The following is a 56,079-nucleotide window of genomic DNA, read 5'->3' on the forward strand; positions in this document are numbered from 1 at the left end:
GAATCTTCTAGCTTTAATGCGGGGAATGCCAGTTCGCCGTCTATTTCCTTCACCCACTTCGGCGGTTTCGCATTGATCAACTTCGCCGATCCCGATTCCGATATCGGCGCAATCCAGCCGCGATTGGTTCGATGAATCTCCACCCGCCATGCCTGATCATCCAGCTTCTTGGCAAACACCTTCAGCACGGTCTTTACCGGCTGTGTGAACTCCTGGATCGCGCCGCCGATCACCCGGCGCTTCGCATCCAAAAACTTCAAGGCATCGTCAATCTGCTCCCGGATAGTGCTTGGCACGATGGGCCGTATCTTTTGCAGCAGCGCCTTCAGGTCACCTATTTTTTCGTCCAACAGGCTGCTCAATTTCGCCGAACTGATCTTGTCCGATACCTCGCGAATAGTTTTTGCCACAAACTGGTACATATCGGGCAGCTTGTCCTTCGTCGCCCATTTCGCTACCCGGTTGTGCTGCAGGTACTCGGTAAGCTTCGGCAATGCCGCGTCACATGCGCGGTTGGTGGCCGCTACCAGTTTGCTGACATTGGTGATATCGTCGGCATGCTTGATCAGTGGTTTCAGGTAGACCCAGACAAGGCGAAGTGCACTCTTCACTACGGTGCCGGCTTCCGGAATGAAGCCGACAACCGTTGTCGCCATGAAGAACAAGGCGACTTTGTTGCCGGGTTCCTTACGGTATTGACGGATGTTCGCCCATAAATCGCGAATGTCGCACAAAGTATCGACAATCGGAATAAGCGATACCACCATGTCAAAGCCGATCTGCCCGGTCGACCGCTCGGGATTGAAGTCTCCCTGCAATGCTCCCCATATCCATTCGCCCAAGCCGACATCGTCCGGTTTTTCCTGTCCCTGAATCTCGTTCAAGGCTTCCAGTGTCTCGTCCGATGCGGCCATCATTTCCTCCTCGGATCATGTGATGCGTTCATCAGGTTGGGCTCCTGAGCTATGAGCGGATCGAGTTTGGACAGCAGGTCGCCACCTGTCGGCCGCGCCTCGTCTTTAGCGGACGGCGCGTTGTGATACACAAGTTTGGAAATGGTGTCGGGCAGGTTGCGCTCTTCGGCCACCCCGCTGCCGTCGAGCGTGCCTTTCTTTTGCTGGCCGTTTGCGAAGTGCAGGGTGTACGGCACGCCCGCCATTGGCGCACCTTCATAGCCGTCCAGGTCGAGTTTTAGCCAGTTGGTGTGCTCGGCGGCAGGGAAGAACGGCAGCTCCGCCTGTTGCCGGGCCGGGCCGTCCCACTTGTGCATACCCGCCTTAACCAGGAATGTACCTGGACAACCGAGTTCGATATTGCCTTCGGCAATTTTGATATAGGCGCCGCCGCATAGCAGCGTGACGCTCTTCTTGGCCGCAATGACGACCTCGCCCTGGCTGGCACTGAGGTTCACGTCGCGGTCAGCCGCAATACCGATGCTGTCCTGCTGGGCCTGGATGTCGAGCTTGCCGGCGCGGGCGATATGCTTCATCCCGTCCTGGTGCGCGAACAGCGAAATTCCTTTGCCGGCGTTGATGTTCACGCGCTGTCCCGCAACTGCCTGGATATGCTGTTGCGCGACGATATTTTGCTGCCGGCCGCTGTAGCTCACGGATGAATTCGGCGTAGCACTGACAAATCCACCCTCAGCGTACTTGGCGATCAGGGGTGCGCCGCCCTTTGCCGCGCCCGCTGACTGCGTATTACTTCCCTGCTCCGCATTTTTCAGGTCGTCCGCCAGTTGCTGGTGAGGCGCGAGATCGACCGGCATGGCTTGGTGCTGCTCGGCGAACTCGCCCAATTCCTTGAGCAGTGCCTGCGATCCCTCGAGCAGCGCCTGCAGCGGTTCGCGCTCGAGCTGCTTTCCCGCTGCGCCAAGCATCGCCTGGGTCGTCAGCAGCATCAGCCGCGCCGCACGCACCACGACGGACTGGTCGCTGCGCAGTTCGGCCCCTTCGCCCCGCGCCTTGCCCTCACCACCGCTTCTCGGATGCGTCAGCCACCCGAGGTTCAACTGGCTATGACCATGTTCACTGGCCAGTTGCGCACTGATCTGACCGGTAGTGTCGTCCAGCCTGAGTTGATTGCAACGCGTTCCTCGTACTTCCTTGCTCTTGATGCCGGCAACAAAACGGTTGCCCGGCAGTTCGCCCTGATGGCTGAATGCCGGTGGAACGGCCCTGCCGCCGTGCACGCGGCCCACGACAATCGGCTTGTCCGGGTCGCCAGCGAGAAATTCCACCAGTACTTCGTCGCCGACCCGCGGCAAGCTGATGCTGCCCCATCGGTCGCCGGCCCAATGACTGGCCACCCGCACCCAAGCCGAGTCCCGGTCCGTATTGCTGGCGCCAGCGCCGTCCGGATGATCCTCTTTTCGCGTTCCGGGAAAGCGCAGTTTGACGCGCCCGAGTTGGTCGCAATGGACCTCTTCGCCCGGAGGCCCGACCACGATGGCCGATTGCAGGCGCACGCACGGCAGGTCGATGCGGGGATCGTAGGCCGGCACGATCGGTATGCCACGCCTCACGCATGCGAAGCGGTTGGTGTATTTGACGTCGCGGTGCTCGCTTGCCTGTTCTAGGGTGACATTGGCCGGCTCCTGGTGCCAACCACTGGCAGCAAACAGGCGCTGGGCGCGTTCGTCGATGTCTTTGGGAAGATTGTTTTCTGCGACGAGCGATAATTCCGTCAGCACGAACTCGCGCTCCTCGTCCTGGTGCGTATCGATTTCCGGGTGTCCGTCGAGACGGAACCACTGGCCGACGCACAGGTCTCGAACACCGCTTTCGCCATAGAAGCACTTGGCTTCGTATTCGTGCCGCTGGATTCGCAACTGGCCTAACCGGCGGTAGTCGCCGCCATCGTCGCCAACGTGCGGTGCGTCGATCTGATAATCGTCCAGACTGTAGGCAAATTGGTTGCCAGCCTCTCCCTGTTGCATATTGGTCGGCCAATGGACAGACATCATCCGCCCCTGCAGATAATCCGAACATTGCCTGGTAACGCTGCCGGCGCTCAAAGTACGGACAGCGCTCCAATTGATGACCCCGTCGCGTGTTTCTGTGCCCGCATCACGGTGAAAACGTACGGTGCCTGCTGCGTTCTGTGAGAGCGCGTGCGGCGTATCGAACAGCACGAGTGCGTGACCGGGCGTGACCGAGCTGCCGGATTCGCTCGGCTGGCCCGGACGGATAAACCAGCCTATGCCCTGGCGCTTCCACAACCGGCGCAAGAATGCGGCGTCCGATTCGTTGTGCTGCATCGTGAATTCGCGCGGAGGGTAGTTTCCTTTGATGCCGGAGATATCGAGATCGAACGCCTTTGCAAGGATCGGATTGTCGTGGCGCCATTCGCGCACAAGCACTTCCGTTATCTCGACTTCGTTCATGTTCCGGAAGATGCGCGTGTTCACACGCTGCGCCATCAAGGTCAAGGCATCGCGCAGCAGGAGCTGATACGTTCCCAGTCCTCCATCGCTTTGTCCGGCAGAAGCTTGTGCCACGATGCCGCACACCGAACGCAACCGCCCCCGATCGGTGACGAATTGCAGTTCAGCTGGCAACGCAATGAATTCCTTCAGCGGCAGAGTTGCGTTCGTGGAGACGCAGAGCAAGCGGTACTCGATGCCGCCGCACAGCGTCTCCTGACCGCTGACATGCTTGATCTGCAAGACGTCATCAAGCACGCCTGTCGGGTGTGACAAGCGCACTCGGATAGGACGATTGGACTGGGTAAGCGTCGAGCGGAGGCCTGGAGCATTGAGCATGTTCATGTGAGATTTTTTCCTAAGGAAAAACATTCACATGAACAATGTCATGGGGAATATGCCCGTGCCTTGATTTTTGTCATTGCAAGGGGAATTTGGAGTCCTGCCCCAAGATGTGCTTAGAAATGTATGCCTGCGGCATGGAAGCCGGGCGAAAATACATTAGATGGCTTCGCGCAGACTGACCGTGTTGGCGAAAACTTCGCTGACGAAAGCCAGCGAGGTAGCCGTGGACAGCGCGATCGCGATCGAAAGAAGACGATCTGCGTTACCGGGCAAGTGATCGACCTGCCCGGAGCGCAAGGCGCGAGAGGCGTTCAGTCGAACTTCGAAAAGTCCGGCTTGCGCTTCTGGAAGAAGGCGGTAAATGCTTCCTTCGCCTCCGGCCCCACCAGCATGGCGCTGAACTGCTTGTTCTCGACGCCCATCGTCTCGGCGACGACCGCTGCGCGCGGACGCTTCATCAGCGCTTTGGTGGCGCGGATCGAGGCCGCCGGCAGGGCAACCAGCTTGGCGGCCTGCGCCTGCGCGAAGGCCAGCAGTTCGGCGGCCGGCAGCACGCGCGCGACGATGCCCATCTCGAAGGCTTCCTGGGCGTTAAAAGCTTCGCCCAGCATCAGCTTCTCGGCGGCGCGGGTGTAGCCGGCGGTTTGCGCGACCAGCAGCGACGAGGCGAATTCCGGGCACAGGCCGAGCTGGGTGAAGGGCATCGAGAACTTGGCGTTGTCGGCGGCGTAGACCAGGTCGCAGTGCATCAGCATCGTGGTGCCGATGCCCACCGCTGCGCCGGCGACTGCTGCCACCACCGGCTTGGTGCAGCCTTCCAGCGCCTTCATGAACTGGAACACGGGGCGGTCTTCGGTCATGGCGCCTTCGCCGACGTTGTTCAGGAAGTCGTCGAGGTCGTTACCGGCGGTGAAGATCTCCGGCTTGCCGATGATCAGGACGGCGCGCACCGCCGGGTCCTGTTCGGCGTCGAGCAGCGCGTCAGCCATGGTCTGGTACATGGCGGCGGTGATCGCGTTCTTGCGCTCGATGCGGTCGAATTCGATGGTGAGGATGCCGTTTTGTTTGTTCGTTTGGATCGTCATTGTTTTGTCTCCAGGATTTTTCGGGGCACGAAAAACAGCGTGGGCACAGGGCGCCCACCCTACGATTGCCGGCACCCGGGTCGATGCCATGTAGGGTGGGCGCCCCGTGCCCACGCAGTGATAGGTAAAGGCCGCATCAACGCACACGTTGAAACGGCCCTATCCGAATTAAACGCGCTCGATGATACCAGCCGCGCCCATGCCGGCGCCGACGCACATCGTCACCATGCCGTACTTCAGGCTGTTGCGGCGCAGTGCGTGCACGACGGTCGCGGCGCGGATGGCGCCGGTCGCGCCCAGCGGGTGGCCGAGTGCGATCGCGCCGCCCATCGGGTTGACCTTGCTGGTGTCCAGGCCCAGGTCGCGGATCACGGCCAGCGCCTGGGCGGCGAAGGCTTCGTTCAGCTCGATCCAGTCCAGCTGGTCCTGGGTGATGCCGGCGGCGGCCAGGGCTGCAGGGATCGCGACCTTCGGACCGATGCCCATGATCTCCGGCGGCACGCCGCGCACGGCAAACGAGGAGAACTTGGCCAGCGGGGTCAGGTTGTGTTCCTTCAGGATCTTCTCGCTGACAACGATCAGGGCGCCGGCGCCGTCCGACATCTGCGACGAGGTCGCAGCGGTGACGGTGCCCTTGGCGGCGAAGACCGGCTTCAGCTTGGCCATCGACTCCATGCTGGCATCGGCGCGCGGGCCTTCGTCGGCGTCGACCGTGCGGCGCTTGACCGAGACTTCACCGGTCGCCAGGTTCGGCGTGCGGGTGACGATTTCGACCGGGGTGATCTCGTCCTTGAACAGGCCGGCCTGCTGGGCGGCGATGGCGCGGCGGTGCGATTCCAGGCCGAAGGCGTCCTGGTCTTCGCGCGACACCTTCCACTGCTGCGCCACTTTCTCGGCGGTCAGGCCCATGCCGTAGGCCAGGCCCACGTTCTCGTCCTTGAAGGTCTCCATGTTGATGGAGGGATGGTGGCCCATCATCGGGACCATCGACATCGATTCGACGCCGCCGGCGATCATCACGTCGGCTTCGCCGACGCGGATGCGGTCCGCCGCCATGGCGAGAGCCGTGATGCCCGAAGCGCAGTAGCGGTTGACGGTCACGCCGCCGACGGTGTTCGGCAGGCCGGCCAGCACCACCGAGTTACGGGCGATGTTGAAGCCCTGCTCCGCTTCCGGGAACGAGCAGCCGACGATGGCGTCGACGATCAGCGCCGGGTCCAGGTTCGGCACGGCGGCCATGGCGCCCTTGATGGCGGCGACCAGCAGGTCGTCCGGGCGGGTCTTGTTGAACATGCCGCGGGGCGCCTTGCCGATCGGGGTGCGGGTCGCTGCGACGATGTATGCGTCTTGAAGTTGTTTGCTCATGTTGGTCGTCCTGTCTGTTCCGCGATTAGTTGCGCACCGGTTTGCCGGTCTGCATCATGCCCATGATCCGCTCTTGCGTCTTCGGGTTGTTCAGCAGCGAGATGAAGGCCTTGCGTTCCATGTCGAGCAGCCACTGCTCGGACACCACGCTGCCCTGGTCGACGTCGCCGCCGGTCACGATCTCGGCAATGGTGTCGCCCAGGTGGTAGTCGTAGGCCGAGATGAAGCCGCCGTCACGCATGTTGACCAGCTGGCCGCGGATCGTCGCCCAGCCGTAGCGGCCGGTGACGGTGACCGGGCGCTGCAGCGGTGCGCGGTAGCCGGCGTCGAACATCGAGCGCGCGGTGACCTTCGCCACGTGCAGCAGTTCGTACGGGTTGAAGACGATGATGTCGTCTTCCTTCAGGTAACCCATGGCCTTGGCTTCCAGGGCCGACTTCGACACCTGCGCGGTGGCCGCGTTGGTGAAACCGGTCTTCAGGAATTGCAGGATGTCGTTGCCCTTCGCTTCGGTGAAGGCGCGCACTGCCGCTTCCTTCAGGCCGCCGCCGGCAGGCACCAGGCCCACGCCGACTTCGACCAGGCCGATGTAGGACTCGATCGAAGCCACGCGCTTCGATGCGTGCAGGGCCATCTCGCAGCCGCCTCCCAGGGCCAGGCCGGCAACCGCCGCCACGACCGGGACGTTCGAGTACTTCATCTGCATGAAGGTGTCCTGCAGTTCCTTGACGATCGGCTCCATCGCTTTCGCGCCGCCGGTCATGAAGGCCGGCAGGGCCGATTGCAGGTCGGCGCCGGCCGAGAACGCGCCGCCTTCGGTGGCGTCGGTGTTCCAGATGACCAGGCCCTTGAAGTTGGCTTCGGCTTCCGCCAGGCCGCGCTTGATGCCCTTGATGACGCCGTCGCCGATGACGTGCATCTTGGTCTTGAGCGAGATGATCAGCACCTCGTCGCCGGTGTGCCACAGGCGTACCGAGTCGTCCTCGAACACGGTGGTGCCGGCAGTCTTCGCATCGACGCCGCCCGCGCCCAGCACCGGCGCACGGAATTCCTGGCGCTGGTAGACCGGCAGGTCCGAACGTGGGACATAGGTGTTGCGGCTGGCCGAGTACGAACCCTCGGCGGTGTGCACGCCCTTCTCGGCCACCTGGCCTTCGAAGACCCAGGCTGGCAGCGGTGCGTTGCACAGCGCCTTGCCGGCGTCGATGTCTTCCTTCACCCACTGGGCGATCTGGGTCCAGCCGGCAGCTTGCCAGGTCTCGAACGGACCGACGCTCCAGCCGAAGCCCCAACGCATCGCGAAGTCGACGTCGCGCGCGTTGTCGGCGATGGTGTCGAGGTGGACGGCGATGTAGTGGAAGGCGTCGCGGTAGATCGCCCACAGGAACTGCGCCTGCGGGTTGCTCGATTCACGCATGGCCTTGAACTTCTTGACCGGGTCCTTTTCCTTCAGGATGCGCCCGACGATGTCGGCGGCCTTGGCGCCGCTCGGCACGTATTCGCCGGTGGCGAAGTCGAGGCGCTGGATGTCCTTGCCGACCTTCTTGTAGAAGCCGCCGCCGGTTTTCTGGCCCAGGGCGCCCTTCTCGATCAGCTTGGCCAGCACGTCAGGCGTCTTGTACAGGCTGAAGAACGGGTCGTCCTGCAGGGTGTCCTGCATGGTCTTGATGACGTGGCCCATGGTGTCCAGGCCCACGACGTCGGCGGTACGGAAGGTGCCGGATTTCGCGCGGCCCAGCTTGGCGCCGGTCAGGTCGTCGACCACGTCCACCGACAGGCCGAACTTCTCGGCTTCGTGGATGGTGGCCAGCATGCCGAAGATGCCGACGCGGTTGGCGATGAAGTTCGGGGTGTCTTTCGCGCGCACCACGCCCTTGCCCAGCACGGAGGTCAGGAAGGTCTCGAGCTGGTCGAGGATTTCCGGCTTCGTCGAGGTGGTCGGGATCAGTTCGACCAGGTGCATGTAGCGCGGCGGGTTGAAGAAGTGCACGCCGCAGAAGCGCGCCTTCAGCTCGTCGTCGAAGCCTTCGGCCAATTTATTGATCGACAGGCCCGAGGTGTTGGAGGCGAAGATGGCGTTGGCGCCGATGTGCGGAGCGACCTTCTTGTACAGGTCATGCTTCCAGTCCATGCGCTCGGCGATCGCCTCGATGATCAGGTCGCAGCCGGCCAGCAGCTCGAGGTTGTCCTCGTAGTTGGCGACCTGGATCAGGGCGGCGTCTTCCTTGTTGCCCAGCGGCGCAGGCGACAGCTTCTTCAAGCCTTCGATGGCCTTCAGGACGATGCCGTTCTTGTTGCCTTCCTTGGCAGGCAGGTCGAACAGGACGACAGGCACCTTGGCGTTGACGCAGTGCGCAGCGATCTGCGCGCCCATCACGCCCGCGCCCAGGACTGCAACTTTCTTCACGGTGAAATTGGTCATGGTTTTATCCCTAGAAGCGGTTAGAACAGGTCGGCGTCGAGCGCCAGCAGGTTGCTTGCGCCCGAACGTGCCTGGCGGATCAGCATGGCGGTTTCCGGGTACAGACGGGCGAAGTAGAAGCGTGCGGTGTGCAGCTTGGCTTCGTAGAACTTGTCGCCCGAATCCTTCTTCTCCAGCGCGATCTTCGCCATTTGCGCGAAGAAGTAGCTGAACACGAGGTGGCCGACCACGCGCAGGTAAGGCACGGCGGCGGCGCCGACTTCGTCCTGGTTGGTGAAGGCCTTCATGCCGATTTCCATGGTCAGCTTGGTGACTTTCTCGCCCAGTTCGCCCAGCGGGGTCACGAATTCCGACAGTTGCTCGTCCAGGCCATTCTCTTCGACGAAAGCCTTGATCTTCTCGCCAAAGGCGCGCAGCTTGGCGCCATTGTCCATCAGGATCTTACGACCCAGCAGGTCCAGCGACTGCACGGTGTTGGTGCCTTCGTAGATCATGTTGATGCGGGCGTCACGCACGTACTGCTCCATGCCCCACTCGCTGATGTAGCCGTGGCCGCCGTAGACCTGCATTGCTTCCGAGGTCGCGATCCAGCCGTTGTCGGTGATGAAGGCCTTGACGATCGGGGTCAGCAGCGCGACTTCGCCGGCGGCTTCCTTGCGCACTTCTTCGTCCGGGTGGTTCAGCTCGCGGTCGATCTGCAGCGCGACATACGAGGTCAGGGCGCGCGCGCCTTCGGCGTAGGCCTTGGCGGTCAACAACATGCGGCGCACGTCCGGGTGCACGATGATCGGGTCGGCCGGCTTGTCCGGCGCCTTCGGGCCCGACAGCGAACGCATCTGGATGCGGTCCTTGGCGTAGACCAGGGCGTTCTGGTAAGCCACTTCGGTCAGGCCCAGCGACTGCATGCCCACGCCCAGGCGGGCGGCGTTCATGAACACGAACATCGCGTTCAGGCCCTTGTGCGGCTGGCCGATCAGGGTGCCGACGGCGCCGTCCAGGTTCATCTGGCAGGTGGCGTTGCCGTGGATGCCCATCTTTTCTTCGATGGCGCCGCAGAAGATCGGGTTGCGCTCGCCGATCGAACCGTCCGGGTTCGGCAGGAACTTCGGCACCAGGAACAGCGAGATGCCCTTCGAGCCTTCCGGTGCGTCCGGCAGGCGCGCCAGCACCAGGTGGACGATGTTTTCGGCCACGTCGTGTTCGCCGGCCGAGATGAAGATCTTCGAACCGGTGATTTTATAGGTGCCGTCGGCTTGCGGCTCGGCCTTCGAGCGCAGCAGGCCCAGGTCGGTGCCGCAATGCGCTTCGGTCAGGCACATGGTGCCGGTCCACTCGCCCGAGACCAGCTTCGGCAGGTAGAACTTCTTCTGCTCTTCGGTGCCGTGTTCTTTCAGGCACTCGTAGGCGCCATGCGACAGGCCCGGGTACATGGTCCAGGCCTGGTTGGCCGAGTTCAGCATTTCATAGAACGAATTGTTCAGCGAAACCGGCAGGCCCTGGCCGCCGTATTCCGGATCGCAGGCCAGCGCTGCCCAGCCGCCTTCGACGTACTGTTTATACGCTTCCTTGAAGCCTTTCGGCGTGGTCACGGTCTTGGTCGCGGCATCGAAATGGCAGCCTTCGCGGTCGCCCGAGTGGTTCAGCGGGAACAGCACTTCCTGCGTGAATTTCGCGCCTTCTTCGAGCACCTGGTTGATGATGTCGGCGTCGATTTCCTGGTAGGCAGGCAGGTTCTTGAATTCTTCGGTGACGTTGAGGAATTCGTGCAGCACAAACTGCATATCCCGGATTGGCGCGACGTACTGACCCATGGTTTTCTCCTGACGAAGGTAAGATGTTTGTAACTGACTGGCGGACTAGTCCGCTTGAGTGACTTGAGTGGGATTACGGTAATTCTCGATCAGCCGCGCAAAACCGCGGTGGGCGCGTTCGACGGCGCCGGGACTACGCAGGAAACGTGCATCGTGGTGCAGGGCCAGGATCAGCCCGTACATTTCGTACACCAGCTGTTGCGGGTCGGTGTCGGGCAGCAAGGCGCCGGCATCGATGCTCTGCTGTACGGCGCGCAGCAGTGCGCCCTGCCAGGCGCGCACCATTGCCACCAGGGCGTCGCGGATCGGGCCGGGACGGTCGTCGTACTCCACCGCGCCGCTGATATAGATGCAGCCCGATGCGATTTCCACCGACACCCGCTTGAGCCAGCGCGCGAACATCGACTCCAGGCGCGGCAGGCCGCGCGGCTCTTTCACACTGGGGTAAAACACTTCCTGCTCGAAACGGTGATGGTAGAGCTTGAGCACCTCCATCTGCAGGTCCTCGCGCGAACCGAAGTGCGCGAAGACACCCGATTTGCTCATGTTCATGCGATCGGCGAGCAGGCCGATCGTCAGGCCTTCCAGTCCGTTGCGGCTGGCCAGCTCGAGTGCGACGTCGAGGATCGCTGCCCGCGTCTGCTCGCCCTTGCGCATGAATTTGGCTGAAGTGTTGATGACTGTCCCCTGCGTGAATCGAAAAATCCGAACGCTCGTACTATTATCTATCGGCGAGTGAATGTCAAACGGGAACTTAGAGGTCGGGTTCTAGTAGGGTGGTCGGCTATACCCGACCGTCGGATGACCACGCTGCCGGTGCGCCGCCCACGCGTTCAACGCACGGATGCGCACCTGTGGCTGTGTTGATGCCGACTGAACGCGTGGACGGCAAAGCCGTCCACCCTACGTCCCTCCGCTACACGCCGCTGGCGCATCGCTTTTAACCACCCGCCCGCGAAATCGCCCGCCGGTCCCGCTTGGTCGGCCTTCCCTTGATCGTACTGCCCGGCTCGGGGAACAACCTGCGCGCCTCGGAATCGTTTTCGCGGCGCACGATGCTCTCTTCGGTCTCGCGGTACAGCTCGCGCGCCACCGGCGCCGGGCCGCGCTTGTCCGAGAGGCCCAGCACGACCACTTCCCAGCGGTCCGAGCCATTGTCGATGAAAATCTTGTCGTTCAGCTTGACGTTGCGCGCCGGCTTGACCGGCTCGCCGCCGATACGCACCCGGCCGCGGTCGACCGCCTCGGCGGCAAGCGAGCGCGTCTTGAAGAAGCGCGCCGCCCACAGCCATTTGTCGATGCGTACGTTGTTGTCTTCCATTGCTTGTCCTCGGTTTGGTTCGAGAACCCCATATGCCGGCGCACTACAGGTTTTTCGACCCCATCATGCGTAACCTATTGCAAAAATTCGCATGGCCAGTTTATACACAAGATAGGCCGTTTCATAGCACGCACGGCGCACCCAGCCGATGCCGGCGAACTCCTCGGGATGGACCGGTACGCCATCGGCCACGCCGCGCAGGATGTGCTGGCGCACTGCCCGGGCAAAGGCGGCGTCGCGCACCACCACGTTCGCCTCCTGGTTGAGGAAGAGCGACAGGCCGTCGCAATTGCTCGACCCCACGGTCGCCCAGTCGTCGTCGACCACGGCGATCTTCGCGTGCAGCTGGGTCTTGCGGTATTCGACCACCTTGATGCCGGCCGCCAGCAGTTTCGGATAGAAGGAGCGCGCCACCGCGTCCTGCAGCTTGAATTCGCCCACGCCGATCAGGAGCGTGACCTCGACGCCGCGGCGGGCGGCGCGTGCGAGCGCCTCGCGGAACTTTCTTCCCGGCGCAAAATAGGGATTGGCCAGCAGCACGCTTTTCCTGGCCTGGCCGATCGCCTGCAGGTAGGCGCGCTGGATGGTGCGCCGGTTGCGCAGGTTGTCACGTACGACAAAGGCGGCGCGCATCGGACGCGCGCCCTCGCTCGGCGGCTGGCGCCGCATCTCGCGGAACAGGCCGATGCGGCGGATCAGGTTCAGGTGGCCGGCACGGGTCCATTGCGCCTGCGCTTCCAGGTGGATCTGGGCCACCAGCGGCCCCTGCACCTGCACCGCGAAGTCCCAGCGCGGCGCCGGCAGCGGGCGGTAGGGTTCGTAGTCGCACAGCATGTCGTCGTTGATGTTGATGCCGCCGACGAAAGCGACGCCGCGGTCGACCACCGCGATCTTGCGGTGCGTGCGGGTAATGCCACGCCTGAACCAGGGATTGAATACCCGGTAATGCACGCCGGCTTCGGCAAAGGCCTCGGCGCGCCGGCAGCAGACCCGGTGCCCGGTGCCGAACCAGTCGACCAGCACGCGCACCTTGACGCCGCGCCGGGCCGCCCGGATCAGCGCCGCCTCGACGCTGCGCGCCACCTCGTCCTCGGCAAAGATATAGGTCTCGAACAGGATGTCGTGCTGCGCGGCGTCGATGGCCGCGATCATCGCCGGAAACAATTGTTGTCCGGTTTCGAGCAGGGTGACGTCGTTGTTCGCGATATAGCTGACCGTGCGCATACGCTAGGCCAGCTGCAGTTCCGCGACGATCGGAGCGTGGTCGGACAGCCTGGCCCACATCGGGCCGGCCATCACTTGGGCATTGTCGACCTTGAAGCCGCGCACGTAGATGCGGTCCAGGCGGAACCAGGGCAGCGCCGCCGGGAAGGTGCGCGCCGGGGCCAGGCGCGGCTGGCGGCCGGCCCAGCTGCGCACCATGTCGCCCAGGGGCGAACGCGGACCGAGTTCGTCGAATACCTCGGCCACGCCGAGCGCATTGCGCAGGCGCTCGCTGAGGGTATTGCGCCAGTCGTTGAAGTCGCCGGCGATGATGACCGGCTCGTCGTTCGACGATTGCTGGACCGCTTCGATCAGTTGCAGGGTCTGGCGCCCGCGGCCGCCTTCGAACAGGCCCAGGTGCACCACATAGCAGTGGATGCGTCCGACCGGCGTTTCGAGCACGCAATGCAGGATGCCGCGCTGCTCGTAGGCGTGGTCGGAAACGTCGTGATTATGGCTGTTTTCGATCGGAAAACTGCTGAGCAGGGCATTGCCGTGGTGGCCGTGGTCGTAAACCGCGTTCATGCCGTAAGCCGAGTGATGGGAGTCGCCGGCGAAGTATTCGTATTGCGCCGTTTCCGGCCAGACCCGGTGCTCGCGCTTGTGGTTGCCATAGCGCGCCTGGTGACGGTCGTGCCTGCCCTGCACTTCCTGCAGGAAGACAATATCGGCGTGGAATTCGGATATCGCTTTCTTCAGTGCCAGCACCCGGGGGGTACTGCGCAGCGACGAAACGCCTTTGTGAATGTTATAGGTTGCGACACGAATCTTCATGGGAACATTCTACCCCCATCAGACCATGTCATTTTGGAACGATATCCAATCGTGCGGCGTGGCCTGCAAGCTGCCGCGACGCAGGGTGTCGGGTGGTACAGGGCATGGCCTTGAGGCCCGCCCCGTACTCGTTGGATCAATCCAGCACGGGTGCTGCTTCCCAGTCGCGGCGCAGCGCGGCATTGCGGGGCGCCGCCAGGTTCTCGGCCTCCGAGAGCGGAACGGCCACCAGGCGGGGACCGCTCAGGCGTAATCCGCATTCGAGGTCGATGTAGAAGCATTCATCGTCCACGCTCAGGGCTTTCACCTTTTCCTCGTGCTTCGGTTGGAATTGTTCCATGCTTTTCCTCCAGAATCCGTTGGTTGGACTTTGTTGCAGTTTTAAAATTTCGCTCGACGCGAACTGCTGACAATATTCGACTCGTTTCCGATTGTCAAACGCAGATTCTATTGTGCGCTATCTCACATAACGAATTTCCTTCAAGAATTTTTCATTCCAGAACTAATTTTGTTAAGTAAATATTAAAGTTTCCACCATAACATTTTCCTGCCCATTATGCATATTTGACATACTTCGACACAATTTAGCGGCGAGTTTGCCGACAACCGACGAAGTTTCGCTGCGTCTAGTTTGACTCTTTGTAGTAATGACCCTTGAGTTAGTACTTGAGGGAAAGGAATGCTGGGCACTCAGACGAGAAGCCCCTTGAACGGGTGTTGTATTTACAGTGAATCGATTTAATCGCTTGACTTCCTTTTAATGCCGACTTAAAGGAGCCTTAAACGCCTACGCGAAGCAAGAGATACGATCGAATACATCGATACCGAGGCCGGCCGCTCGGCGCTCGCCTCGCTCAGCGTGGCCGATCCGGCGCGCCGCTGGACCGTGCGCGAAGCGGCGCTGTTCATCGGGCTGGGCGGGCGCGGCCCGGTCATCGTGGGCGACCCGCGCCAGGTCGCCGACCAGCTGATCGCCTGGCTGGACGAGACCGGCATCGACGGTTTCAACCTGGCCTACGCGCTGGCCCATGAAGACATGCGCAACGTGGTCGAGCTGGTCGTGCCCGAGCTGCGCCGGCGCGGCCGCTATCGCAGCGGAGACGCCGACGGCGAGCGCGGCGCCACGCTGCGTGAACAGCTGCTCGGCGCCGGAGCGCGCCTGCCTGAAACCCACCCGGGCCGCCAGGTCCGCATCGATATCCCGCTGCGTCCCGCGGCCTGAATCGTCCAGGTTCGGGCCAGCCGCCTCAGCAGCCGCGCATCTGCGCCTGGGTCACGTTGCTGCCCGGCGCCACGCTCTGCGTGAGCCACACATTGCCGCCGATGGTGGAACCGGCGCCCACCGTGATGCGCCCGAGGATGGTGGCGCCGGCATAGATGACGACGTCGTCCTCGACGATCGGATGGCGCGGCGCGCCTTTCACCAGGGCGCCGTGCTCGTCGGTCGGGAAGCGGCGCGCGCCCAGGGTGACGGCCTGGTACAGCCGCACGCGCTGGCCGATGATCGCGGTTTCTCCGATCACGACGCCGGTGCCGTGGTCGATGAAGAAACTGGCGCCGATTTGCGCTGCCGGGTGGATGTCGATGCCGGTAAGCGTGTGGGCAATGTCGGCCGCCAGGCGCGCCAGGAAAGGCGTGCCGAGACGGTGCAGGCAATGCGCGAGGCGGTGGTAGAGCACGGCGATGGTGCCGGGGTAGCACAGCATGATCTCGGCCACCGAACTGGCGGCCGGGTCGCCGGCCAGCGCGGCCTGTACGTCCGACACCAGCAAGGCGCGGATGTCGGGCAGGCTGGCGGCGAAGGAGCGCGTGATGGCACGCGCCCGCTCGGCCAGTTCCACCTCGCACAGCTCGTCGTAATCGCTGCTGAAGCGCAGGGCGCGGCGCACCTGCTCGACCAGGCGGTCGAGCGCGACGTTGAGCGTGTCGCCGACAAAGTAGTCGATGCTCTCGTCGTTCAGGTCCGGACGGCCGTAATGGGTGGGAAACAGCGCCGCCGAGATGCCCTCGATCACCTGCTTCAGGACTTCGCGCGAAGGCAGTTCGCGCACGCGGCCCTGGTGGCGGATGTTGTGGGTTTTCTCGCGCGAATTACGCAGCGCCTCGATGATGGGGCCGAGCTGCCAGTGGCTGGCGCCGGCCGGGGGAAAGGAATTGTCGTTCATATACCAAGCCTACTCCAGCCTGAGGTGGAAACGAACGATTTTAATCACACTTCCTTATATGCGGATTTTGCCGGTCAATCCTCGTAGTCGAAGCGGTATTTCCCCCTGGTCAGCATGAAGGAGGGAACCGGCTTGCCGGCTTCCACCAGGATGATGTCGGTTGGCACTGCATCTGGCGGCGCGGCGGCCGGCGTGGCCTTGAGCACGCGGCGCCCGCTGGCCGGCAGCAGGTTCTTCGGCACCGGCTGCGGGCTGCGTCCCGCCAGCGAAACGAGCCAGCCGGGGCGACCGTCCTGCACCGGATAGCGCGGATGGATCACCTGCATGTCGATACGTCCGGCCAGGCCCAGCAACACCGGATAGCTGCCATCCTTGTTCCTGAGAATGATCGGATCCTTGGCCGGGTACTTGGCCAGCAGCGGCGCATACAGTGGATTCTCGTCCGTGGCATCGGGATGGGCGACGAACGCGGTCTGGTCGATGTGCAACGTCGGCAAACCGCTCATGCGGCGCAGGTGTTCTCCCATCAGGAGCATCTTCGGCTCGGGCTCGGGCGCCTTGTGGTGGTGACCATAGCCGACGAAGACCAGTACCTTGGCGTCCTTGTCTTTCGCCAGGATGCGCTCGACCAGGTTACGCGCCTGCATTTCCTCGCGCATGCGCATCTGCTCGGCCGGCGGCAAGTCGTGCCCACCCTCGAATTCGTAAGCGACCAGCTTCCAGCCGTCGGCCAGCGCCGCGTTGACGAAGCCGGCAAATACCGGCTCCTCCGTGTAGTAACCGTTGGTGCGGGTGATATAGCCCCTCTTGTTGGCGGCGTTTGCACCGACGGCGTTGAAGGTCTCGCAGGCCAGGTAGCTGTAGCCGATCTTCCTCAGCTCGGCGGCCAGGCGCTGGGCGAAGGCCCGGTGCAGGGGCACATGATGGGCCTCGTTGATCAGCACGATGCGTTTGGTCCGCGCTTCGCGCACGATGGCCGCGATCGCGTCTTCCGCCGCGGCGTTCTCCAGCAGCGCCATCTGGAGCACGGTGCCGGGCGGATGGCGCCGCTCGCGCCGGTGCAGGGCATCGAAAGCCACATGCGCGCCTTCGGTGTCGCCCACCATTGAGCGCGCCGTACCCAACTGCTGGAGCTGCCTGCGATGCGCCAGCACTTGCTTGTCGAGCTCGGGATCGCCGGTCTGAGCGAAGGCCGCGGACGACAAGGATGCCGTAGCCGCTTCGGCCAGCTTCAGGCGCTCCAGGTAAGCGTCGGGTATCGGCGCCTGGGCGACTGCGCCCTGGGCAAGGACGAAAAGAAGCGCGGCGAGACCTGTGGAGAAAGGACGCATGGAAACCTTCTGCTGAAGTTGGCGAAATGTTTCCAACCAGTATAGGCCCGCAGCCGGCGATGTTAACTAGCTGATATGACAGGGCAGTTGCAGGATCGCTTCCGCGTTCGAAGACGAAAAGCAGCGGTCGGCCGCTTCCAGCCAAGGCAGCCAGGCGTACTGCACGTGTTCGCGCGGGCTCAGGATCACCGGGGTCGCACGCGGCACGCAGACGGAAAAGACGTGTTCCGTGTTGTGCGTGACGCCCGGCGCGTAGCGGTGGCGCCAGGTCGGATAGATCTCGTAGATGTTCGACAGCCCCCAGTCGACCAGCCGGATGCGTTCGCCGTCGGCCACGATGCCGGTTTCCTCGAACAGCTCGCGCGTGGCCGTCTCCAGCAGCGGTTCGTCCAGGGCGTCGAGCGAGCCCGTCACCGATTGCCAGAAACCGGGCCGGTCCGCACGCTCGATGAGCAGCACCTCCAGCTCGGGCGTATGGATGACGACGAGGACGGATTCGGGAATCTTGTGCACGCTTGGCTACTCCGTGGAACAAAGAATGGATAAAAAAAGGCCGGTGCGGCTCGTCACGTGTGACGATGCCGCACCGGCCCCTATTCTACCCAGCCGTAAGGCCGAGCGTGCTTAGCCCACCTTTGGCTCGTTACGCAGACGGATGTGCAGCTCTTTCAGCTGCTTCTCGTCCACTTCCGACGGCGCATTGGTCAGCAGGTCCTGCGCGCGCTGGGTCTTCGGGAAGGCGATCACGTCGCGGATCGACTCGGAGCCGGTCATCAACGTGATCAGGCGGTCGAGGCCGAAGGCCAGGCCACCGTGCGGCGGCGCGCCGTACTGCAGGGCGTCGAGCAGGAAGCCGAACTTCAGTTGCGCTTCCTCGGCGTCGATCTTCAGGGCGCGGAACACCTTGCTCTGCACGTCTTCGCGGTGGATACGGATCGAGCCGCCGCCCAGTTCCCAGCCGTTCAGGACCATGTCGTAGGCCTTGGCGACGCAGGCGCCCGGATTGGTCTCGAGCATGTCTTCGTGGCCGTCCTTCGGCGCGGTGAACGGGTGGTGGGTCGCGGTCCAGCGGCCCGAGTCTTCGTCGTACTCGAACATCGGGAAGTCGATGACCCACAGCGGGGCCCAGACGTCGTCGAACAGGCCCGCCTTCTTCGCGAATTCCGAGTGGCCGATCTTCACGCGCAGCGCGCCCATGGCGTCGTTCACGACTTTGGCCTTGTCGGCGCCGAAGAAGATCAGGTCGCCGTCTTGCGCGCCGGTCAGTTCCAGGATCTGGGCCAGCACCTCGTCGGAGATGTTCTTGACGATCGGCGACTGCAGGCCTTCACGACCCTTCGCCTTCTCGTTGACCTTGATGTAGGCCAGGCCCTTGGCGCCGTAGATGGCGACGAACTGGGTGTAGGCGTCGATTTCCGAACGCGCCATCGAGCCGCCCTGCGGCACGCGCATGCCGACCACGCGGCCGCCGGTCATGTTGGCGGCGCTGTTGAAGACCTTGAACTCGACCGACTTCATCAGCTCGGTCAGCTCGGTAAACTCGAGCTTGACGCGCATGTCCGGCTTGTCCGAACCGTACTTGCCCATGGCGGTGGCGAAGTCCATCACCGGGAACGGGTTCGGCAGGTCGATGCCGGCGGCGTTCTTGAAGACGACGCGCATCATGTCTTCGAACAGGTCACGGATTTCCTGTTCGGTCAGGAACGAGGTTTCGCAGTCGATCTGGGTGAATTCCGGCTGGCGGTCGGCGCGCAGATCTTCGTCGCGGAAGCACTTGGTGATCTGGTAGTAGCGGTCGAAGTTGGCGACCATCAGCAGCTGCTTGAACAGCTGCGGCGACTGCGGCAACGCGAAGAAGTTGCCCGGGTTGACGCGCGACGGCACCAGGTAGTCGCGTGCGCCTTCCGGCGTCGACTTGGTCAGCATCGGGGTCTCGATGTCGATGAAGCCCAGGTTGTCGAGGTACTTGCGCACTTCCATCGATACCTTGTAGCGCAGGCGCAGGTTGTGCTGCATCTGCTGGCGGCGCAGGTCGAGCACGCGGTGCGTCAGGCGGGTGGTTTCCGACAGGTTGTCGTCGTCCAGCTGGAACGGCACCGGCACCGAGGCGTTCAGCACTTCCAGTTGCGTGGTGTTGATCTCGATCTTGCCCGACTTCAGGTTGGCGTTGGCCGTGCCTTCCAGGCGGTTGACGACCGTGCCGGTGACGCGCAGGCAGTACTCGTTGCGCACGTGCTCGGCGGCCTTGAACACCTTCGCGTTGTCGGGATGGCAGACGACCTGCACCAGGCCTTCGCGGTCGCGCAGGTCGATGAAGATGACGCCGCCGTGGTCGCGGCGACGGTGCACCCAGCCGCACAGGCTGACGGTTTGGCCCAGCAGCTCTTCGGTCACGAGGCCGCAGTAGTTGGTACGCATGGAGGACATATTTTTCTCTATTCCAGGTTGGTGTTTGGTGCACCGCCAGCGGCGGGACTTGATGCTAGCTTACTGTTATTCGGGAGCCACGACGCCCATCGACACGATGTACTTCAGGGCCGCGTCGACCGTCATGTCCAGCTCGACGACCTTGCTGCGTTCCATCATCAGGAAGAAGCCGGAAGTCGGGTTCGGGGTCGTCGGCACGTAGACGCTCACGTACTCGCCGACCAGGTGGTTCTTCACGTCTCCGCCCGGCACGCCGGTGAGGAAAGCGATAGTGTACGAATCCGCGTGCGGATAGGGAATCAGGACGGCCTGGCGGAACGCGTTGCCCGAGGACGAGAACAGCGTGTCCGAGACCTGCTTGACGCTGCCGTACAGCGAGCTGACGACCGGGATGCGCTTGAGCAGGCGTTCGCCCAGGCGCACGATGTAGTTGCCGACCAGGTTATTGGTGAGCAGGCCGGTCAGGAACACGATGGCGATTGTCAGGATCGCGCCGATGCCGGGGATGTCGGCGCCGAAGAGGGTGCGCGGCTGCCAGCGCTCCGGAACGAACAGCAGGGACTGGTCGAGCGTGCCGATCACCATGCTGAGCACCCAGGCCGTGATGGCCAGGGGAACCAGGATCAGCAGGCCGGTAAGGAAGTATTTGCGCATCGAATTCTCGTTGTTCTTATTGCTGCGGCCCCAAGGGCCGCAGGATATGGCACCATCAGGGCAACATCAGGATGCGCTGCTGTCGCCGCCGGCGCTGGCGGCCGGGGCCGGCGCGGAAGCGCTCGCGGCCGTGCTCTCGCCCGACGCCGCCGGGGCCGCGCTCGCGTTTGGCGCGGTGCCGGTGGCCGGGGCGCTGCCGCCACGGAAATCGGTCACGTACCAGCCGGTGCCCTTGAGCTGGAACCCAGCCGCGGTCACCTGCTTCTTGAACGACGGCTTGCCGCAGGACAGGCAAGTCGTCAGGACCGGATCAGAAATTTTTTGCAGCACATCTTTGGAAAAACCGCATTCGTCGCAGCGGTAGGCGTAGATCGGCATTTGATACTCCGCAAAAATCTTCAAAACCCTGAATTATAAAGCTTTTGTTGGAGAAGTTGCCGATTCCCCCGCCTTGCGCCATCGCCATGCCGGCCAGGGCTGCAGCGTCAGGACGAGACAGTGTTGTTTTTCGTCAGCATCCTGTCAGTTTTTCTTTGCCGAACATCAACTGGAGTGTTTAAATATTATTTCTCAACGGCACACGTTGCTGGCTGGCCCAGCAAGCCGGCCGTGTACGAGATTCAAGAAACAGAAGTTTGCGCGATGAAGATCGCCGCATGGCCGTACAAGAATGCTGTATTTCCGAAAGCCCGCGCATGCGGGCGTTTTTTTTGGCGGTTCGGTTCGTTCATGGTGGGCACGGCGCCCACCGTTATCGGATCAGCGGCGGCGCCACGCCATCCAGCGTTCCTTGCCGCCAAACACCGGCAGCGAATCCGCCACCGCGGCATCCTCGATACATTCGAAGTTCGGCAGCAACAACTCGTCCAGCGCGGGCCGGGCGATGCCGAAAGGCGGCCCTTTCGGCGACTCGCCAAAGAAGAAGAATCCAGCCAGCAGGCCACCGCTCGGCAGCAGTTCGGCCCAGCGCGCGGCCACGCGCGGCCACAGCGCTGGCGGCATCGCGCACAGGAAAGCCTGCTCGTAGACCAGCTCCAGGGGACGCGGCGGTGCGTAGGTGAAAAAGTCGGCCTCGACCACCCTGCCCGCCCACGGCCCTACCGCCTTCTTCGCCGTCTCGACCGCCGCCGGCGAGAAGTCGATCGCGGTCGCATCCCAGCCGGCATCGCACAGGCAGGCCAGTTCGTAGCCGCTGCCGCAGCCGGGGATCAGGGTAGTTAATGGCCGCGGCGTGCGGGCGACGAAGTCGCGCAGGCCCTGCGGCACGCCGCCGCGGTCCCAGGGCGTGAAGCCCTGCTCGAAGCGCTCGTCCCAGAAACCGGGCGTGCGCGGGTCGCGGCTGGCGAAGTCCGGCATGTCATGCCCCGCCGAAACGGTGCAGCAGGGCCGCCAGCAGCAGGCCCGAGGTCACGCCGCCGGCCAGCCAGGCCAGGACGCCCAGCATGCGGTTGGTGCGGCGGATCTCGTGCAGCATGCGGCTCATCATCTCGTGGTTGGTGGCCGCATGCGGCTGGGAATGTCGCTCCAGCGTCTGGTGCATCAGGCGCGGCAGCTGGGGGAAGATGTGGGCGTAGCGCGGCGCCTCGGCCTTCAGGCGCTCGACGAAGCCGCGCCAGCCGACCTGCTCGGTCATCCAGCGTTCCAGGTGGGGCTTGGCGGTCTTCCACAGGTCCAGATCAGGGTCGAGCTGGCGGCCCAGACCCTCGATGTTGAGCAGGGTCTTCTGCAGCAGCACGAGCTGGGGCTGGACCTCGACATTGAAGCGGCGCGAGGTCTGGAACAGGCGCAACAGGATCTGGCCGAAGGAAATGTCCTTCAGCGGACGGTCGAAGATCGGCTCGCAGCAGGCGCGCACCGCCGCTTCCAGCTCGTCGACGCGGGTGTGGCGCGGCGCCCAGCCCGATTCGATGTGGGCCTCGGCCACGCGCTTGTAGTCGCGGCGGAAGAAAGCGAGGAAGTTCTGCGACAGGTAGTCCTTGTCGAAGTCGTTCAGGGTGCCGACGATGCCGAAGTCGAGCGCGATATACCGCCCGAAGGTTTCCGGCTCGACCGAGACCAGGATGTTCCCCGGGTGCATGTCTGCGTGGAAGAAGCCGTCACGGAATACCTGGGTGAAAAAAATCTCCACGCCATCGCTGGAGAGCTTTTTCAGGTCCACGCCTTCGGCCGCGAGGCGGTCGATCTGCGACACCGGAATGCCGTGCATGCGCTCCATGACGATCACGTTGCTCGAGCAATAGTCCCAGAACATTTCCGGCACCAGCAGCAAGTCGGAGTCGGCGAAGTTGCGGCGCAGCTGGCTGGCATTGGCCGCCTCGCGCATCAGGTCCAGTTCGTCGTGCAGGTATTTGTCGAATTCGGCGACCACTTCGCGCGGCTTCAGCAGGCGGCTTTCGGCCCACAGCTTCTCGATCAGCCCGGTCGCCATGTACATCAGGGCGATGTCCTCGTCGATGGTCTTTTTCATGCCCGGACGGAGTACCTTGACCGCGACGTCGCGTCCGTTCTTCAGGGTCGCGAAGTGGACCTGGGCGATCGAGGCCGAGGCCACCGGCACCGGATCGAAGCTGGCAAACAGCTGGTCCGGCGGCGCGCCGAGCGAACGCGTGATCTGGGCGATCGCCAGGTCCGAGCCGAAGGGCGGTACGCGGTCCTGCAGCAGCGAGAGCTCGTCGGCGATGTCGGGCGGCATCAGGTCGCGCCGGGTCGACAGCACCTGGCCGAACTTGATGAAGATCGGCCCCAGCTCTTCGAGCGCCAGGCGCAGGCGGATCGCGCGCGGCGTCGTGATCCTGCGCCAGAAGAAGATGCCGTTGATCAGTCTTGCGGTGCGCGGCACCTGGAGACCGGACATTGCAATTTCATCGAGGCCATACTTAATGACGACCGTGAAGATTTTAAGCAGGCGCAGGAATTTCAATATCATCAGCGATCCAGGCTAGTGTCCCCGCTGGGGCGGGTTGTCGGAATGACGGCGCCGCCTGGCGCCGTATGAAGCGTCACATCGTGTGCGGGACGCAGAATCAGGTCGTGCGCCGGGGCGGACGCTGCGGCCCTGGGCCGCGCCTGCGCCAGCATCTGTTCAAGCCTTGCGATGCGCTTGGCGGCGCGCTCGACGTCGTCGCGCAGGCGCACCACGCCGGCGCCGAACTCGTCGACGTCGCCGGGACGCACCAGCACCGGCTGCTCCTCGACCAGGAACTCGGCCAGGTTCTCGGCCAGGCGGCGGCCGGTGGCGCGGGCACTGGCCAGCGCGCCGCGTGCGCCGCCGGCCAGGCGGTTCGCGCCGATCGGTCCGAACAGGCGCTCGAGGTCATGCTCCGGCTCCCAGCGCAAACCCTTGCTCAGCTGCGAGATCGTATTCGCGAACTCGGCATCGCCGTCGATGCGCACGTAGGAAAAGGCGCGCTCGCGGTTGGCTGCGATCAGCGGCAGGTCGCTCAGCTTGACGTGGATCGTGACATTGACAGGCGTATCCGCCTCGCCCGCTTCGAGCAAGCCGTCGGCGGCCACGCGCAGGCGCAGCTGCAGGTGACCGGTGTCGATGCAGGCCAGCTTGCCGGCGTGACGGCGCAAGGTCGTGCGCGCCCAGTCCTCCTGGGCCAGCAAGTGGTTGATCGCCGCCACCGCGGACGCGCTCAGCGTGCGTTGCGGCGAGAGAAAAATTGGACTCGGAAACATGATGATGGTCGCTAAAAAACAAAGCCGCCCGAGACAGCGCGGGCGGCTTCGATCTTACCAGTTTGCCGGGCACAAACCCGGGCGCACGGGAAAGTTTGCAAAAAATTATTGATTACGCGATCTGCTGGATACCCGCGAGCACCCAACCGCCATTGCCCGACAGCGGCTTCGACATGTTCCAGACCTCGGCCAGCGGTTCGGCCGGCGCGTTCGGTGCGGTGCGGATCATGCCGTTGAACTGCACGCTGGCCAGGTAGTCGGTGGCGGTGGTCTCGATGCCCAGCAGCTGGGCGTCGATAGCCACCACGTCGGTGTAGTCGGCATTGCCGCCGCGCTCCAGGATCTGCGTCTTCAGCTCGGCGAAGACTTCGGGCGTGGTGAATTCGCGCAGGTCGTTGACGTCGCCCTTGTCCCAGGCCGCCTGCAGGCGGATGAAGGACGACCTGGCGTTGCGCAGGAAGGCCTCGGTGTCGAAGTCGGCCGGCACGCCCCAGGGGCTGTGCGATGCGGCTGCGCCCACCGGCGCCGCCTTGTCCAGCGACAGGCCACCCACCGGCTGCTGGGCCTGGAAGGCTTGCGGCTGCGACTGGCCGAGACCGGAACCGATATGCGGCGTGGCGCCGGCCGGCACCGGCTGCTGGCTGAAGCCGCCCTGGAAGGACGGGTTGGCCGGGGTGTCCTTGCGACGGAACATGCGCACGATGAACATGATGGCCAGCGCCAGCAGCGCGAACATCAGGATCGACGACAGGATCGAGGCCATGGCGCCGCCGATGCCCAGGTGCGAGAACAGGGCGCCCAGGCCGAGGCCGAGCAGCGCGCCGCCCAGGATGCCCTTCCATGGGCTCGAGCGTTTCGCAGCCTGGGTAGCGGCTGCGCCGGCAGCGCCGGCGGCTGCCGGTGCGGCAGGAGCAGGTTGCGCGGCCTGGCGGTTGATCGGCGCGGCCGGGGCCGGCGCCGGGGCCGGCATCTGGCGCACGGTCTGCGACTGGCGGCCAAAGGAACGCTTGCCGCCCATCGGGCGCGCCACGGCTTCGGCAATCATCGAGGTGGCGGTCACCGCCAGCATCATCGTAACCAGAAATTTTTTCATTGTCCTACCCTCACATTTTGATACCGGTATGCAGCGCCGCGACGCCCGCCGTCAGGTTGAAATACTGCACGCGTTCCAGCCCGGCGTCCTGCATCATCGTCTTCAGTGTTTCCTGGTCCGGGTGCATGCGGATCGATTCGGCCAGGTAGCGGTAGCTTTCCGAGTCGTTGGCGATGCGCTTGCCCAGCCACGGCAGCACGGAGAACGAATACAGGTCGTAAGGCTTCTGCAGGGGCGCCGCCACTTTCGAGAACTCCAGCACCAGCAACTTGCCGCCGGGTTTGAGCACGCGGCGCATTTCCGCCAGTGCCTGGTCCTTGTGCGTCATGTTGCGCAGGCCGAAGGCCACGCTGACCCGGTCAAAATAATTGTCCGGGAACGGCAACTTCTCTGCGTCACACAGCAAGGTGGGGGTGACCAGGCCTTTATTCAATAAGCGGTCGCGCCCTACGCGCAGCATCGACTCGTTGATGTCGGTAAGCCAGACCTCCCCGCTCGGGCCCGCCTGCTTGGCGAAGGCCTTCGACAGGTCGCCGGTGCCGCCCGCAATGTCGAGCACCTTGAAGCCGGGGCGGATGCCGGCCTGGGCGATCGTGAAGGTCTTCCAGATGCGGTGCAGGCCGCCGGACATCAGGTCGTTCATCACGTCGTACTTCGACGCGACGGAGTGGAATACCTTGGCGACCTCGTGGACCTTTTCGTCCTCGGAAACGGTCTTGTAGCCGAAATGGGTGGTGTTGGTCATAGTGCTCTGCCGGTTGATCTTTGCGCATTATACAAGCGACATGCATGAGACGAGCGCCGCGGCTGCCGGCCCTCCCGCAGGCGCTATTCGGCCCTTGGAAACCGGCGCCATGGTAATGCGTTGCCAGCGCGTCAGTTTACGCTTCATGGGGCTGTGGGATACGGTATGCGGCACGGACCGGGGCTCGGGCCGGCCTGCCAGTTTGGCGCCGGTCGTCGCCAATCCGGTCGTGCACGACCGGTAGCGTCGGTCAGGTAGCGCTCCTGTCGCCGCATCCGGGCAGAACAAATGAAGAGGCACAGCAAGCCAACAGCCGGGCTGAGCGCGTTTTCCTCGTCAGCCGGCGAGCCAGTGCCGATCCCGCAGCAGCCTTGCCCGGCCGCCTGCTCAGCCGTGCAACACGCTTGTATTGACTCTTGTATAATCCTGCCCTTCCTTCATTGCTTCCCTTGAGGCAACAGTCATTCCCATGCGTACCAGGTTGCGCCTGCTCCTCCTAGTGCTGTCGGTACTGGTCCCCTCCTTCCTGGCGGCAGCACTCGCCGTGGCCTATGTCTACCACGATGCCCGCGGCACCCAGGACCGGGCGATGCTCGATACTGCACGGGCCGTAGCTTTGCTGGTCGACAACGAACTGGAGAAGAAGGAAGAGCTGCTGCGGGTGCTGGCAGGCTCGCCATCGCTGGCCGCGGGTGAGCTGGCGGATTTCTACGAACACGCGCGGCGCGTCGTACCGCCGCCGGAGTCGACCGTGATCCTGTTCGACCTCGATGGCCGCCAGTTGCTCAATACGCGCCGCCCCTACGGCAGTCCGCTGCCGACACGCAAGGGCTCGAATCTTGGCGAGCTGGGCCAACGCAATGGCATCGACCGTACCCTGGTATCGGACCTCTTCATGGGGCAAGTGGTCATGCGTTACGACTATGCGATCCAGGTGCCGGTCAAGGTCGACGGGCATATCCGCTACCTGCTGACCATGGGCGTGAATGCCAGCTCCCTGCAGCGCCTGCTGACACGCCAGCGGGTTTCCGACACCTGGCTGGCCAGCGTGGTGGACCGCAAGGGCATCGTGGTCGCGCGCTCGCGCAATCCCGAACAGTACATCGGCAAGGCAGCGCGCGCCAGCACGCTGCGCGAGATCGCCGGCAGGGACGAAGCCATCTACGATGCACTCACGCTCGACAATGTCGCGTCGCGCAGCTACGCCAGCACCGTGCCGGATGCGGGCTGGAAGGTCCTGCTCAGCATCCCGCGCAGCGAGCTGCGCGCTGCGCCCCTGCGTGCGGCCGCCGTGCTCGGTGGCCTGATGACCCTGCTGCTGGTGCTCGGCCTGGTCGCGGCGCGGCGTTTCGCCAATCGCGCCATCGGCCCGATCGAGGCGCTCGGGCGCAGCGCGCAGACGCTGGGCGAAAGCGGCGAGGTGCACTACCAGAGCACCAACTGGTTCGAAATCGACAGCGTCGCCCGCCACCTGGCCGAGGCCAGCCGCCGGATCCATCACGCCCAGGCCGAGATGGAAGCGCGCGTGGCCGACGCGGTTGCGGCCACCGAACGGGCCCAACAGGCCCTGCTGAAGAACCAGCAGCTCGAAGCGCTGGGCCGGCTGACCGGCGGCATCGCCCACGAGTACAACAATTTGCTGCAGACCCTGACGACGGCCCTGCAGCTGGCCGGCTTTGCCATGCGCGGCAACGACAAGGTGCAGAACCTGCTCGAGACCTGCAAGCGCACGGTCGCACGCGCGACCGCCCTGACCGGCCAGCTCGGCTCCTTCGGCCGCCTCCAGGCGGCCCGGCTGACAACCGTCGATGTCTGCGCCCAGCTCAAGAGCGCCATCCAGTTGATGAAGGGCTCGCTGAAGAGCGACATCGCGGTCGAGGTGCACTGCGCCGAGGACCTGTGGCCGGTCACGCTCGAACCGCTGCAGTTCGACGTCGCCCTGCTGAACCTGGCGGCCAATGCGCGCGACGCCATGCCGGACGGCGGCACGCTGCGCGTGGACGCGAACAACGTCTCGCTCGACGGCACAGGCCAGCTGCCGCGCGGCGACTACGTGCTGGTCACCCTGACCGACAGCGGCAGCGGCATGACGCCGGAGGTGATGGCGCGTGCGCTCGACCCCTTCTTCACCACCAAGCCGCCGGGCCAGGGCACCGGCCTCGGCCTGCCCCAGGCCTATGCCTTCGCCGTGCAGGCCGGCGGCACGCTGGTCCTCGACAGCATTGCCGGCATCGGCACGCGGGTCGACCTCTACCTGGCGCGCGCCACCGATGACGCGCTCACGGTCCCCGCCGCCAGCGCCGGGCCGGCGCGCATCAAGGGTTCGGGCAGCGTGCTGTTCGTGGAAGACGATGCGCTGGTGCGCGAGGCCGTCATGCACGCGCTGGGCGAAAGCGGCTTCGAAGTCACGGTGGCGGAAGACGGCGAGGCCGCCCTGCGCCTGCTGGAGGCCATGCCGCGCCGCCCGGACGTGGTGTTCTCGGATGTCGTGATGCCGGGCCAGGTCAGCGGCGTCGACCTGGCCGGCATCCTCATGCAGCGCTACCCGAACCTGCCGGTGGTGCTGGCCACCGGCTACACCGAGCAGCAGATCGCGGTGCCGGGCGTGCAGGTGCTGGCCAAGCCCTACACCATCGAGCAACTGGTCGAACTGCTGTCGCGTTCGACGGGCGCTTGAGCGCAGCATACGGCACGCTCCTGGCCGAGCTCGATAACGGAAAGAAACTAGAGATATCGCGGCGCAACGCTGCGCAACTCAAGGAAACACTCAGCCTGTAATTTTGCGTGCTGGAGTATGCAGGATCGCTGAGACGTCGTTTAGAACCAACTCTACAATAAAAAGTATGGTGAATTGTGCTTCACTATTGCTAACTTATCCCTATAATAAAAACGCTTTGTTGAGTCCGGCGCTGGCGTCATCCGTTCACACCGAGAAGTACAAGCAAGGCATAACAACAAATATCTTAGGGGAGTAACATCATGACGAGCGGTACCGTTAAATGGTTCAACGATGCAAAAGGTTTCGGTTTCATCACGCCTGACGGCGGCGGTGAAGACGTGTTCGCCCACTTCTCGGCGATCAACGTGCAGGGCTTCAAGTCGCTGGCCGAAAACCAGCGCGTGACCTTCGAGATCACCACCGGTCCGAAGGGCAAGCAGGCTGCCAACATCCAGCCGCAATAATCACGATGCCGGCATCAGCCGGTTCGAGATAGCAAAAAGCCGACGCAAGTCGGCTTTTTTGTTTTCGGGAGAGTTATCGTATCGGACCGTAGAAAGCCCGATTCATGTTGCCCCCCGGATTTAACGCATAGGCCGCATATTGTTGGCAACGTCTAAAGCGTTTCCCTAACCTTGAGGAAGATGGCAACGCCGCGGAGCGAACCAGCGCGGCTGTTGACTCGGGTGAAACACGTAGCGCGTGGGCACGGGGTGCCCACCCTACGAGCCCTAAGGCTTATTTCGAGCAGCCGCAGCTGCCGCTGCCGCAACCGCCGCCACTGCTGCGCACTGGCGCGGCGGCTGGCTCGCGGCCGCTGTCGCCGGCGTAGCCGGCCTTTTCCAGGCGCGCCAGGTAATCCTTCCACAGCGCGTCCTGCTCGCTGCCCAGCTTGTACAGGTAGCTCCAGGTATAGATGCCGCTGGCGTGGCCGTCGTCGAAGATGGGCTTGATCGCGTAGTTGCCGACCGGCTCGACGCCGGTGATGCCGACCTCGCGCTTGCCGAGCTGCAGCACTTCCTGGCCCGGTCCGTGGCCGGTCACTTCGGCCGAAGGCGAATACACCCGCATCAGCTCGAAGGGAATCGAAAAGCTGCTGCCGTCGTCGAACGCGATGTCGAGCAGGCGGGATTTCTGGCGCACGGCCAGTTCGGTCGGGTTGGGCATTTCTCTGTTTATCCTTGGTTCATGCGCCGCATCGCGCTGGAAAGCGCGTCGGCAAGTTCCGGCAGCAGCGCGCGACGCGCCGCCAGGGTCGATTCTTCAGTCTGGCGCACCGCCGTCGCCCACACGGGCGCGGGGAAGTGCGCGTCGTCAGTGTAGCGCGGGATGACGTGCCAGTGCAGGTGCGGCACGACATTGCCCAGGCTGGCCACGTTGACCTTGGCCGGTTTCATCACCTCGCGCACGGCCAGTTCGACCTGGACCACCGCCTCATTGAGCAGCAGCCGGTCTTCGCGCGACAGGTCGCTCATCTCGCGCACGTGGTCGCGCCAGATGACGCGGCAAAAGCCGGGGTAGTTGGCGTCGTCGACGATGATCACCGACAGTTTGCTGTCGGCGTAGACCGGCTTCAGAGCGGCCAGGTCGCACAGTTCGCAGCCCGGCTCGCGCAGTGCAAGGTTCGTCATACCAGCACCCTTTCGATGCCGCCGTTGTTGGCGCGCGCCACGTAGTCCGGCAGCCAGTTCTCGCCCAGCAGGTGCTTGGCGATCTCGACGACGATGTAGTCGGCGCTGGTGCCGGCGTCGCCGTTGTAGCGCGACAGGCCCTGCAGGCAAGACGGGCAGCTGGTCAGCACTTTCACTTCGCCCTCGAAGCCGTCGGCGCGCAGCTTGGCCGCGCCGCGCTCGATTTCGTTCTCCTTGCGGTAGCGGACCTGGGTCGCGATGTCCGGACGGGTCACGGCGAAGGTGCCGGACTCGCCGCAGCAGCGATCGTTCTTCTCGATCTTCACGTTGTCCACCGTCTGGACCAGCGCATTCACGGTCTTGACCGAGTCCTGCATCTTCATCGGCGTGTGGCAGGGATCGTGGTACATGTAGCGGGTACCGTTCACGCCTTCCAGTTTCACGCCCTTCTCGAGCAGGTATTCGTGGATGTCGATGAGGCGGCAGCCCGGGAAGATCTTCTCGAACTCGTAGTTCGCCAACGAGTCGTAGCAGGTGCCGCACGACACCACGACCGTCTTGATGTCGAGGTAGTTCAGCGTGTTGGCCATGCGGTGGAACAGCACGCGGTTGTCCGTCACCATCTTGTCGGCCTTGTCGTACTGGCCGGCGCCGCGCTGGGGGTAGCCGCAGCACAGGTAACCCGGCGGCAGCACGGTCTGCACGCCCACTTCCCACAGCATCGCCTGGGTCGCCAGGCCCACCTGCGAGAACAGGCGCTCCGAGCCGCAGCCCGGGAAGTAGAACACGGCTTCGGTGTCGGCGCTGGTGGCCTTCGGGTTGCGGATGATCGGGATGACCTTGTCGTCCTCGATGTCCAGGAGTGCACGCGCCGTCTTCTTCGGCAGGTTGCCCGGCATCTTTTTGTTGATGAAGTGGATCACCTGCTCGCGCACCGGCGCCTTGCCGGTGGTCGGCGGCGGCGCCTTGGTCTGGTCCTTGGCGAAGCCCTTCAGCAGGCTGTTGCCGAGGCGCTGGGCCTTGAAGCCGAAGTCGACCATCGCCTTGCGCGTGGCGTTGATCGTCGTCGGGTCGGTCGCGTTCAGGAAGAACATGGCCGCGCGGTTGGCCGGCTTGAAGCTGCGCTTGTCCATCTTGCGCAGCAGGTTACGCATGTTCATCGAGACGTCGCCGAAGTCGATGTTCACCGGGCACGGGGTCACGCACTTGTGGCACACGGTGCAGTGGTCCGACACGTCCTCGAATTCCTCCCAGTGCCGGATCGAGACGCCGCGGCGGGTCTGCTCTTCGTAGAGGAAGGCTTCGATCAGGGCGGACGTCGCCAGGATCTTGTCGCGCGGCGAGTACAGCAGGTTCGATTGCGGCACGTGGGTCGTGCAGACCGGTTTGCACTTGCCGCAGCGCAGGCAGTCCTTGATGCTGTTGGCGATCTCGCCGATGTCGCTCTGCTGCATGATCAGCGACTCGTGGCCCATCAGGCCGAAGGACGGCGTGTAGGCATTGCGCAGGTCGGCGTGCGCGCCTTCCAGGTTCAGCAGCTTGCCCTTGTTGAAGCGCCCTTCCGGGTCGACCCGCACCTTGTAGTCGCGGAAGTCCTGGATCTCTTCGTCGGTCAGGAATTCCAGCTTGGTGATGCCGATGCCGTGTTCGCCCGAGATCACGCCGTCGAGCGAGCGCGCCAGCTTCATGATGCGCTCGACGGCTTGATGCGCGTCCTGCAGCATCGCGTAGTCGTCCGAGTTCACGGGCAGGTTGGTGTGGACGTTGCCGTCGCCCGCGTGCATGTGCAGGGCCACGAACACGCGCGAACGCAGCACGCGCTTGTGGATGGCGGTGCACTCGTCGAGGATGCACTTGTAGGCCGCGCCGTTGAAGATCTGGCGCAGCGGCGCGCGCAGTTCGTTCTTCCACGAGATGCGCACCGTGTGGTCCTGGACCACGTCGAACAGCGTCGCATCCGGCTGGGTGCCGACGCGCTGGTCCAGCACGGCGGACAGTTGGCCCAGGCCCAGCTCGTCGAGCTTCGGGTGCACGACGCGCAGCGGCTGGTCGAGGTTGGCCAGCACATAGGCCCAGCGTGCGGCGACCTTTTCCACCAGCTCGATGGCCTGCTGCGGGCGGTCGCCCATGATCTCGTCGCGCGCGACCGTGTCGCCGGTGGCGTCGTCGCTCTTCTCCAGCGGCAGGTTGCCGCCCGAGAGATAGGTGTGCAGTTGCTCGGCCAGTTGCAGCTTGTTCTTGATCGACAGCTCGACGTTGATGCGCTCGATGCCGTCGGTGTACTCGCCCATGCGGTTCAGGGGAATGACCACGTCTTCGTTGATCTTGAAGGCGTTGGTGTGACGGGCGATCGCCGCGGTGCGGGCGCGGTCGAGCCAGAATTTCTTGCGCGCTTCCGGGCTGACGGCGATGAAGCCCTCGCCCACGCGGGTGTTCGCGATGCGCACCACTTCCGAGGCGGCGATGGCGACGGCGTTTTCGTCGTCGCCGACGATGTCGCCGAACAGCGCCATTTTAGGCAGCGTGCCGCGCTTGGATTTGGTGGCATAGCCGACCGCGCGCAGGTAGCGCTCGTCCAGGTGCTCCAGGCCGGCGAGACGCAGGGTGGCGAATTCCGGCTTGCCGCTCTTTGGCAGCGAGTCGAGGTAATCCTTGATCTCGACGATCGACGGAATCGCGTCGCGCGCCTGGCCGAAGAACTCCAGCGCGACGGTGCGCGTGTACTTCGGCATCTTGTGCAGGATCCAGCGGCTGGACGTGATCAGGCCGTCCGTGCCCTCTTTCTGGATGCCCGGCAGGCCGGCCAGGAACTTGTCGGTCACGTCCTTGCCCAGGCCCTCCTTGCGGAACTTGCGGCCCTCGATGGTCAGCGTCTCGGTGCGGAAAGGCTCTCCCCTGGCGCCGCCCTTCACCGCCGGACGGGTCCATTCGAGCTTGAAGGTGGCGACCGGCGCATCGTGGATCTTGGACAGGTTGTGGTCCATGCGCGTCACTTCCAGCCAGTCGCCGTTCGGGTCGACCATGCGCCAGGACGCCAGGTTGTCCAGCGCCGTACCCCACAGGACGGCCTTCTTGCCGCCCGCGTTCATCGCGATGTTGCCGCCGATGCAGGAAGCGTGGGCCGAGGTCGGGTCGACCGCGAACACGAAGCCGGCCTTCTCGGCCGCCTGCGAAACGCGCTGGGTGACCACGCCGGCGCCGGTGTGGATGGTCGCGTAGTCGCGGTCCACGCCCGGCAGGCGGGTCATCTCGACCTCGCCCAAGGCGATCAGCTTTTCGGTGTTGATCACGGCCGACATGGCGGTGAGCGGGATCGCGCCGCCGGTGTAGCCGGTGCCGCCGCCGCGTGGAATGATGGTCAGTCCGAGTTCGATGCAGCCCTTGACCAGGCCGGCCATCTCTTCCTCGCTGTCCGGCAGGATCACGAGGAAGGGATATTCGACGCGCCAGTCGGTGGCGTCGGTCACGTGCGAGACGCGGTGCATGCCGTCGAAGCGGATGTTGCGTTTATCCGTATAGGCGCCGAGCACGGCGCGGGCGCGCTTGCGCAGGTCGTACATCTCGCGGAATTCGCGGCCGAAGTCGTCGACGGCTTTACGGGCGGACAGCAAGAGCTGCTCGACGGCGGCGCTGCGCGCAGCGGCTGTTTCCGCGTCGCCTTCGCTGGCGTCGACCGTCACCCGGCGCTTGTCGACCTCGGCCAGGCGGTGGTGCAGCGCGTCGATCAGCTTCTGGCGGCGCTTGGGGTTGTCGAGCAAATCGTCCTGCAGGTAGGGATTGCGGCGCACCACCCAGATGTCGCCCAGCACCTCGTACAGCATGCGCGCCGAGCGCCCGGTCTGGCGCGCGCCGCGCAGCTCGTCGAGCAGCTTCCAGGACGACTCACCCAGCAGGCGGATCACGATCTCGCGGTCCGAGAACGAAGTGTAGTTGTAGGGGATTTCGCGCAGGCGTGCCGGCGCGTTGTCGGCGAGGAGGGTGTGGATATGTGCTGGGGCGTTCATGGATGAGATGAGGATTGGACTGGCCCGAAGGACAATCATTCTAGCTTATTGCGGCGCACAACGCTGGGTTCGGGGATTTTTCCGCCGGGAGCCAAGCAACAAAATACGAACAATAGGCTGTCTATGCAAATTTCGTTTGCAAGAGTGACCACGCAGGCAACGAAAATGTGCCGCCGAGTAAACCCATCCGAATCGCATGTGGCCTGGATACCCGTAGGGTGGGCGCCCCGTGCCCACGCGTAAACGATGAGCAGACGCAGCGCTTTATGAACGCCAACACGACGCAGGCTTCACGCGTGGGCACGGGGCGTCCACCCTACGGTATGCGAAAGTCCCTGGGCATACCAGCCGCGACCAGATCAACCCGTGATCTGCGTGACCATGTCCCCGATGCGCTTCCAGAACCCGTCCGGCACGTACAGCAGCGCCGCGGTCATGGTGAGATAACGCCCGAACTTGCCGATGGCCATGTACATCACGCTGGGCCAGAACGGCAGGTGCAGCCAGCCGGCCAGCGTGCAGAGCGGGTCGCCGATGCCGGGCACCCAGGACAGCAGCATGGTCTTGGCGCCGAAGCGGCGCAGCCAGCCGAACCAGCGGCTCTGGCGTTCCCTGGCGAAGGCGATCTTGGCGCGGTAGCCGATGGCGTAGTCGACGGCGCCGCCGAGCGTGTTGCCGAGGGTGGCAACCAGGATGGCCGGCCAGAACATCGCCTCGTTCGCCTTCACGACGGCGAACACGGCCGGCTCGGAGCCGAGCGGCACCAGGGTGGCGGAGACGAAAGCGATGAGGAATACCGACGTGAGCCCGACTGTGGGAGCGGCGAGGACCTTCAGCAGCCAGAGGACAGCGGTTTCGATCATCGGGGGAAGTTGAAGTTAGAGCTGTCCATTATAATGAGGAAAACCCATCGCTTCGACACGATACGACGAGCCTGCGACCCAGCGCTTCGTATCGGCTGCACGCCTCGGCCACCACCCGGGAAACACAGTCTCGCGTCACCGGAACCAGGACACTGGCTTTTAGAACTTCCTCTCCCGACCATGGCTACCGACTACCTGAAGAAAATCCTGACCGCCCGCGTCTACGACGTCGCCCAAGAAACCCCGCTCGAGCTGGCCCCGACGCTGTCGCAGCGCTTCGGCAACCGCATTTATTTCAAGCGCGAGGACATGCAGAGCGTGTTCAGCTTCAAGCTGCGCGGCGCCTACAACAAGATGGCGCACCTGTCGCCCGAAGCCCTGAAGCGCGGCGTGATCTGCGCTTCGGCCGGCAACCATGCGCAGGGCGTCGCGCTGTCGGCCGCCCGTCTCGGCTGCCGCGCCCTGGTCGTGATGCCGACCACCACCCCGCAAGTGAAAATCGACGCGGTCAAGGCGCGCGGCGGCCCGGCCGTCGAAGTCGTGCTGCACGGCGACTCGTACACCGACGCCTACAACCACGCGCTCACGCTGGAGCGCGAGCAGAAGCTCACTTTCGTGCACCCCTTCGACGACCCCGACGTCATCGCCGGCCAGGGCACCATCGCCATGGAGATCCTGCGCCAGCACTCGGGCCCGATCCACGCGATCTTCGTGGCGATTGGCGGCGGCGGCCTGATCTCGGGCATCGGCGCCTACGTGAAAGCGGTGCGCCCCGACATCAAGGTGATCGGCGTGCAGACCATCGATTCGGACGCGATGGCGAAAAGCCTGAAGGCGGGCGAGCGCGTGACCCTGCCGGATGTCGGCCTGTTCTCGGACGGCACCGCGGTGCGCCTGGTGGGCGAAGAAACCTTCCGGGTGGCGAAGGAAGTCGTGGACGAGATCATCCTGGTCGACACCGACGCCATCTGCGCCGCGATCCAGGACGTGTTCCAGGACACGCGCAGCATCCTCGAGCCGGCCGGCGCCCTGGCCGTGGCCGGCGCCAAGGCCTATGTCGAACGTTCGCAGATGAGCCGCCAGCCGGTGAAGAACGAGACCCTGGTGGCGGTCGCCTGCGGCGCCAACATGAATTTCGACCGCCTGCGCTTCGTCGCCGAGCGCGCCGAGCTGGGCGAAGCGCGCGAAGCCGTGTTCGCGGTCACCATCCCCGAGCAGCGCGGCAGCTTCCGGCGTTTCTGCGCGCTGGTCGGCCCGCGCAACGTCACCGAGTTCAACTACCGCATCAGCGACGAGCGCCAGGCCCACGTGTTCGTGGGCGTACAGGTCGGCAGCCGCGGCGAATCCAGCCTGCTGGCGCGCACCTTCGAACAGCACGACTTCCGCACCCTCGACCTGACCCACGACGAACTGGCCAAGCTGCACATCCGCCACCTGGTCGGAGGAAAAAGCACGCTGGCCCACGACGAGCTGCTGTACCGCTTCGAATTCCCCGAGCGCCCCGGCGCCCTGATGCGCTTCCTGGACAGCATGGCGCCGAACTGGAACATCTCGCTGTTCCACTACCGCAACCAGGGCGGCGACGTCGGCCGCATCCTGGTCGGCCTGCAGGTGCCGGCGGGAGAGATGGACGAGTTCAGGCAGTTCCTGGCGACGCTGGGGTACCGGTATTGGGACGAGAGCGCCAATCCGGTGTACAAGCTGTTCCTGTGATGGGTTGGGCACTGTCCTGCGCGTGAGGACGTGGGGCTGTTGCCTGTGACGTTATTGGTGTGTCGAATCCGCGTGGGCACAAGTGCCCACCCTACGAGGACACGCTGCGTATCCGGGTTTCGTATGATCTCGCTGTAGCGGTGACCGTAGGGTGGGCTCTCGAGCCCACGCGGACCATGCGAACCAATAACGGCACAGGCAACAGCCCCGGGACGCGTGCCGATTGGCCGGAAGGGACACGCTGCGTATCCGGGTTTCGTATGATCTCGATGTTAGCGGTGACCGTAGGGTGGGCACTTGTGCCCACGCGGACCATGCGTACCGATAACGGTTCAGGCAACAGCCCCACATTCCCTGCAATCCGCCACGCCTGCCTCGTCCAACCGAATCGCCCACCCATCCGCATAAAGGTGTACGATACGCGGTTTGCCGCCGCCGGACCGGCACGTTCTTCGCGCACCGAACACCCATGCGCAGCGCCGGCTCATCGAGACCAGATCATGAACAACACTCCCGATCAATCGCCACTTGGCAAATCCTCCGCCTACCAGACCCAGTACGCCCCGGAACTGCTGTTCCCGATCCCGCGCCAGCAAAAGCGCGACGAGCTGGCAATCAAGGGCACACTGCCCTTCTTCGGCCTGGACATCTGGAACGCCTACGAACTGTCGTGGCTGAACATGCGCGGCAAGCCCCAGGTGGCGATCGCAACGATCAGCGCCCCGGCCGATTCGCCGAACATCGTCGAATCGAAGTCGTTCAAGCTGTATCTGAATTCCTTCAACCAGACCCGCGTGGCCGGCCTTGATGCCCTGCTCGCGCTGCTGCGCGAAGACCTGTCGAACGCCTTCGGCGCGCCGGTCCACATCACGCTGACCGAGCCGGAACACTTCGGCAAGCTGAAAATGGGCGAGCTCGAGGGCTTCTCGCTGGACCGCCTGGACATCGACATCGATGACTACTCGCCGGCGCCGGAACTGCTGAAGGCGAACTTCGACGAAGCGCCGGTCGAGGAGACCCTGGTGTCGAACCTGCTGAAGTCGAACTGCCTGGTCACCGGCCAGCCGGACTGGGGCAGCGTGCAGATCCAGTACGCCGGCCCGCAGATCGACCAGGAAGGCCTGCTGCGCTACCTGATCGGCTTCCGCGAGCACAACGAATTCCACGAGCAATGCGTCGAGCGCATCTTCATGGACATCCTGCGCCAATGCAAGCCGAGCAAACTGTCGGTCTATGCACGCTATACCCGCCGCGGCGGCCTCGACATCAACCCCTGGCGCGCCAACTTCAGCACCGGCCGCCCACACAATTTGCGTGGCGCCCGTCAATAAAGACTGTGCGTTTATAGCGACACTTGGCCGTGACGAAGTGACGAAAAAACAACAGTTCTTTGAGACCTCCGGTTTTCGGAAAGCGTCCCCAAATACGGGGAAAAGATGGTGAAAGGGGACTCCGGCCCCGGTTTCACCCAAGGGAATCGGTTTTTCGTAGCGGAAATTGCGTCGGGCCTTGCGAAAGCGCAAATAGCGCTGCGAGCAAGGCCCGATGAGGGCTCGAAACCGGTCCGTGACAGGCGTAGGATACCGACGCGAAATCGAATTACAGGCCAGCAGAACCGGCCTATAATTCTGCTCCGCAAGTCCGCCGCCCCATCCAGAAGCGTGTTATGACCAACCTTAGCAAAATCCTTTCGCTCGAAAACGTCCAGCTCGACATCGAAGTGTCGAGCAAGAAACGCGCCTTCGAACAGGCAGGACTGATCTTCGAGAACAATTGCGGTATCGCTCGCTCGACCGTCACGGACAACCTGTTCGCGCGCGAACGCCTCGGCTCCACGGGCCTGGGCCATGGCGTGGCCGTGCCGCACGGGCGCATCAAGGGCAGCAAGAGCCTGAAGAACCCGATCGCAGCCTTTGTCCGCCTGTCCTCGCCGATTCCTTTCGAATCGCCCGACGGCCGCCCGGTCAGCCTGCTGTTCTTCCTCCTGATCCCGGACCACGTCACCCAGCAGCACCTGGAAATCCTGTCCGAGATTGCCGAGCTGTTCTCGGACGAGGCCATCCGCAACGCGCTGGCCACCGATCCGGACCCACGTTCAGTGCACGAACGAATTATCAACTGGCAACCCAGCTTGCAGGCCTTGGGTTAAACTGGGGGGTCATTCCCCCCCAGGACACCGCGCCATGCTGCAGACTCCGCTCACCATCCAAAGGCTGTACGACGATAACCGCGACAGCCTGCAACTCGGCTGGTTTGCCGGCTTTCCGGGCGGCGAGCGGCTGATCTCGGGCGACGTCGCCTCGGCCGCCGACCAGGTCGGCCACCTGAACCTGATCCACCCGGGCAGGATCCAGGTGTTCGGTCACCAGGAACTGAACTACTACCACCGCCTGAAATCGAGCTCGCGCACCCACGTGATCGGCGAGCTGATCGGCGGCGGCCCGCCGGCCCTGATCATCGCGCAGGGTCTCGAAACCCCGCCCGACATCCTCGCCATCTGCGACGAGCAGAACATTCCGCTGTTCTCGACCCCGCTGCCGGCGGCCCAGGTGATCGACTTCCTGCGGGTCTACTTGTCCAAGAAATTGGCGCAGCGCGTCATCATGCACGGCGTCTTCATGGACGTGCTGGGCGTGGGCGTCCTGATCACGGGCGACTCGGGCCTGGGCAAGAGCGAACTGGGCCTGGAATTGATCTCGCGCTCGCACGGCCTGGTGGCCGACGATGCCGTCGAATTCTCGCGCATCGCGCCGAACATGATCGAGGGCCGCTGCCCGCCGCTGCTGCAGAACCTGCTGGAGGTGCGCGGCCTCGGCCTGCTCGACATCAAGGCCATCTTCGGCGAGACCGCGGTGCGCCGCAAGATGCGGCTGAAATTAATTGTTCATCTGGTCAAGCGCGGCGTGCTCGACGAGGAAGTCGAGCGCCTGCCCTTCCACTTCCCGACCGAGGAAGTGCTGGGCCTGCCGATCCGCAAGGTCGTCATCCCCGTCGCGGCCGGCCGCAACATCGCGGTCCTGCTCGAGGCCGCGGTGCGCAACACCATCCTGCAACTGCGCGGCATCGACACGCTGCAGGAGTTCATGGAGCGGCAACGCCAGGCGATGAGCGGCGACTAGTTTTCCACGCCAATTTTCTACCTTAACTCACACGATTTGCAGGCATATGCCGTGAACGCGCGATATGACGCCGCCCTGGCGGCGACAAGGCAGTATTGTTGCGGTATCATCGCGCCATGCACATCGTACTCATTACCGGTATCTCCGGCTCGGGCAAATCGGTTGCCCTGAACGTCCTCGAAGACGCGGGTTACTACTGCGTCGACAACCTGCCGCCAGCCCTGCTGCCGCAGCTGGTCAAGGCGGTCAACGCCCAGCAGACGGCCAAGCTGGCCGTGGCGGTCGATGCGCGCAGCGCCGAGTCGCTGGTCGAACTGCCGATCAATGTCCGTTCGCTGAAAGAGGAAGGTCACGAGGTCAAGGTCATGTTCCTGACCTCGAGCACCCATTCCCTGGTCGCGCGCTTTTCCGAAACGCGCCGCAGCCACCCGCTCTCGCACGAGCTGCATCCGGGCGAAAACCCGGCCTCGCGCCGCACCCTGATCGAGTGCATCGCCGAGGAGCGCGAGCGCCTGGCCCCGATCGAACAGCTCGGCCACGTGATCGACACCTCGGAAGCCTCGGCCAACAAACTGCGCGCCTGGGTCAAGGAGTTGGCGGAAGTAAAACACGCGCCGCTGACCCTGTTCTTCGAATCCTTCGCCTTCAAGGTCGGCGTGCCGCTCGACGCCGACTTCGTGTTCGACGTGCGCGCCATTCCGAATCCCTACTACGATTTGTCGCTGCGTCCGCTGACCGGCAAGGACGCCCCGGTGATCGCCTTCCTCGACGCACAGCCGAGCGCGGCCGAGATGCTGGAAGACATCCGCAAGTTCGTCGAGAAGTGGCTGCCGTCGTTCAAGACCGACAACCGCAGCTACCTGACCGTGGCCCTCGGCTGCACCGGCGGCCAGCACCGCTCGGTGTACATGGCCGAGCGCCTGGCGGCGTATTTCGGCGAGAGCGAGCGCGTGGTGTTGCGGCATCGCGAGCAGTCGTAAGGGGCCGTTCTTCGTAGGGTGGGCACCTGTGCCCACGCGGACGCCCCATCAGATCAGTGTTGTCGATAGCAAGCGGCTTACAACGTGTGAGCCTCGTGTGCATTGGCTCTGTAAGCAAAATTGCTGTGCGGTACGCTAAGGCATGACCGCGTGGGCACAGGTGCCCACCCTACGGCTGGCGTCACCGGATTCGGTAACGCCGCCGCTCAAGCTACAAGCTCGGCTTCGGCCGCTTCCCTTAATCCAGGTGCCGCAGCGGATGCGCGTGATCCGGCCACACCGGCTCGAAAAAGCGCTCCACCATCGCCGGCGTCACCTCCTCCAAACTGGCCGGGTTCCACTTCGGCGCATTGTCCTTGTCGATCACCAGCGCGCGCACGCCTTCCAGCACTTCGCCGTGCTCGAAATTGCGGCGCACCAGGTTGCGCTCCATGCGCAGGCAGTCGGCCACACTCAGCGCGGCGCCGCGCACCAGCATTTCGCGGGTCACGCACATCATCAGGGGCGAGCGCTGGCGCATCGCCTTCAGGGCCTTTTGCGCGAACGGGTTCTCGTCGCGCGAGAGCGATTCCATGATGGCGGCCACCGAGGCGGCGCCGAAGTGGGCGTCGACCGCGGCACGCTGGGCCTGCAGTTCGCTCGCGCCCACCTCACTTGCGAAGCCAGCCGCAAACGCACGGATCGCGTCGGCCAGTTGCGCGCCCGGTGTCGATTCGATCAAGGCCGTCAACGAGCCCAGTTGCGCGCCCGGGACGTACACGTCCGCCAGCCCGACGTAGAGCGCGTCGGCAGCGCCGATGGTCAGGCCGGTCAGGCCGAGGTAGTTGCCCAGCTGGCCAGGCGCATGCGACAGGAAGTGGCTGCCGCCGACATCGGGGAACAGGCCGATGTTCACTTCAGGCATCGCCATTTTCGTGCGGTCGGTCACGATGCGCAGGCCGGATTCCGGGCCGCCCTGGGCGATGCCCATGCCGCCGCCCATTACCACGCCGTCCATGATCGAGACATACGGCTTCGGGTAAAAATGAATCAGGTGATTCAGGGCGTATTCTTCGGTGAAGAAATCCTCGAGCAGTGCGCTGCCGCCCGTCGGCGTGGCGTGGCCGGCTTCATGGAAGAAACGGATGTCGCCGCCCGCGCACAGGGCTTTTTCGCTGCTGCTGGTGATCACGACCGCGTCGATATTGGCGTCGTCGCGCCAGGCCAGCAGCACCTCGGTCAGGCGCCGCACCATTTCCAGCGACAACGAGTTGAGGGCCTTGGGACGGTCGAGGGTGATCAGGCCGGTGCCGTTGGCAACGCGGGTCAGGACGGTGTCGGTCATGGTCGAAAGTGGTCGAAAAAACATCCATTCTACCGAAGGACCAGACAACTGGGGTATTGACGCACCGACAAGAAATGAAAAGGGCGCCATTGGCGCCCTCGTTCAGACGGTGCTTGCCGGCCAATCAGGCAACGGCTGCCTCTCCGCCTTCAGGACGGCGCTTGAGCGCCTCGTGGTTATGATTCTGCAGCATCGTTTTGTACTTCATCACCTGACGATCCAGCCTGTCCATCAACAGGTCGATCGCCGCGTACAGGTCTTGCGCAACGCTTTCCACGTGCACGGTCTTGCCCGACATGCGCACATTGATCTCGGCTTTCTGCCTTTTGTCTTTTTCGGTGAGATTGTCGATCGCGAGGATCACGTGGGAGTCGATCACTTGATCGAAATGGCGGGTGATGCGTTCGAGCTTGTTCTGTACGTATTCACGGATGGCGGGGGTAACGTCGAGGTGGTGGCCGCTGATGGTGAGATTCATACACACTCCTTTGAAGATGTGGCGGCTGCCGCGCCGCGCAACAAGGAAGCGCGTGGGTGCCGCCGTTACAAGGATTTGCGGAGACTGACGGGAGGAATTTTCAGTGCCTCACGGTATTTTGCAACCGTGCGGCGCGCGATGACCATTCCTTGTTCACCGAGCATTTCCGCGATCTTGCTATCGGATAATGGGTTCCTGGGGTCTTCTGCTCCTGTCAGTTGCGCGATGAGAGCCCGGATCGCCGTCGAAGATGCTTCACCTCCCGCTTCGGTGGCGACGTGGCTTCCGAAGAAATACTTCAGCTCAAACATGCCGTGCGGGGTCAGCATGAATTTCTGCGTTGTGACACGAGAAATTGTGCTCTCGTGTAGTCCTAGTGTATCAGCTATCTCACGAAGCACAAGGGGCCGCATGGCAACCGCGCCGTGGCTGAAAAAGTTGCGCTGGCGCTCCACAATGGCTTGCGAAACACGCAAGATCGTGTCGAAGCGCTGGCGCATATTCTTGATCAGCCACTTCGCTTCCTGCAGTTGCGCGCTCATCTGGCTTTCGCCCTTGCCCTGCTTGAGCAGGGCCGCGTACATGTTGTTCACGCGCAGGCGCGGCATCACGTCCTGGTTCAGCATCACGCCCCAGCCGTTCTTCGTTTTCCGGACAATCACGTCCGGAACCACGTAGTCCGAGGTGCTCGACGCAAAAGCCGCGCCCGGATGCGGATTGCATTGGCGGATCACGGCCTGGGCTTCGCGCAGGTCTTCGTCGTCGCAGTCCAGGGCTTTTTTCAGCTTGTTGAATTCGCGCTGGGCGAACCAGGTCAGGTAGCCCTCGACGATCTTGAGGGCCATGCGCCGCGTGACCAGCGGCACGCCCGGCATGCTGCGGATCTGCAGCGCCAGGCACTCGGCCGCGCTCCGTGCGCCCACGCCCACCGGGTCCAGGCTTTGCACCAGCGCCAGCGCGCAGCGCAGTTCGTCCATCTCGACCTCGAGCTCCTCGGGCAGGCGCGCGTGGATCTCGTCGAGCTGCTCTTCGAGGTAGCCGTTGTCGTCGATGGCGTCGATCACGAGTTCGGCCAGCGCACGGTCGCGCGCACTCAGGCCCGTCACCCGCACCTGTTCGGACAGGTGCTCGCGCAGCGTGATGCCGGCCGCTTCCAGTTGCGGCCGGCCATCCTCGTCCTCGCCGTTGCCGGACGACCGTCCGGCTTCGCCCCAGTCGGCATCGCCGTCGCCGCGGCCGGCATCGCCATCGGCGCCATCGAAGTCGGCCGCTTCGCCGTTCGGCGCGCCCTCCTCGCCGCCCGGCGTGGCCGGGGCCTCGCCCTGGCTGGGCGCATTGCTGATGGCGCCGTCGGCAAGCAGGCGCACCGAGTGGTCGAGCGGATCGTCCAGCCGTTCGAGCAAGGGATTGTCGGACAGGATCTGCTCGATTTCCTGGTGCAGTTCGAGCGTGGACAACTGCAGCAGGCGGATCGATTGCTGAAGCTGCGGGGTAAGCGCCAGGTGCTGCGAAGTCCGGAGTTGCAGGGATTGTTTCATCGCTTGTTGCTGCTTCGTTGTCGCTTCGTGGTTGCTACATGCGGAAGTGTTCGCCCAGGTAGACGCGGCGCACCGACTCGTCGGCGATGATGTCGTCAGGGCGGCCCGAGGCCAGCACCGCGCCCTGGTTGATGATGTAGGCGCGGTCGCAGATGCCCAGCGTCTCGCGCACGTTGTGGTCGGTGATCAGGACGCCGATGCCGCGCTCCTTCAGGAAGCGCACGATGCGCTGGATCTCGATCACCGCGATCGGGTCGACGCCGGCGAAGGGTTCGTCGAGCAGCACGAAGCGCGGATTGGTGGCCAGCGCGCGCGCGATCTCGACGCGGCGGCGCTCGCCGCCCGACAGCGACAGCGCCGGGTTTTCGCGCAGCTTCTCGATCTGGAGTTCGGCCAGCAGGGAGTCGAGGCGCGCGTCGATGGCGTCCTTCGAGAGCGGCTTGCCGTCCTCGTTGCGCTGCAGTTCCAGCACGGCGCGGATATTGTCCTCGACCGTCAGCTTGCGGAACACCGAGGCTTCCTGCGGCAGGTAGGACAGGCCCAGCACCGCGCGCCGGTGGATCGGCAGGCTCGAGATATCGGTGCCGTTGATCTCGATCGCGCCGGCGTCCGACGGCACCAGGCCGACGATCATGTAGAACGAGGTGGTCTTGCCGGCGCCGTTCGGGCCCAGCAGGCCGACGACTTCGCCGCAGCCCACTTCCAGCGAGACGTCGCGCACCACGAGGCGCTTGCCGTAACTTTTCTGCAGCCCCCGGACGACCAGGGTGCTGCCAGTGCTTGCATCTTTCATCATTATTTTCCTGCCGGTGCGGCTGCCGGCGCGGGTCCTGCGCGGCGCGGCGCGATGATCAGGGTGCCGCGCTCGCCGCCGACCTTGCTCTGGCCGCTCGGGTCGTTGCGCACCGTCGCCACTTCGCGGCGGTTGTCGTACGAGATGTAGGGGCCATTGAGTTCATTGACCAGGCGGCCGTTTTCCAGCTCCCGCACGACCGCTTTCGAATGCAGCTTCACCAGTTCCTGGCGCTCGTCGTACTCGATGCGCTCGGCCTGGCCCTCGACCCACAGGTCCGGCCCGCCGTCGCGCTTCTGGCGGAAGGTCGCCACGCGGCCCGGGCTGGAAGTGAGCGTGACGCTCATGTAGCCCTCCGGCGTTTCCTTCAGCAGCGCACGGTCGGCCTTGAGCTGCAGCGTGCCGCGCGTGAGGATCACGTTGCCGGTCAGGATGCGGGTCTGGGTCACCTCGTCGACGTCGAGCGAGTCGTAATGGACGACGGCCTGCTTGAGCGAGTCGGCGCGTTCGGCCGAGGCGGACAGGGACAGCAGCGTGAGGACGGCGGCAGCGAGGATTTTTTTCATGTGGTTGGCTCGTTCCTGGGGATTGTAGGGTTCAGCGCTGGCGCGGCGGATAGACGATCTGGCCGCGGCCGAGATGCAGCTTCTGGGTCGGGTTCTCGGCCACCAGGCCGACACTGTTCACCGTCGAGGCGCCCAGCTCCATTTCCACCGGACGGTCGGTCTTGACGATCTCCTCGTCGGCCAGCACGGTCAGCGCGTCGGTGCGCGCGCGCATCGCTTCCGCGGTCGGCGTGGCCGGACGCACGATGTCGACATTGTCGATCAGTTCGATCCGGTTTTCCTGATGGTGGATCTGGGCGCGCTCGGCATGCATGGTCATGCGCGGGCGGCCCGGCGCCATGCTCTCGACCACCGGCTTGGACACCTCGGAGACGTCGTTCAGCGGATGGTGGGCCAGGCGCTCGCCCGACACCAGATAGCGCGGTTGCCCGCTCTCGGTCATGCGCACGAGGCTGAAGTTCTCGACGATGTAGTCCGGCTCGTTCCCGGCATTGCCGAGACTGGCCTGGTCGCCGGCCTGCATCGCCTGCAGCAGCCAGAAGCTGCCGAAGGCGAAGAACACGGCCGTGAGCATCAGCGCCAGCAGCTTCCAGCGGTGCGAGGTCCGGCGGTTGGCAATGGTCGCCATGTTTTACGCGAAATACGGCGCCAGCGCCTGTTCGTAGCTGCCCTGGGCGCGCATCACCATGTCGCACACTTCGCGCACGGCGCCGCGCCCGCCCGGCGCTTTCGTCACGTAGTGCGCGCGGTACTGGACTTCCGGATGGCCGCTGGGCACGGTGACGGCAAAGCCGACTTTCGTCAGCAGCGGCAGGTCGATCACGTCGTCGCCGATGTAGCCGCACTGCTCGGCCGTCAGCTTGGATTGCGCCAGCAGCTCGACAAAGGCGACGCGCTTGTCGTGGAAGCCCTGCCAGACGTGGGTGATGCCGAGGTCCTTCGCGCGGGCGTTGACGATGGGCGACTTGCGCGCGCTGATGATGGCGGTCTGCACGCCGGTCTTCTGCAGCAGCTGGATGCCCAGGCCGTCGAGGACATTGAAGGTCTTGGTCACTTCGCCGTCCGGCCCGTAAGTGAGGCTGCCGTCGGTCAGGATGCCGTCAACGTCGAAGATCATCACTTTCACGCGCGCTGCGCGCTGCATGTGTTCGAGCGGGGTCATTGAATCACTCATTTAAATCACTTTTGCGCGGGTCAGGTCGTGGATGTGCAGGGCGCCGACCAGTTTGCCATCAAGGTCGACCACCAGCATCTGGTTGATGCGGAATTCTTCCATGATCGCCACCGCGTCGACCGCCAGCTGCTCCGGGTGCACGGTGCGCGGGTTCAGGTGCATGACGTCGCGGATCGAGATGTTCGAGAAGTCCTGCACGCGCTCGATCAGGCGGCGCAGGTCGCCGTCGGTGAACACGCCCAGCGGACGCCCGTCCGCGTCGACGACGGCGGTCATGCCCATGCCCTTCTGGCTTACTTCGAGCAGCGCCTGCGCCAGCGGCGTGTCCAGCGCGACTGCCGGCACGGCGTCGCCGCTGCGCATCACGTCGCGCACGTGGGTCAGCAGGCGCCGGCCCAGGGCGCCGCCCGGGTGCGAGCGCGCGAAGTCTTCCTCGCGGAAGCCGCGCGCGTCCAGCAGCGCCACGGCCAGGGCGTCGCCCAGGGCCAGCGTGACGGTGGTGCTGGCGGTCGGCGCCAGGTTCATCGGGCAGGCTTCCTTGGCCACCGAGATGTCGAGGTGGACGTCGGCGAGCAGCGCCAGGCGCGATTGCGGCTTGCCGGTCATCGCGATCAGGGGCGTACCCATGCGCTTGACGACCGGAAGGATATCCATCAGTTCCGACGATTCGCCGGAGTTCGAGATCGCGATGAACACGTCCTGGGCGGTAACCATGCCCAGGTCGCCGTGCGCGGCTTCGCCCGGATGCACGAACATCGCCGGGGTGCCGGTCGAGGCCAGGGTGGCGGCGATCTTGCGGGCGATGTGGCCGGACTTGCCCATGCCCGACACCACGACGCGGCCGGTGCAGGCGTACAGCACGGCCACCGCGCGCACGACGGCATCGTCGGCATCGAGCCGGTCGTGCAAGGCCCTGACCGCGTCGGCTTCGATCGCGAGGGTCTCGCGCGCCAGTTCCATCACGCGGCGGGACTGGTTCTCGTCAAATCTGTTCTGCATTGTTTTTTCATCGGTTACACTCATCCCGGAAGTATAAACGAATTGCGAAAGCAAAAAACTTGCCAGACGTATCAAGACGTTTCAAACAACGTTCCGTGCGCACAAAAATGTAGTCAACCAAGACGCTAACGTATGGCATCCGGACTCGAACTGACTCTCCTCCTGCTCGGCAGCGCGGTGCTGGGCGTGGTTGCCTTCCGCAGCCTGCACCTGCCGCCCATGCTGGGCTACCTGGCCGTGGGCGTGCTGATCGGCCCGCACGCGCTGGGCCTGGCCGCCGATACCGCCACCACGCATGCGCTGGCCGAATTCGGCGTCGTTTTCTTGATGTTTTCGATCGGGCTGGAGTTCTCGCTGGCCCAGTTGCGCGCCATGCGCCGCATCGTGTTCGGCCTGGGACTGGCGCAGGTGGTACTGACCATCGTCGCCACGGTCGCCGGGGCCCTGCTGCTGTCGATGTGGATCCCCGCCCTGCAGGTGAGCTGGCAGGCCGCCTTCGCGCTCGGCGGCGCGCTGGCGATGTCGTCGACCGCGATCGTGGTGAAACTGCTCACCGAGCGGCTGGAACTGGAAAGCGAGCACGGACGGCGCATCATCGGCATCCTGCTGTTCCAGGACCTGGCCGTGGTGCCGCTGCTGATCCTGATCCCCTCGCTGGCGCGCAATCCCGAAGACCTGGCCGCGACCCTGGCCTGGGCCGGCGTGAAGGCGGCGGCCGTGCTGGCGCTGCTGCTGTTCTTCGGCCAGAAGCTCATGCGCAACTGGTTTACCCTGGTAGCCAAGCGCCGCTCGCAGGAGCTGTTCATGCTCAACCTGCTCTTGGTGACGCTCGGCGCGGCCTGGATCACCGAACGCGCCGGCCTGTCGCTGGCGCTGGGGGCTTTCGTGGCCGGCATGCTGATCTCGGAAACCCAGTTCAAGCACCAGGTCGAAGAAGACATCAAGCCCTTCCGCGACGTGCTGCTCGGCCTGTTCTTCATCACCATCGGCATGCTGCTCAACCTGCGCCTGGTGCTGGAGCACTGGTGGCTGGTGCTGGTCCTGCTGGTGATTCCCGTGCTATTGAAATTCGCGCTGATCGCGCTGCTGGCGAAAGCCTTCGGTTCCTCGGACGGGGTTTCGATGCGCACGGGCCTGGCCCTGGCGCAGGCGGGCGAGTTCGGTTTCGTGCTGCTCAACCTCGCCTCGGGCTCGAAGCTGATCGATCCCTTCCTGATGCAGCTGGTGCTGGCCTCGATGGTGCTGTCGATGCTGGTCGCGCCGTTCGTGATCGCCAAGTCGGACCGGATCGTGATGAAGATCGCCTCCAACGAATGGATGATGCAGTCGCTGCAGCTCACGCAACTGGCCAGCCGCACGATGGCCGCGCAGCAGCATGTGATCATCGCCGGCTTCGGACGCAGCGGCCAGAGCCTGGCCACCCTGCTATCGGACGAGAAGCTGCCCTGGTATGCGCTCGACCTCGACCCCGAGCGGGTGCAGGAGGCGCAGGCGGCCGGCTCCAGCGTCTCGTATGGCGACGCCGGCCGGCGCGAAAGCCTGATCGCAGCCGGCATCAATCGGGCAAGCGCATTGGTGATCACCTTCGCCGACACCCGCGCGGCCCTGAAGGTGCTGCACCTGGTGCACGAGCTGGCGCCCTCGCTGCCGGTGATCGTGCGCAGCCACGACGACAGCGACCTGGAAACCCTGCGCCAGGCCGGCGCCACCGAGGTGGTGCCGGAAGCGCTCGAGAGCAGCCTGATGCTCGCTTCGCACGCGCTGGTGGTGGTCGGCGTGCCGCTGCGGCGCGTGGTGCACCGCGTGCAGAGCGCGCGCGACGAACGCTACGCCGCCCTGCGCGGCTACTTCCACGGCGCCAGCGACATCACCGACGACCCGGAGCACATGTTCGTGCGCCTGCATTCGGTGGTGCTGGGCGAGGACGCGAAGGCGGTCGGACGCCGCCTCGACGAGCTGGGGCTGGACGAACTCGGGGCCGAGGTGACCGGCATCCGGCGTGCGCGCATGCGGGTGGACCCCGAGGACGGGACGGTGCTGCAGGCGGCCGACGTGGTGGTGCTGCGCGGCTCGGCCGACGCGGTGACGCGGGCCGAGGGAAGGTTGTTATAGGATCAGGAACCGAGCGAGTCCCAGCTCGGCAACTTGTATTTCTTCTTGCTCCAGGCGTAGACGCCGGCCATCGCCAGGCCATAGCACAGGCCGCAAATCACCGCGCCCAACGCGGCCAGCGCCGGATGCGTGCCATCCTCGCGCCAGCGGATGAACCACATGATGAGCGCCCAGAAGGGCCCGAACCACAGGGCCGAGACCAGCGTGGTGCGCCAGAACGATTCGAAATGCAGCGGGCGCACCTGCATGCCGAGGCGGCGGAACAGGCGCAGCGGGGCCGGTTCAGAGGTGTACTGGGGAATACCGTGACGCCTGAGGACGGCCATGGCGCGCTGGCGGCGTTCTTCGAAAGTCATGTTAAGTCCTGGTAACAAAACAGCACGATGCTAGCACGAGTTGGTAGGGTGGACACCTGTGTCCACGCGGTCGTCCGGCTCCAGGCCGCAAAGCAGGCAGCATGATCGCCAATAGGCAACCGGCATCGTCCGCTCCGCGTTCCTTATCGACAGGCATGCCGGGTACCGCGTGGACACAGGTGTCCACCCTACGAAAGGATATTTCATTCACATTAATAAAATGAAATTTTATTTCAGCCCGCCAGCACCACGCGATTGCGTCCCGCTTCCTTCGCCCGGTACAGCGCGCCATCCGCCTGCGCCACCAGCTGCTGGGCCACGCTCTCGATCGGCTGCTCGCGCGCGGCGGCGTCGAGGGTGGCCACGCCGATCGACACCGACACTTCCATGAACTGCCCGTCCGCCAGGTCGATCGCGCTGCGGGCCACGCCGGCGCGGATGCGGTCGGCCACCACGGCGGCGGCCGGCAGGTCGGCGTCGACCAGCAGCACCACGAACTCCTCGCCGCCGAAGCGCGCCAGCGCGTCCGACAGGCGCAGCTCGCTCTTGATGCGGGCGGCCACTTCGCGCAGCACCTCGTCGCCGGCCTGGTGTCCAAACCGGTCGTTGACGAGCTTGAAATGGTCGACGTCGATGAACATGACGGACATCCGGTTGCCTTGGCGGCGCGCGCGCGCGATTTCCTCGAGCAGGCGGCGGTCGATGTAGCGGCGGTTGTAGACGCCCGTCAGCGCATCCGTCAGGCCGATGTACTTGAGCATCTCGTTGCTGATCACGTTCTCGAGGCAGATCGCGATGATCGAGGCCATGTGCTCGATGAAGTCGGTCGCCATGTTCGGCGTGAAGCGCTCCCGGTCGGCGCTGGCCAGGTTCAGGCTGCCGATCAGGCGCTTGTTGCGCAGCAGCGGCACCAGGGCCACGCTTTCGAGGCCGCCGCGCGCGTGTGGAAAGCGCGGGCCGTGCGCGGCCGCCTCGAATCGCTCCAGGCGCGGGCGCGGCCTGGCGCCGTCGGGCGCCTCGAAACCCAGCTCGACCCCATGCTCGCAGAACAACAGGTCGGGCAGCGGCTCGAAGTCCACGCCCAGCTTGTGCATGACGGTATAGATGTCGGCGTCGGCGTCGACCAGCGACAGGGTCACCGCGTCGAGTTCGGAAATCGCCGGCAGCGTCCGGAAAATGGTGCCGACCAGCTCCTGGAAGGTCGAGGCGCCGACGATCTCGAGGTCGAAAGCCTGGTGCCGGCACATGATGTCGTGGTTGCGCTGGGCCTGGTCGAGCAGGTAAGCCATGCGCGCGCGCAGGGCTTCGTTTTCGGCAATCAGGTCGCGCGACGTCGCGTCCGGCTGGTGCATGACATTCCTTTCAGCAATAACCCTTACCTTACGCGATACCACCCGGCTTGGGAACGAAAACGGGCGTTTCCTGTCCGGGAGCACCGCGCGGCGCGGCCTTAAAACGACAAAGCGACGCTAAGCTCCTGGCCAAGCCGCAGGGTGCCGCCGGCGCCTTCGAGCACGATGCAGTTCATGCCGACGCATACGGCGCCGTCGAGAATCGCCTTGCCGCGCCAGGACTGCAGGATGTCGAGCGGGTCCGGTCCGGGGATGCCGGTGGCCTGGTCGACCGCGGGAATCGGGCAGCGGGCGCAGGGTTTGACCGGCTTGATGACGATGTCGCCGGTGCTCAGCGCCTCGGTGTAGTCCTCTTCGAAGGGATCGGTGCCCTCGACCACCAGGTTGGGGCGGAAACGATTCATCGGCAGGGCCTCGCGGCCGGCAGCCAGCATGCGCGCGTTGATCTCTTCGAGTGCGGAGGCGCCGATCAGGAGCAGCGGATAGGCGTCGGCAAAGCGCGCGCTGGACGGTGCGCCGCCGGTCCACCTGGTGCTGGTCGGCCGCTCCAGCCCGGGACGGAAGCGCACAAGGCGGCAAGTCCCGTCCAGGGCCTGGCCGAACCAGGCGGCAGCCGCGTCGCCGCAGTCGCTGGCCTCGACGTTGTCGTCCCAGATCTGCACACGCAGCGTGCGCGCGCCCGCATCCAGGGCCAGCGGCAGGCGCAGCGGCGCCATGCCGGGCGCCGTCACCAGCAGTGCATCGCCGTCGACGCGCGGCCTGATCGTCGCCATGCGCGGGTATTCGCGCTGGGTCAGGAACTGGCCTTCCTCGTCCACCAGCATCCACTCGCGGTCGTGCACGCCGCACGCACGCAGACCCGAAACGGTCGCTTCCGCCTCCTCGACGGCCATGCCGGCGCAAGACTTGATCGGATAAAGGATGAGCTGGGAAAGGATGGCCATATGTCGCGTCGGTGCGTCTGTCGAAAAGGCCGACAGTATCGCACCAAACGCGGCGGCCGTGAGCGGCAGCTTGGTCGTAGGGTGGGCACCCCGTGCCCACGCGTTACGCGCATGGCCGGCAGTCGCAGCCAGCGATATATCGCCCGCAAAGTGTGCGACGGACTTATGCCTTGGCCAGGCGCATCTGGCTCAGTTCACCCGTCAGGTAGCCGACCGCGGAGCCGAACTTGTCCTTGTAGTTCGCGCGCACCAGCGGATCGAGCGTGGCCTTGACGTTGTTGTGGATGCTGCCCCAGTCGCCGGCGTGCTGGAAGTTGCTCATGATGTAGGTCCAGCCATTCAGTTCGTCGACCGCATGCAGGCCGGTCGACTCGCCGCCGGCCGGGATCGACATCAGGCGCGAGAGCTGCTTGGTGTCGACGTTGTAGGCCCACAGGAAGTTGTTGACGTGCTGGCCGCTGTCTTCGCCGATGAACAGGGTGCGCAGCTTTTCCGAGAATTTCAAATTGTCCGGGTTGCCGATCTTGTTCGGATTGGCAGTATTGCCCAGCGCATCGGCGGTAATGTCTTCGCCCGTGATCAGGGCCTTGATATCGACCGGCATCCATTCGCTGTCGATGGCCGCGCCGTTGACGTCCTTCTGTCCGCCCTTCAGGTTCAATGCCATCACCGCGCCGGCATTGAGCGCCTTCGGAATCGACACGCCGTTGCCCGCCACGTTCAGCTTGTTCCCGGCGACCATCGAGCTCTGGCAGTTCTGCAGCGCCGAGTAGGCGATCTTGTCCCTGGCGTTGACGGTCGTGCCTTCCATCTTGGTAAAGCCCATCGAGGCGCCGACCAGGGCGGCGTAGCGGTGGGTTTCCAGGAAGGCGGCGGCCTTTTCCATGCCCGGCATGAGCTTGATCCACTCGACCGCGCCGTTGGCGGCCACCTGCTTGAAGGCGGCGTCCTGCGGATCGACCGTGCGCACGTCCATGATGTCAGTCGGTTTCAGGGTCGCGGCCAGCTGGCGGATCTCGGCGCTGGTGGCCGAGCCGAGCCTGATCCAGGTGAGCGGTGCGGCGAGCGTGGCGGCCGGGTCGACCGAGAAACCGGCGCCGACCTTGGCCACGTACAGGGTGCCCGCGGACAGATCCTTTTCCTTGTCGGCCACGAACACGAAATAGCCGCTGTTGGTGGCGTCGTCGCCCATCAGCACGGTGCGCTGGTCCGGCATCACCTGCACCAGCTCGTGCGAGATGCGGCCCATGCAGTAGTGCTTCTTGATCGAGGCGGTGCCGTCCGGGTTGACCGTCACTTCCGGCATGTGGCCGTAGTTGTAGGGATTGGCCGCGGTCTCGCTGCCGTACAGGTTCTTGCTGAAGGCCTTGAACTGGGCGTCGGTTGCGGCAGTAAAAGCGTTCGGCTCGTACTCCTCGCTCGACAGGTGGGTGCCCCAGGGCGACAAGGACGCGCCGCAGGTGATCCACAGGCCTTCGACGCCGGAGGTGTCGACGTTGTGGTACTTCACCAGCGACAGCTTGCCGGTGGTCTGGTCCTGGTCCAGGGTCAGCACGGCGATCGGCGACGGCAGGCGGCCATACATGCCGGTGACGCCGTCCTGGGCCAGGCTGGTGTACTCGAACTGCACCACGGCAAACACGGGCTTGCCCTTCACGCCCGGCACATTCGCGTTCGGCACCGACAGCAGCGAGGTGCCGTCCGGTGAATCCGAGAAGAACTGGCGCTCCTTGCCGGGCACGGTGGCGTCGATGATCGGCTGGTTGCGGATGTCGTAGTAGCCGCCGGCCAGGATGGTGCCGCCGGCGCCGTTCGGAACCATGTCGCCGGTGATGAAGAAGGGTTGGTACGAGAGCTTGAAGTCGAGCTTGCTGCTGTCGCTGAAGTTCACGGTCATGGTCGAACCGACCGTGGTGGTGGCCATCGCGGCGGCGTTCGCCAGGGTCGGCGCGTCCATCGAGCTGAAGGTGACGCTGGCCAGGGTCACCGGTGCCGGCGCGACCGGCGGGACCGGGGTGACGGCCACTGGCGTGTCGTCGTGGCTGTCGCCACCGCAGCCGGCCAGCAGGGAGGCGCCGGCAAAGCCGCTCAAAGGCAGCATCGGGGCGGCGCCCAGCATGCGCAGCAGGCGGCGGCGGGACAGTTCAGGGGTCGGGTTCATGCGTCGTTTCTCCATGGGTTTGGTGATCCGGCGCGGCGCAATGGCCGCGTTGATGGAGGCGCAGAATAGAGGAGGAGTGTTTCGTGTTGATGACAGGGGTGTATTGATCGGGCAAAGAAAAAGCCCGCGCATGGCGGGCTTGGATGTCGAGGCGAGCTTTCGTTAGACGTTGAACAGGAAGTTCAGCACATCCCCATCCTTGACGACATACTCCTTGCCCTCAGCACGCATCTTGCCCGCTTCCTTCGCGCCCGCCTCGCCCTTGTAGGCGATGTAGTCATCGAACGAAATGGTCTGCGCACGAATGAAGCCGCGCTCGAAGTCGGTGTGGATCACGCCGGCCGCCTGCGGGGCGGTGGCGCCGACCTTCACGGTCCAGGCGCGCACTTCCTTGACGCCGGCGGTGAAGTAGGTCTGCAGGCCGAGCAGCTTGTAGGCGGCGCGGATCAGGCGGTCCAGGCCCGGCTCTTCCATGCCCATGTCGGCCAGGAAGGCGGCCTTGTCGGCGTCGTCCAGGTCGGCGATTTCCGATTCGATGGCGGCGCTGATCGCGACGATCGGGGCGTTCTGCTTCCTGGCGAATTCGGTCAGCTGGTCCAGCAGCGGGTTATTGGTAAAACCGGTGTCGGACACGTTGGCGACGTACATCGCCGGCTTCGCAGTGATCAGGTGCAGTTCGCGGATCTGTGCCATCTCGTCGGCGTCCAGGCCCAGGGTGCGGACCGGCTGGCCTTCGTTCAGGTGCGGCAGCATGCGCTCGCACAGCGCCACCAGCTTGGCCGCGTCCTTGTCGCCCGAGCGGGCTTTTTTGTTTTCGCGGTGGATCGCCTTCTCGACGGCGGTCAGGTCGGCCAGGGCCAGTTCGGTCTGGATCACTTCGATGTCGTCGATCGGGCTGACTTTGCCGGCGACGTGGATGACGTTCGGGTCTTCGAAGCAGCGCACGACGTTGACGATGGCGTCGGTCTCGCGGATGTGCGACAGGAACTGGTTGCCCAGGCCCTCGCCCTTCGAGGCGCCGGCCACCAGGCCTGCAATGTCGACGAATTCGACGATGGCCGGGACGATGCGCTCCGGCTTGACGATCTCGGCCAGCTGGGCCATGCGCGGATCGGGCACCTCGACCACGCCGACGTTCGGCTCGATGGTGCAGAACGGGTAGTTTTCAGCCGGAATGCCGGCCTTGGTCAGCGCGTTGAACAGGGTGGACTTGCCGACGTTGGGCAGGCCGACGATGCCGCATTGGAGACTCATGGGAATTCTTTCTCTCGATGATGATGGAGCTGCATGCAGCAGCTCGGAAACCCCGCATTGTAACCCGGGAGACGGGCGAATGCCGCAAAAACA

Annotated in this window: 48 protein-coding genes and 1 pseudogene (1 of these 49 cut by a window edge); 10 read left to right on the forward strand and 39 right to left on the reverse strand. The window is 64.4% G+C overall.

What is annotated here, in order from left to right:
* The 11 genes from ACSUZJ_RS22540 to ACSUZJ_RS22590 form a co-directional block, all read right to left on the reverse strand.
* A protein-coding gene (locus ACSUZJ_RS22540; RefSeq protein WP_499411856.1) for a hypothetical protein crosses the window boundary here: on the reverse strand, positions 1-917 show its 5' portion. The gene continues 637 nt to the left of window position 1, outside the view; only the first 917 of its 1,554 coding nucleotides appear in the window; the start codon lies at positions 915-917; its stop codon lies beyond the left edge, outside the window.
* On the reverse strand, positions 914-3,769 hold the full coding sequence (locus tag ACSUZJ_RS22545; protein ID WP_499411857.1) for a type VI secretion system Vgr family protein: 2,856 nt from the start codon (positions 3,767-3,769) through the stop codon (positions 914-916). Before ACSUZJ_RS22545 ends, ACSUZJ_RS22540 begins: the two co-directional genes overlap by 4 nt.
* Positions 3,770-4,080: 311 nt before the next feature.
* A complete protein-coding gene (locus ACSUZJ_RS22550) occupies positions 4,081-4,854 on the reverse strand; it encodes an enoyl-CoA hydratase (RefSeq protein WP_499411859.1) in 774 nt (257 codons plus the stop codon).
* 168 nt (positions 4,855-5,022) lie between these two features.
* Positions 5,023-6,219: an acetyl-CoA C-acyltransferase gene (locus tag ACSUZJ_RS22555; RefSeq protein WP_499411860.1), complete on the reverse strand. Its 1,197-nt coding sequence runs from the start codon at positions 6,217-6,219 to the stop codon at positions 5,023-5,025.
* A gap of 25 nt (positions 6,220-6,244) precedes the next feature.
* Positions 6,245-8,641, reverse strand: a complete 2,397-nt coding sequence (locus ACSUZJ_RS22560; RefSeq protein ID WP_499411862.1) for a 3-hydroxyacyl-CoA dehydrogenase/enoyl-CoA hydratase family protein — start codon at positions 8,639-8,641, stop codon at positions 6,245-6,247.
* Positions 8,642-8,661: 20 nt separating this feature from the next.
* Complete coding sequence (locus ACSUZJ_RS22565; RefSeq protein ID WP_499411864.1) at positions 8,662-10,452, reverse strand: acyl-CoA dehydrogenase C-terminal domain-containing protein; 1,791 nt, start codon at positions 10,450-10,452, stop codon at positions 8,662-8,664.
* A 45-nt stretch (positions 10,453-10,497) separates the two neighbouring features.
* Positions 10,498-11,109: a TetR/AcrR family transcriptional regulator gene (locus tag ACSUZJ_RS22570; protein WP_499411866.1), complete on the reverse strand. Its 612-nt coding sequence runs from the start codon at positions 11,107-11,109 to the stop codon at positions 10,498-10,500.
* Between the two features lie 283 nt (positions 11,110-11,392).
* Complete coding sequence (locus ACSUZJ_RS22575; protein WP_499411867.1) at positions 11,393-11,773, reverse strand: RNA-binding S4 domain-containing protein; 381 nt, start codon at positions 11,771-11,773, stop codon at positions 11,393-11,395.
* Positions 11,774-11,836: 63 nt separating this feature from the next.
* Positions 11,837-12,997, reverse strand: coding sequence for a cardiolipin synthase ClsB (gene clsB, locus ACSUZJ_RS22580; protein WP_499411869.1), 1,161 nt, complete (start codon positions 12,995-12,997; stop codon positions 11,837-11,839).
* Between the two features lie 3 nt (positions 12,998-13,000).
* Entirely contained in the window at positions 13,001-13,810 is an 810-nt protein-coding gene (locus ACSUZJ_RS22585) for an endonuclease/exonuclease/phosphatase family protein (protein WP_499411871.1), read from the reverse strand.
* A gap of 136 nt (positions 13,811-13,946) precedes the next feature.
* Positions 13,947-14,150: a hypothetical protein gene (locus ACSUZJ_RS22590; protein WP_499411872.1), complete on the reverse strand. Its 204-nt coding sequence runs from the start codon at positions 14,148-14,150 to the stop codon at positions 13,947-13,949.
* Between the two features lie 519 nt (positions 14,151-14,669).
* On the opposite strand from ACSUZJ_RS22590, the gene ACSUZJ_RS22595 reads away from it, so the two are divergent.
* The gene (locus ACSUZJ_RS22595) at positions 14,670-15,032 is read left to right on the forward strand and encodes a hypothetical protein (RefSeq protein WP_499411873.1); all 363 of its coding nucleotides are present in this window, start codon (positions 14,670-14,672) and stop codon (positions 15,030-15,032) included.
* Between the two features lie 25 nt (positions 15,033-15,057).
* On the opposite strand, the gene epsC is transcribed toward ACSUZJ_RS22595, so the two are convergent.
* The 11 genes and pseudogenes from epsC to ubiE all read right to left on the reverse strand — a co-directional run bounded on the left by epsC (position 15,058) and on the right by ubiE (position 25,906).
* Complete coding sequence (epsC, locus tag ACSUZJ_RS22600; protein WP_499411874.1) at positions 15,058-15,975, reverse strand: serine O-acetyltransferase EpsC; 918 nt, start codon at positions 15,973-15,975, stop codon at positions 15,058-15,060.
* A 74-nt stretch (positions 15,976-16,049) separates the two neighbouring features.
* The gene (locus ACSUZJ_RS22605; RefSeq protein WP_499411875.1) at positions 16,050-17,306 is read right to left on the reverse strand and encodes a hypothetical protein; all 1,257 of its coding nucleotides are present in this window, start codon (positions 17,304-17,306) and stop codon (positions 16,050-16,052) included.
* A 66-nt stretch (positions 17,307-17,372) separates the two neighbouring features.
* On the reverse strand, positions 17,373-17,819 hold the full coding sequence (nudB, locus tag ACSUZJ_RS22610; protein ID WP_499411877.1) for a dihydroneopterin triphosphate diphosphatase: 447 nt from the start codon (positions 17,817-17,819) through the stop codon (positions 17,373-17,375).
* Between the two features lie 111 nt (positions 17,820-17,930).
* Positions 17,931-19,733 (reverse strand): aspartate--tRNA ligase, encoded by a 1,803-nt coding sequence (aspS, locus tag ACSUZJ_RS22615; RefSeq protein WP_499411878.1) that lies wholly within the window; start codon positions 19,731-19,733, stop codon positions 17,931-17,933.
* Positions 19,734-19,799: 66 nt separating this feature from the next.
* On the reverse strand, positions 19,800-20,387 hold the full coding sequence (locus ACSUZJ_RS22620; RefSeq protein WP_499411880.1) for a DUF502 domain-containing protein: 588 nt from the start codon (positions 20,385-20,387) through the stop codon (positions 19,800-19,802).
* A 66-nt stretch (positions 20,388-20,453) separates the two neighbouring features.
* Positions 20,454-20,765 (reverse strand): FmdB family zinc ribbon protein, encoded by a 312-nt coding sequence (locus ACSUZJ_RS22625; RefSeq protein WP_499411881.1) that lies wholly within the window; start codon positions 20,763-20,765, stop codon positions 20,454-20,456.
* Between the two features lie 381 nt (positions 20,766-21,146).
* Positions 21,147-21,743 (reverse strand): methyltransferase domain-containing protein, encoded by a 597-nt coding sequence (locus ACSUZJ_RS22630; RefSeq protein ID WP_499411882.1) that lies wholly within the window; start codon positions 21,741-21,743, stop codon positions 21,147-21,149.
* Between the two features lies 1 nt (position 21,744).
* Positions 21,745-23,313: a ubiquinone biosynthesis regulatory protein kinase UbiB gene (gene ubiB / locus ACSUZJ_RS22635; RefSeq protein ID WP_499411883.1), complete on the reverse strand. Its 1,569-nt coding sequence runs from the start codon at positions 23,311-23,313 to the stop codon at positions 21,745-21,747.
* A 146-nt stretch (positions 23,314-23,459) separates the two neighbouring features.
* Positions 23,460-24,068, reverse strand: a pseudogene (locus ACSUZJ_RS22640) (ubiquinone biosynthesis accessory factor UbiJ); the annotation flags it as partial.
* Between the two features lie 112 nt (positions 24,069-24,180).
* A complete protein-coding gene (locus ACSUZJ_RS22645) occupies positions 24,181-25,161 on the reverse strand; it encodes a Tim44 domain-containing protein (protein ID WP_499411884.1) in 981 nt (326 codons plus the stop codon).
* Positions 25,162-25,171: 10 nt separating this feature from the next.
* Positions 25,172-25,906 carry a bifunctional demethylmenaquinone methyltransferase/2-methoxy-6-polyprenyl-1,4-benzoquinol methylase UbiE gene (ubiE, locus tag ACSUZJ_RS22650; protein ID WP_499411886.1) on the reverse strand — a complete coding sequence of 245 codons (735 nt, stop codon included), beginning with the start codon at positions 25,904-25,906 and terminating at the stop codon, positions 25,172-25,174.
* A 469-nt stretch (positions 25,907-26,375) separates the two neighbouring features.
* Here ubiE and ACSUZJ_RS22655 point away from each other — a divergent pair, with 469 nt between their 5' ends.
* Both ACSUZJ_RS22655 and ACSUZJ_RS22660 read left to right on the forward strand, forming a co-directional pair.
* Complete coding sequence (locus ACSUZJ_RS22655) at positions 26,376-28,583, forward strand: hybrid sensor histidine kinase/response regulator (RefSeq protein ID WP_499411887.1); 2,208 nt, start codon at positions 26,376-26,378, stop codon at positions 28,581-28,583.
* Positions 28,584-28,885: 302 nt separating this feature from the next.
* Positions 28,886-29,089 (forward strand): cold-shock protein, encoded by a 204-nt coding sequence (locus tag ACSUZJ_RS22660; RefSeq protein ID WP_312551109.1) that lies wholly within the window; start codon positions 28,886-28,888, stop codon positions 29,087-29,089.
* Between the two features lie 274 nt (positions 29,090-29,363).
* On the opposite strand, the gene ACSUZJ_RS22665 is transcribed toward ACSUZJ_RS22660, so the two are convergent.
* From ACSUZJ_RS22665 to ACSUZJ_RS22680, 4 genes are all read right to left on the reverse strand, one after another.
* A complete protein-coding gene (locus tag ACSUZJ_RS22665) occupies positions 29,364-29,792 on the reverse strand; it encodes a gamma-butyrobetaine hydroxylase family protein (protein WP_499411888.1) in 429 nt (142 codons plus the stop codon).
* Between the two features lie 8 nt (positions 29,793-29,800).
* Entirely contained in the window at positions 29,801-30,256 is a 456-nt protein-coding gene (locus tag ACSUZJ_RS22670; protein WP_499411889.1) for an HIT family protein, read from the reverse strand.
* Positions 30,253-34,260: a DUF3683 domain-containing protein gene (locus tag ACSUZJ_RS22675; protein ID WP_499411891.1), complete on the reverse strand. Its 4,008-nt coding sequence runs from the start codon at positions 34,258-34,260 to the stop codon at positions 30,253-30,255. The genes ACSUZJ_RS22670 and ACSUZJ_RS22675 overlap by 4 nt, the downstream gene beginning before the upstream one ends.
* A gap of 359 nt (positions 34,261-34,619) precedes the next feature.
* Positions 34,620-35,123 (reverse strand): YqaA family protein, encoded by a 504-nt coding sequence (locus tag ACSUZJ_RS22680; protein WP_499411892.1) that lies wholly within the window; start codon positions 35,121-35,123, stop codon positions 34,620-34,622.
* Between the two features lie 180 nt (positions 35,124-35,303).
* Here ACSUZJ_RS22680 and ilvA point away from each other — a divergent pair, with 180 nt between their 5' ends.
* The 5 genes from ilvA to rapZ all read left to right on the forward strand — a co-directional run bounded on the left by ilvA (position 35,304) and on the right by rapZ (position 40,935).
* Positions 35,304-36,836, forward strand: coding sequence for a threonine ammonia-lyase, biosynthetic (gene ilvA / locus ACSUZJ_RS22685; RefSeq protein ID WP_499411894.1), 1,533 nt, complete (start codon positions 35,304-35,306; stop codon positions 36,834-36,836).
* Between the two features lie 500 nt (positions 36,837-37,336).
* Positions 37,337-38,167 carry an NADPH-dependent 7-cyano-7-deazaguanine reductase QueF gene (gene queF, locus ACSUZJ_RS22690; protein WP_499411895.1) on the forward strand — a complete coding sequence of 277 codons (831 nt, stop codon included), beginning with the start codon at positions 37,337-37,339 and terminating at the stop codon, positions 38,165-38,167.
* Positions 38,168-38,502: 335 nt separating this feature from the next.
* Positions 38,503-38,985 carry a PTS sugar transporter subunit IIA gene (locus ACSUZJ_RS22695; protein WP_312551095.1) on the forward strand — a complete coding sequence of 161 codons (483 nt, stop codon included), beginning with the start codon at positions 38,503-38,505 and terminating at the stop codon, positions 38,983-38,985.
* A gap of 34 nt (positions 38,986-39,019) precedes the next feature.
* Positions 39,020-39,955, forward strand: coding sequence for an HPr(Ser) kinase/phosphatase (gene hprK, locus ACSUZJ_RS22700; protein WP_229437698.1), 936 nt, complete (start codon positions 39,020-39,022; stop codon positions 39,953-39,955).
* A 116-nt stretch (positions 39,956-40,071) separates the two neighbouring features.
* Positions 40,072-40,935: an RNase adapter RapZ gene (rapZ, locus tag ACSUZJ_RS22705; RefSeq protein ID WP_499411896.1), complete on the forward strand. Its 864-nt coding sequence runs from the start codon at positions 40,072-40,074 to the stop codon at positions 40,933-40,935.
* Between the two features lie 238 nt (positions 40,936-41,173).
* Here the strand turns inward: rapZ and ACSUZJ_RS22710 are convergent, their stop codons facing one another.
* The 8 genes from ACSUZJ_RS22710 to ACSUZJ_RS22745 all read right to left on the reverse strand — a co-directional run bounded on the left by ACSUZJ_RS22710 (position 41,174) and on the right by ACSUZJ_RS22745 (position 47,807).
* Positions 41,174-42,259 carry an enoyl-CoA hydratase/isomerase family protein gene (locus ACSUZJ_RS22710; protein WP_499411897.1) on the reverse strand — a complete coding sequence of 362 codons (1,086 nt, stop codon included), beginning with the start codon at positions 42,257-42,259 and terminating at the stop codon, positions 41,174-41,176.
* A gap of 124 nt (positions 42,260-42,383) precedes the next feature.
* Positions 42,384-42,737, reverse strand: a complete 354-nt coding sequence (hpf, locus tag ACSUZJ_RS22715) for a ribosome hibernation-promoting factor, HPF/YfiA family (RefSeq protein WP_499411899.1) — start codon at positions 42,735-42,737, stop codon at positions 42,384-42,386.
* Between the two features lie 65 nt (positions 42,738-42,802).
* Positions 42,803-44,275, reverse strand: coding sequence for an RNA polymerase factor sigma-54 (locus ACSUZJ_RS22720; protein ID WP_499411901.1), 1,473 nt, complete (start codon positions 44,273-44,275; stop codon positions 42,803-42,805).
* Between the two features lie 34 nt (positions 44,276-44,309).
* On the reverse strand, positions 44,310-45,071 hold the full coding sequence (lptB, locus tag ACSUZJ_RS22725; protein ID WP_499411902.1) for an LPS export ABC transporter ATP-binding protein: 762 nt from the start codon (positions 45,069-45,071) through the stop codon (positions 44,310-44,312).
* Complete coding sequence (gene lptA, locus ACSUZJ_RS22730) at positions 45,071-45,634, reverse strand: lipopolysaccharide transport periplasmic protein LptA (protein WP_499411903.1); 564 nt, start codon at positions 45,632-45,634, stop codon at positions 45,071-45,073. Before lptA ends, lptB begins: the two co-directional genes overlap by 1 nt.
* A 31-nt stretch (positions 45,635-45,665) precedes the next feature.
* A complete protein-coding gene (gene lptC / locus ACSUZJ_RS22735; RefSeq protein WP_499411905.1) occupies positions 45,666-46,262 on the reverse strand; it encodes an LPS export ABC transporter periplasmic protein LptC in 597 nt (198 codons plus the stop codon).
* A gap of 3 nt (positions 46,263-46,265) precedes the next feature.
* The gene (locus tag ACSUZJ_RS22740; RefSeq protein ID WP_499416646.1) at positions 46,266-46,796 is read right to left on the reverse strand and encodes a KdsC family phosphatase; all 531 of its coding nucleotides are present in this window, start codon (positions 46,794-46,796) and stop codon (positions 46,266-46,268) included.
* Between the two features lie 12 nt (positions 46,797-46,808).
* Complete coding sequence (locus tag ACSUZJ_RS22745) at positions 46,809-47,807, reverse strand: KpsF/GutQ family sugar-phosphate isomerase (RefSeq protein WP_499411906.1); 999 nt, start codon at positions 47,805-47,807, stop codon at positions 46,809-46,811.
* 132 nt (positions 47,808-47,939) lie between these two features.
* On the opposite strand from ACSUZJ_RS22745, the gene ACSUZJ_RS22750 reads away from it, so the two are divergent.
* Positions 47,940-49,919 (forward strand): monovalent cation:proton antiporter-2 (CPA2) family protein, encoded by a 1,980-nt coding sequence (locus tag ACSUZJ_RS22750; protein WP_499411907.1) that lies wholly within the window; start codon positions 47,940-47,942, stop codon positions 49,917-49,919.
* A 2-nt stretch (positions 49,920-49,921) separates the two neighbouring features.
* On the opposite strand, the gene ACSUZJ_RS22755 is transcribed toward ACSUZJ_RS22750, so the two are convergent.
* The 4 genes from ACSUZJ_RS22755 to ACSUZJ_RS22770 form a co-directional block, all read right to left on the reverse strand.
* A complete protein-coding gene (locus ACSUZJ_RS22755; protein ID WP_499411909.1) occupies positions 49,922-50,275 on the reverse strand; it encodes a DUF6404 family protein in 354 nt (117 codons plus the stop codon).
* 233 nt (positions 50,276-50,508) lie between these two features.
* The gene (locus ACSUZJ_RS22760; RefSeq protein WP_499411911.1) at positions 50,509-51,627 is read right to left on the reverse strand and encodes a GGDEF domain-containing protein; all 1,119 of its coding nucleotides are present in this window, start codon (positions 51,625-51,627) and stop codon (positions 50,509-50,511) included.
* Between the two features lie 98 nt (positions 51,628-51,725).
* Entirely contained in the window at positions 51,726-52,571 is an 846-nt protein-coding gene (locus ACSUZJ_RS22765; RefSeq protein WP_499411912.1) for an MOSC domain-containing protein, read from the reverse strand.
* Between the two features lie 163 nt (positions 52,572-52,734).
* Positions 52,735-54,732 carry a PhoX family protein gene (locus ACSUZJ_RS22770; RefSeq protein ID WP_499411913.1) on the reverse strand — a complete coding sequence of 666 codons (1,998 nt, stop codon included), beginning with the start codon at positions 54,730-54,732 and terminating at the stop codon, positions 52,735-52,737.
* Here ACSUZJ_RS22770 and ACSUZJ_RS22775 point away from each other — a divergent pair.
* Complete coding sequence (locus ACSUZJ_RS22775; protein WP_499411914.1) at positions 54,731-54,898, forward strand: hypothetical protein; 168 nt, start codon at positions 54,731-54,733, stop codon at positions 54,896-54,898. The genes ACSUZJ_RS22770 and ACSUZJ_RS22775 overlap by 2 nt on opposite strands.
* On the opposite strand, the gene ychF is transcribed toward ACSUZJ_RS22775, so the two are convergent.
* Positions 54,895-55,986 (reverse strand): redox-regulated ATPase YchF, encoded by a 1,092-nt coding sequence (gene ychF / locus ACSUZJ_RS22780; protein ID WP_499411916.1) that lies wholly within the window; start codon positions 55,984-55,986, stop codon positions 54,895-54,897. The genes ACSUZJ_RS22775 and ychF overlap by 4 nt on opposite strands.
* Positions 55,987-56,079: the final 93 nt, after the last annotated feature.

This window comes from Telluria sp. B2 (assembly GCF_051789535.1).
Lineage (GTDB): Bacteria > Pseudomonadota > Gammaproteobacteria > Burkholderiales > Burkholderiaceae_D > Telluria.

What these genes read in the sequence shown, in the direction of transcription:
- ACSUZJ_RS22625 (WP_499411881.1), bottom strand. Translation starts at nt 20,765, where the DNA reads ATGCCGATCTACGCCTACCGCTGCGACGAATGCGGTTTTTCCAAAGAT.
- ACSUZJ_RS22645 (WP_499411884.1), bottom strand. Translation starts at nt 25,161, where the DNA reads ATGAAAAAATTTCTGGTTACGATGATGCTGGCGGTGACCGCCACCTCG.
- ACSUZJ_RS22760 (WP_499411911.1), bottom strand. Translation starts at nt 51,627, where the DNA reads ATGCACCAGCCGGACGCGACGTCGCGCGACCTGATTGCCGAAAACGAA.
- ACSUZJ_RS22770 (WP_499411913.1), bottom strand. Translation starts at nt 54,732, where the DNA reads ATGAACCCGACCCCTGAACTGTCCCGCCGCCGCCTGCTGCGCATGCTG.
- ACSUZJ_RS22555 (WP_499411860.1), bottom strand. Translation starts at nt 6,219, where the DNA reads ATGAGCAAACAACTTCAAGACGCATACATCGTCGCAGCGACCCGCACC.
- hpf (WP_499411899.1), bottom strand. Translation starts at nt 42,737, where the DNA reads ATGAATCTCACCATCAGCGGCCACCACCTCGACGTTACCCCCGCCATC.
- ACSUZJ_RS22740 (WP_499416646.1), bottom strand. Translation starts at nt 46,796, where the DNA reads ATGACCCCGCTCGAACACATGCAGCGCGCAGCGCGCGTGAAAGTGATG.
- ychF (WP_499411916.1), bottom strand. Translation starts at nt 55,986, where the DNA reads ATGAGTCTCCAATGCGGCATCGTCGGCCTGCCCAACGTCGGCAAGTCC.
- ACSUZJ_RS22550 (WP_499411859.1), bottom strand. Translation starts at nt 4,854, where the DNA reads ATGACGATCCAAACGAACAAACAAAACGGCATCCTCACCATCGAATTC.
- ACSUZJ_RS22695 (WP_312551095.1), top strand. Translation starts at nt 38,503, where the DNA reads ATGACCAACCTTAGCAAAATCCTTTCGCTCGAAAACGTCCAGCTCGAC.
- epsC (WP_499411874.1), bottom strand. Translation starts at nt 15,975, where the DNA reads ATGAACGACAATTCCTTTCCCCCGGCCGGCGCCAGCCACTGGCAGCTC.
- ACSUZJ_RS22720 (WP_499411901.1), bottom strand. Translation starts at nt 44,275, where the DNA reads ATGAAACAATCCCTGCAACTCCGGACTTCGCAGCACCTGGCGCTTACC.
- ACSUZJ_RS22590 (WP_499411872.1), bottom strand. Translation starts at nt 14,150, where the DNA reads ATGGAACAATTCCAACCGAAGCACGAGGAAAAGGTGAAAGCCCTGAGC.
- ACSUZJ_RS22710 (WP_499411897.1), bottom strand. Translation starts at nt 42,259, where the DNA reads ATGACCGACACCGTCCTGACCCGCGTTGCCAACGGCACCGGCCTGATC.
- ACSUZJ_RS22560 (WP_499411862.1), bottom strand. Translation starts at nt 8,641, where the DNA reads ATGACCAATTTCACCGTGAAGAAAGTTGCAGTCCTGGGCGCGGGCGTG.
- ilvA (WP_499411894.1), top strand. Translation starts at nt 35,304, where the DNA reads ATGGCTACCGACTACCTGAAGAAAATCCTGACCGCCCGCGTCTACGAC.
- ACSUZJ_RS22680 (WP_499411892.1), bottom strand. Translation starts at nt 35,123, where the DNA reads ATGATCGAAACCGCTGTCCTCTGGCTGCTGAAGGTCCTCGCCGCTCCC.
- ACSUZJ_RS22670 (WP_499411889.1), bottom strand. Translation starts at nt 30,256, where the DNA reads ATGACGAACCTTGCACTGCGCGAGCCGGGCTGCGAACTGTGCGACCTG.
- ACSUZJ_RS22655 (WP_499411887.1), top strand. Translation starts at nt 26,376, where the DNA reads ATGCGTACCAGGTTGCGCCTGCTCCTCCTAGTGCTGTCGGTACTGGTC.
- lptC (WP_499411905.1), bottom strand. Translation starts at nt 46,262, where the DNA reads ATGGCGACCATTGCCAACCGCCGGACCTCGCACCGCTGGAAGCTGCTG.
- ACSUZJ_RS22575 (WP_499411867.1), bottom strand. Translation starts at nt 11,773, where the DNA reads ATGGAAGACAACAACGTACGCATCGACAAATGGCTGTGGGCGGCGCGC.
- lptA (WP_499411903.1), bottom strand. Translation starts at nt 45,634, where the DNA reads ATGAAAAAAATCCTCGCTGCCGCCGTCCTCACGCTGCTGTCCCTGTCC.
- ACSUZJ_RS22745 (WP_499411906.1), bottom strand. Translation starts at nt 47,807, where the DNA reads ATGCAGAACAGATTTGACGAGAACCAGTCCCGCCGCGTGATGGAACTG.
- ubiB (WP_499411883.1), bottom strand. Translation starts at nt 23,313, where the DNA reads ATGATATTGAAATTCCTGCGCCTGCTTAAAATCTTCACGGTCGTCATT.
- lptB (WP_499411902.1), bottom strand. Translation starts at nt 45,071, where the DNA reads ATGATGAAAGATGCAAGCACTGGCAGCACCCTGGTCGTCCGGGGGCTG.
- hprK (WP_229437698.1), top strand. Translation starts at nt 39,020, where the DNA reads ATGCTGCAGACTCCGCTCACCATCCAAAGGCTGTACGACGATAACCGC.
- ACSUZJ_RS22545 (WP_499411857.1), bottom strand. Translation starts at nt 3,769, where the DNA reads ATGAACATGCTCAATGCTCCAGGCCTCCGCTCGACGCTTACCCAGTCC.
- aspS (WP_499411878.1), bottom strand. Translation starts at nt 19,733, where the DNA reads ATGTCCTCCATGCGTACCAACTACTGCGGCCTCGTGACCGAAGAGCTG.
- queF (WP_499411895.1), top strand. Translation starts at nt 37,337, where the DNA reads ATGAACAACACTCCCGATCAATCGCCACTTGGCAAATCCTCCGCCTAC.
- clsB (WP_499411869.1), bottom strand. Translation starts at nt 12,997, where the DNA reads ATGCGCACGGTCAGCTATATCGCGAACAACGACGTCACCCTGCTCGAA.
- ACSUZJ_RS22605 (WP_499411875.1), bottom strand. Translation starts at nt 17,306, where the DNA reads ATGCGTCCTTTCTCCACAGGTCTCGCCGCGCTTCTTTTCGTCCTTGCC.
- ubiE (WP_499411886.1), bottom strand. Translation starts at nt 25,906, where the DNA reads ATGACCAACACCACCCATTTCGGCTACAAGACCGTTTCCGAGGACGAA.
- ACSUZJ_RS22585 (WP_499411871.1), bottom strand. Translation starts at nt 13,810, where the DNA reads ATGAAGATTCGTGTCGCAACCTATAACATTCACAAAGGCGTTTCGTCG.
- ACSUZJ_RS22570 (WP_499411866.1), bottom strand. Translation starts at nt 11,109, where the DNA reads ATGCGCAAGGGCGAGCAGACGCGGGCAGCGATCCTCGACGTCGCACTC.
- ACSUZJ_RS22775 (WP_499411914.1), top strand. Translation starts at nt 54,731, where the DNA reads ATGCGTCGTTTCTCCATGGGTTTGGTGATCCGGCGCGGCGCAATGGCC.
- ACSUZJ_RS22765 (WP_499411912.1), bottom strand. Translation starts at nt 52,571, where the DNA reads ATGGCCATCCTTTCCCAGCTCATCCTTTATCCGATCAAGTCTTGCGCC.
- ACSUZJ_RS22755 (WP_499411909.1), bottom strand. Translation starts at nt 50,275, where the DNA reads ATGACTTTCGAAGAACGCCGCCAGCGCGCCATGGCCGTCCTCAGGCGT.
- ACSUZJ_RS22750 (WP_499411907.1), top strand. Translation starts at nt 47,940, where the DNA reads ATGGCATCCGGACTCGAACTGACTCTCCTCCTGCTCGGCAGCGCGGTG.
- ACSUZJ_RS22660 (WP_312551109.1), top strand. Translation starts at nt 28,886, where the DNA reads ATGACGAGCGGTACCGTTAAATGGTTCAACGATGCAAAAGGTTTCGGT.
- ACSUZJ_RS22665 (WP_499411888.1), bottom strand. Translation starts at nt 29,792, where the DNA reads ATGCCCAACCCGACCGAACTGGCCGTGCGCCAGAAATCCCGCCTGCTC.
- ACSUZJ_RS22675 (WP_499411891.1), bottom strand. Translation starts at nt 34,260, where the DNA reads ATGAACGCCCCAGCACATATCCACACCCTCCTCGCCGACAACGCGCCG.
- ACSUZJ_RS22630 (WP_499411882.1), bottom strand. Translation starts at nt 21,743, where the DNA reads ATGCCGGACTTCGCCAGCCGCGACCCGCGCACGCCCGGTTTCTGGGAC.
- rapZ (WP_499411896.1), top strand. Translation starts at nt 40,072, where the DNA reads ATGCACATCGTACTCATTACCGGTATCTCCGGCTCGGGCAAATCGGTT.
- ACSUZJ_RS22565 (WP_499411864.1), bottom strand. Translation starts at nt 10,452, where the DNA reads ATGGGTCAGTACGTCGCGCCAATCCGGGATATGCAGTTTGTGCTGCAC.
- ACSUZJ_RS22620 (WP_499411880.1), bottom strand. Translation starts at nt 20,387, where the DNA reads ATGCGCAAATACTTCCTTACCGGCCTGCTGATCCTGGTTCCCCTGGCC.